We start from the raw sequence: 57,369 nt of genomic DNA, 5'->3' as shown, positions 1-57,369 counted from the left end.
CAGCGGCAGGGTCAGCATGCAAATGGTCAGTACCCATACCGACATGCTGATCGGGCTCGACCAGAGGATGCCCAGTTCGCCGTTGGAGATCGACAGCGCCCGGCGCAGGTTCTGCTCCATCAGCCCACCGAGGATGAAGCCGAGCAGGATCGGCGACAGCGGGAAGTCCAGCTTGCGCAGGATATAGCCCATGATGCCGATGCCGACCATCAGGAACAGGTCGAAGGTGGTGGCATGCACGGCGTACACCCCGATCCCCGTGATGATGGCGATCACCGGCACCAGCGCCCAGTTCGGCACGGCGAGGATGCGGGTGAAGATGCGGATCATCGGGATGTTGAGGATCACCAGCATGATGTTGGCGATGAACAGCGAGGCGATCAGGCCCCAGACGATGTCTGGCTGCTGTTCGAACAGCAGTGGGCCCGGGGTGATGTTGTACAAGGTCAGTGCGCCGATCATAACCGCAGTGGTGCCCGAGCCGGGTACGCCCAGGGTCAGCATCGGTACCAGGGCGCCACAGCAGGAGGCGCCGATGGCGGTTTCCGGGGCGGCCAGGCCGCGGGCGTCGCCCTTGCCGAACTTGCCCTTGTCACCTGCCAGGCGTTTTTCGGTCATGTAGGCCACGGCGCTGGCCAGTGTTGCACCGGCGCCAGGCAGCACACCCATGATGAAGCCCAGCAGGCCGCAGCGGATGTTGACCACGAACACCGAGGCCGCTTCCTTGAAGTTGAACAGCATGCGCCCGGTAGCCTTGACTGCCTGGTGGCCATGGTGGGTCTTTTCCAGCAGCAGGAGGATTTCGCTGATGGAGAACAGGCCCAGCACCAGCACCACGAACTGGATGCCGTCGGCCAGATGCACGCTGTCGCCGGTGAAGCGGTACACGCCACTGTTGGCATCGATGCCGACTGCCGACAGGAACAGGCCGATCAGTGCGGCAATGAAGGTTTTCAGCGGCTTGTCGCCGGCCATGCCACCGAGGGCGACGATGGCGAACACCATCAGCACGAAGTACTCCGCCGGGCCGAAGGCGATTGCCCATTTCGCCAGCAGCGGGGCAAACAGCACCATGCCGCAGGTGGCGATCAGCGCACCGATGAACGAACTCCAGGCCGACAGCGACAGCGCTACGCCAGCCAGGCCATTGCGGGCCATAGGGTAGCCGTCGAGGGTGGTCATCACGGTCGAGGCTTCGCCGGGGATGTTCAGCAGGATCGAACTGATGCGCCCACCGTACTCACAGCCCAGGTACACCGCCGCCAGCAGGATCAGCGCCGACTCCGGCGGCAGGCCGAGGGCGAAGGCGATGGGAATCAGCAAGGCCACGCCGTTGATCGGGCCCAGGCCCGGCAGCAGGCCGACCACGGTGCCGATCAGCGTGCCGGAGAGGGCGGTGACCAGGTTGTAGGGGGACAGGGCGACGCCGAAGCCCTGGCCCAGGTAGCTCAAGGTATCCATGTGTCAGTTCTCCAGTACGCTCAGCAGGCCAAGGGGCAGGGGCACGTCCATCACGCGGTCGAACAGCCAGTAGAGGAACAGGCTCATGCCCACCACCACGATGGCGCTGTGCAGCCAGCGGCCGCCGTACAGGCGGGCCATGGGCACACCGACCAGGATGGCGCTGAGGATGAAGCCCAGGGCTTCGAAGGTGCTGGCGAAAACGATCAGCAGGCCGACGCAGGCGGTGATCTTGATCAGGGTTTCGCGGTCCAGTTCCGGTTCGTCGTCCTTGCGCACGATGGGCGTGGGGCGGAACACCAGGTACAGCAGGCCCAGGCAAAGCAGGCCGAGCATCAACAGCGGGTAGGCGCGCGGGCCCACCGGTTCATAGGAAAACGCCGCCTGGTAAGGCCAGGCCATCACGGCCAGGGCGGCGCACACCGCCAGCAGGGCCAGGGCGAAGATGCGTTGCAGGATCATGAAGGAATCCTCGTTGGGATCACTCAAGCGAGATGCAAATCCTGTGGGAGCGGCCTTGCGTCGCGATCGGGCGCGAAGCGGCCGCAAAACCTGCCACTGCGATCTGTCTGAAGCATCGCATCGGCTGAGACAGGGGCCGCTGTGCGGCCCATCGCGACACAAGGCCGCTCCCACAGGGATTGTGGTAACTCCGGCCAGTGTTACTGGATCAGGCCAAACTCCCTGGCCAGTGCCTTGTAGTCAGCCACTTGCTTCTTCACATAGCCGTCCAGCTCTGCGCCGGTCATGGCGAAGGGGAACAGTTCGCGCTGGTCACGCAGCTTGGCGAAGTCTTCCGAGGCCAGCATCTTGTCGAATGACTGTTTCCACCAGGCGTAGTCCTCGTCGCTCACCTTTGGCCCCAGGTAGAAACCGCGTACCACCGGCCAGACGATGTCGTAGCCCTGCTCCTTGGCGGTGGGGATGTCTTTCATCTCGGGCTCGTCCAGGCGGTTTTCCGAGAACACCGCGAGGATGCGCATGTTGCCGCTCTGAATGTGCGGCATGGAGTCGGAGATGTCGGTCGAGCCTACCTGGATATGCCCGCCCAGCAACGCCGTGGCGATTTCGCCGCCGCCTTCCAGGGCCACGTAGCGCAGGTCACGCGGGTTGATGCCGGCGGCCTTGGCGATCAGGGCGGTCTGCATCCAGTCCTGGCTGCCGACGGTACCGCCGGAGCCGATCACCACCTTGCTCGGGTCTTTCTTCAACGCCGCGACCAGGTCGTCGAGGGTCTTGTAGGGCGAGTCGCTTTTCACTGCGATGGCGCCGTAGCTGGTGCCGACTGCGGCCAGCCATTTCACCGCGTTCTCGTCGAAGCGGCCGAATTTGCCCTGGGCCAGGTTCAGCAGCGAGCCGCTGGACCAGGCCACCAGGGTGCCGGCATCGGCCGGGCGCTGGGCGACCACGGCGTTGTAGGCCACCGCGCCGACACCGCCGGGCATGTAGGTGACGCGCATCGGCTTGGTGAGGATCTTTTCCTGCACCAGAGCGCTCTGCACCAGTTTGCAGGTCAGGTCGAAGCCGCCGCCGGGCGAGGCGGGGGCAATGCATTCGGGGCGTTTCGGTTCGGCAGCGAGGGCGTTGCCGGCCAACAGCAGGCAGCCGGTAGCGAGGACGAGGCGGCGCAGTGAAAAGGTCATCGTCTATCTCCGTGAGCGTTGTTGTTATCAAGTTATCGCTATGGGGTTACCACAGCGCCACGCTGTAGCTCACCAGCAGCCGCACCTCGTCCGCGTCGCGGGCGAAGTTGGAGCGGAAGGTGGCGTTGCGCAGGCGCACGGCGACGTTCTTCAACGGGCCGCTTTGTACCACGTACTTCAGTTCGGTGTTGCGCTCCCACTCCTTGCCCTCGCCGCCGGCCGCGCGGCTGACGTTGTCGCCGCTGATGTAGCGAGTCATGAAGGTCAGGCCGGGCACGCCGAGTGCGGCGAAGTTGTAGTCGTAGCGTGCCTGCCAGGAGCGCTCGTCGGCGCCGGCGAAGTCGTTGATCTGGACGAAGTTGACCAGGTACGGGTCGGCACCATCGACGTACGGGAAGGCGCTGTCGCCGGACAGCTGCTGCCAGGCGGCGCTGACCTTGTGCCCGCCCAGGGCGTAGCTGAGCATGCCGTTGACGGTGGTGTTGTCGATGTTACCGGCCTTGGCGGCGCCAGCGTCGTCACTCACGGCCAGGCGCAGGTCGGCGCCGAAGGTGCCCGGGCCCCATGGCTGGGTGGCGACCATGCCGATGAAGTGCTGGCGGTAGATATCGTCGAGCTGGGCAAAGTGGTAGCTGCCGGTGATGCGATCGGTGAACTGGTAGTCGAGGCCGGCCAGGTCCAGGTTGTCGGCGCTGAACGAGCCACCGAAGCGGCCGTTCTTGTTGTTCAGGGCCAGGTCTTCCCAGTTGGTGTCGTTGCGGTCCTTGGCCTTGTCCAGTCGGCCGCCGGTGAAGGTCAGGCCCTTGACCTCCTTCGAGGTGAGCAGGCCGCCTTCGAAGGTTTGCGGCAGGATGCGCCCATCGTTGGGCTGCAGGGTTGGCAGTTCGGGGATCAGCGTGCCGATCTTCAGTTCGGTCTGCGACACCTTCACCTTGCCGGTCAGGCCGAGCTTGGAGTACTCGTCGGCGGCCTTGCCGTCATCGTGGGTCGGCAGCAGGCCGGTGTCGGTGCGGTCGGGGCTGGAGTCGAGCTTGATGCCGAGCATGCCCAGCGCATCCAGGCCGAAGCCCACGGTGCCATGGGTGTAGCCAGACTCGAAGTTGAGCATGAAGCCCTGGGCCCACTCGTCGCGCTTGGATTGCTGCGCACTGGTGCCGTCGCGGAAATCGCGGTTGAAGTACATGTTGCGGGTTTCGAAGGTGGCCGTGCTGTCTTCGAAGAAGGCGGCCTGGCTCATCGGGGCGACACCGGCAAGCGCAAGGGCGCTGGCGATGGCGGAGGGGCGTGCGGCAAAGGAACGGGTAGGCGCGAACGCCTGCGGCTGCGATGACAGCATCACTGATGGCTCCGTTTATTGTTCTTATTCGTTGCACCTTGCTGGTGCTTTTTTCGGCGCGAAGGGCGACCGTGGTGCGATGCTAGGTAACCAACCTTTCGCTAACCTTTCAGCGTGAAAGGTTTGTTGACAGGGCTTCACAGGCCTGCCGACAGCGGTACACTCCGCGCCACCGTCCCACCCGAGCAGGGAGAATCCGATGCGTGTGCTGCTGGTCGAAGACCACCTGCAACTGGCCGAAAGCGTGGCCCAGGCCTTGAAAAGCCATGGCCTGACCGTGGATGTGCTGCATGACGGCGTGGCCGCCGACCTGGCCCTGGCCAGCGAGGAATACGCCGTGGCCGTGCTGGATGTCGGCTTGCCGCGCATGGACGGCTTCGAGGTGCTGGCGCGCCTGCGCGGCCGTGGCAAGACCCTGCCGGTGCTGATGCTGACCGCGCGCAGTGACGTCAAGGACCGGGTCCACGGGCTGAACCTGGGCGCCGACGACTACCTGGCCAAGCCGTTCGAGCTGACCGAACTGGAGGCACGGGTCAAGGCCCTGCTGCGGCGCAGCGTGCTCGGTGGCGAGCGCCAGCAAAGCTGCGGGCCGCTGGTGTACGACCTGGACACCCGGCGCTTTGCCCTGGGTGGCGAAAACCTGACCCTGACCTCGCGCGAACAGAGCGTACTGGAAGCGCTGATCGCCCGACCGGGCCGGGTGATGAGCAAGGAGCAACTGGCCGCCCAGGTGTTCGGCCTGGACGAAGAAGCCAGCCCCGACGCCATCGAAATCTACATCCACCGCCTGCGCAAGAAGCTCGACGGCCACCCGGTGGCCATCGTCACCTTCCGTGGCCTGGGCTACCTGCTCGAGCACCGCGATGCGTGACAACGGCAGCCTGCGCGGGCGCTTGCTCGGCAACCTGGCCTTGTTGCTGGTGGTGTTGATGCTGGCGAGCGGCCTGAGCGCTTATTGGAATGGCCGCGAGGCCGCCGACACCGCCTACGACCGGACCCTGCTGGCCTCGGCGCGGACCATTGCCGCAGGTCTGTCCCAGCGTGACGGCTCGCTGAGCGCAGATGTGCCCTACGTGGCCCTGGACACCTTCGCCTACGACAGTGCCGGGCGCATCTACTACCAGGTGCTGGACATCCAGCAGCGGCTGATTTCCGGCTACGAGAACCTGCCAGCGCCGCCGCCGGGCACACCGCGTACCGACGATTACCCGGCGCTGGCGCGGTTCTACAACGCCACCTACCTGGGCCAGGACGTGCGCGTGGTCAGCCTGCTGAAGCCAGTGAGCGAGCCGAACATGAACGGCATGGCGGAAATCCGTGTGGCCGAGACCGAGGAAGCGCGGGTGCGCATGGCCCGTGGCCTGATGGCCGATACCCTGCTGCGCCTGGGGATGCTGGCACTGGGCGCGCTGGTGATGGTGTGGTTTGCCGTGAGTGCCGCGTTGCGGCCGCTGGAGCGCCTGCGCACGGCGGTGGAAGAGCGCCAGCCGGACGACCTACGGGCCTTGCCGGTGGTGCAGGTGCAGCGTGAGCTGGGCCCACTGGTGCGGGCTTTGAACCATTTCACCGAGCGTTTGCGCGGCCAGTTCGAGCGCCAGGCGCAGTTCATCGCCGACGCCGCCCACGAGTTGCGCACGCCACTGGCCGCGCTGAAGGCACGTGTCGAGCTGGGCCTGCGTTCGGCCGAGCCGCAGGAGTGGCGGCAGACACTGGAGTCCGCGGCCCAGGGCACTGACCGCCTGACCCACCTGGCCAACCAGCTGCTGTCGCTGGCGCGGGTCGAGAACGGTGCGCGGGCGATTGCCGAAGGCGGGGCGCAGCGCCTGGACCTGAGCCAGTTGGCTCGTGAGCTGGGCATGGCCATGGCACCGCTGGCGCACAAGCGCGGGGTGGCGCTGGCCCTGGAGGCCGAGGCGCCGGTGTGGCTGAAGGGGGAGCCGACGCTGCTCAACGAGCTGTTGAGCAACCTGGTGGACAATGCCTTGGCGCATACGCCGGCTGGCGGCAACGTGATCTTGCGGGTGCTGGCGCCGGCGGTGCTTGAGGTGGAGGACGACGGGCCGGGGATTCCCGAGGCTGAGCGTGAGCGGGTATTCGAGCGCTTCTACCGGCGCAGTGCGCAGGGCAGTGGGCTTGGCTTGGCGATTGTCGGCGAGATCTGCCGGGCGCACCTGGCACAGGTGAGCCTGCATGACGGTGCGAAGGGCGGGTTGCGGGTGCGGGTGAGTTTTATCGCGGATTGATGTGTTGCCTGTACCGCCCTTTCGCGGGTGAACCCGCTCCCACAGTGACCGCGCCGCTGCTGAAGGCTGCGCTATACCTGTGGGAGCGGGTTTACCCGCGAAGAGGCCGGCACAGGCTGACACCGGTCAGCGCAACATGCTCCGCGCCTCGATCAGTTCACCTACTTCAAGCTCGGTGCCGTACGGCAGGCCCAGGTGGCGGTATGCCGGTAGTGCTGCCAGCGGCCGGTGGCGCCCGCGCTGGCTGATGCAGCGGGCGATCTGCACGATGTCGATGTAGTCGATCTTGTCAGTCTGCCGGTCCAGGTCCTGCACCTGGCTCGGCAGGTTGACCAGTTGCTCCGGAAACTCCCAGGCCTTGAGGATCTTGTCGCCCAGCACCGGCTGGATCTGCTCGATCACATAATGCAGGCACACCGGGTCGGACAGCAGTTCGTTGTGCTCTTCGGCATAGATCAGCACCGGCAGTGCGCCAATCTGGTTGACCAGCCCGCCGAGGGTGGCCTGGTCGGGCTTGAGCTGTGTAAAGCGGCGGCAGATTTCGTAGCTGATGCCCGCCACATCCAGGCTGTTGGCCCAGATATCACGTAACTTCTGCTCCACCGCCGGCGCCCGGGCGTGGAAAATCTGCTCGATCACCAGGCCAATGGCCAGGTTGCAGCTGTAGTTGATGCCCAGCCGCGTGATGGCGGTGTGCAGGTCGGTGACCTCGACCGCCGCGCGCAGCAGTGGGCTGTTGACGACCTTGATCAGGCGCGCTGAAAGGGCCGCATCGCGACCGATCACCTTGCTCAGGGCCGCTACGCTGATCTCGCTGTCTTCCGCCGCCTCGCGGATGCTCAAGGCAACCTCGGGCAGGGTCGGCAGGACCAGGTCATCCTTTTCGATGGCATCGAGCAACTGTGCTTGAACCATCTCGGCCAGCTTGTTCATGGGCGTGTCTACCGCAGTGGTGGTGCGGCCCCGCCACGTAGGCGGGGCAGGCTGGTCAACGCTGGATTTCCCGGTCGCGGTCCAGTTCGTAGGGCAGGGTCAGCACCTGCAGGCGTGGGCCTTCCAGGCTGCCCAGGTGCAGGTTGTCGTCTTCCACCGCTTCGGCGCTGAGCACGGCGAGCAGTTCGCAGCCTGTGCCGTTGCTGGCAGCAATGACCACTTCACCAACCGACGAACCATGGGTGGGCGAGAAGATCTCGGCACCCGGGGCCGGAATGGCCTGCTGGTCCAGTGCCAGGCGGTACTGGCGGCGCTTGAGCTTGCCCAGGTACTGCATGCGGGCAACGATTTCCTGACCGGTATAGCAGCCTTTCTTGAAGCTGACGCCGTCGACGGCCTGCAGGTTGATCATCTGCGGGATGAACAGCTCGCGGGTCGGCCCCATTACCTGGCCGATCCCGGCGCGAATCTGCCCCAGCAGCCAGTTGTCGAGGCTACCTTCAGGCAGTGCGGCGGCCAGCGCCTGGCGAACGCTGTCGGCTTTGTCTGCCGGTGCCCACAGCTCCACGCGGCCAGCGGACACGGCAATGGCGATCAACCCGTCGTGGCGCATGGTGCTGCCAGCTGCCGCAGGCACATCGAGCCCCAGGGCCTGCAGCGCCGCATCGCCGCCTTGCAGGCCGAAGCGTGCCCAGGCAGCGCTTTCATTGGTCAGCGTCGCCTTGGAGAACACGGCGTACTTCTTGAGGTCGGCCAGCTGGGCGTCGAGCAGCTCGCTGGCCATGGCCAGCAGGTAGCCGTTGCCTTCGGGCAGGATGCGGAAACTCGACTGCATGCGCCCCTTGACCATGCAGCGGGCGCCGAGGCTGGCGTGTTCCGGGCTGAGGTAGTTGATGTTGCAGGTCAGCTGGCCTTGCAGGAACTTGCCTGCATCGGAGCCGCGGACGGCGAGTATGCCCTCGTGGGACAGGGGGCAGAAGAAAGCGGAATCGGCCATGGGTCATCGCGGTGGCTAAAGACTGGCGGCCATCATAGAACGCCGGTAACAAAATAGGTAGGTGACTAGACCAACGCCCGGTGTCGCTTCGCTCGCCTGGCTGTATACTGGCGGGCCATTCGAGGAGGGCCCCATGGTCGAACAAACTGAACTCAACCGGCTTTTCTGGCACAGCCGCCGCGGCATGCTGGAACTGGACGTACTGTTGGTGCCTTTCACCCAGGAAGTCTACCCCACGCTCAACGAAACCGACCGCGAACTCTACGTGCGTCTGTTGAGCTGCGAGGATCAGGACATGTTCGGCTGGTTCATGGAGCGCACCGAGTCCGAAGACCCGGAGCTGCAGCGCATGGTTCGCATCATCCTGGACCGTGTCCAGCCCAAGTGAGTGCTTCGAGTGCCGCTGGCAAGGCTCGCGCCTGCTGCTGGCGGCCTACCTGGGGTGCCAGGTACTGGCGTGGTTTGCCGTATGGGCGAGCCCGCTGACCGGGTGGTCGGCCCTTGCTGTTGTCGCCGCCTGTATTGCCCACGCTGGCTGGGCCATTCCCCGACGTATTCTGCTGACGCATGAGCATGCCGTTGTTGGCCTGCGCCGTGATGTGCGCGGCTGGCAGGTGTTCAGCCGTGCCCGTGGCTGGCAGCCGGTGCGCTTGTGCCGGGACAGCGTGGCGTTGCCGGCGCTGGTGGTATTGCGCTTTGTGCGGGCGGGGCGCTGGTTGGGGGAGAGCCAATGCGTGCCACGGGATGCGCTGGGGGCTGATGAGCACAGGCGCTTGCGGGTGCGGTTGAAATTCAGCCGGCGCAGGTGGGCAGGGGTGAGCCGGGTATAAAACCATACCGAGTTGGCTTCTTCGCGGGCTTGCCCGCTCCCACAGGTACTGCGCAAGCCTGCAAGGCAGTGGGAATCCTGTGGGAGCGGGCGGGCCCGCGAAGGCCGCGACGCCGATTTCAGATCGGGCTGAGAATGGTGTCCTTGGCCTCGTCCAGCATCCCCGGGTAATCCAGGGTGTAATGCAGTCCGCGGCTTTCCTTGCGCTGCATGGCCGACAGGATCATCAACTCGGCCACCTGCGCCAGGTTGCGCAATTCGATCAGGTCGCGGCTGACCTTGTAGTTGCTGTAGAACTCGTCGATTTCGTCCAGCAGCAGGCGAATGCGGTGCTGCGCTCGCTGCAGGCGCTTGCTGGTGCGCACGATGCCGACGTAGTCCCACATGAAGCGCCGCAGTTCGTCCCAGTTGTGCGCAATGATCACGTCCTCGTCCGAGTCGGTGACCTGGCTGGCGTCCCAGCCGGGCAGGGCCTTGGGCATGACCACTTCATCCAGGTGCGCCTGGATGTCGGCCGCGGCGGCACGGCCATAGACGAAGCATTCCAGCAGCGAATTGCTGGCCATGCGGTTGGCACCGTGCAGGCCGGTGAAGCTGGTTTCACCTATGGCATACAGGCCCGGCACGTCGGTATGGCCGCGGTCGTCGACCATCACTCCGCCGCAGGTGTAGTGCGCCGCAGGTACTACCGGGATCGGCTGACGGGTGATGTCGATGCCGAAGGCCAGGCAGCGCTCGTACACGGTGGGGAAGTGGCTCTTGATGAAGTCGGCCGGCTTGTGGGTGATGTCCAGGTACACGCAGTCCACACCCAGGCGCTTCATCTCGTGGTCGATGGCGCGGGCCACGATGTCGCGCGGGGCCAGTTCTTCGCGGGGGTCGAAGCGTGGCATGAAACGCTCGCCATTGGGCAGGCGCAGCAGGGCACCTTCGCCGCGCAGGGCTTCGGTGACCAGGAAACTCTTGGCCTGCGGGTGGTACAGGCAAGTCGGGTGGAACTGGTTGAACTCCAGGTTCGCCACCCGGCAACCGGCCCGCCAGGCCATGGCGATGCCGTCGCCGCAAGCACCATCGGGGTTGCTGGTATACAGGTAGACCTTGGCCGCGCCGCCAGTGGCCAGCACGGTGAAGCGCGCACCGAAGGTGTCCACCTCGCCGGTGTTGCGGTCGAGCACATAGGCACCCAGGCAGCGCTCGCCGGGCAGGCCGAGGCGACGTTCGGTAATCAGGTCGACCGCCACGCGCTGCTCCAGCAGCTGGATATTCGGGCGTTTGCGGGCCTGCTCCAGCAGCGTGGTGAAGATGGCTGCGCCGGTGGCGTCGGCGGCATGGATGATGCGCCGGTGGCTATGGCCGCCTTCGCGGGTCAGGTGGAACTCGAAGCCACCGTCGTCGACGCTGTAATGCTCGTCGCGGGTAAAGGGCACGCCTTGCTCGATCAGCCACTCGATGGCTTCGCGGCTGTGCTCGACGGTAAAGCGCACAGCTTCTTCATGGCACAGGCCGCCGCCGGCATTGAGGGTGTCCTCGACATGCGACTGCACGGTATCGGTATTGTCCAGCACTGCCGCGACACCGCCCTGGGCCCAGAAGGTCGAGCCGTTGGCCAGGTCGCCCTTGCTGAGCACGGCGACTCGCAGGTGGCTGGGGAGGTTCAGTGCCAGGCTGAGACCGGCGGCACCGCTGCCGATCACCAGGACATCATGTTGGAATTGTTGGCTCATGTCGGGACACTAGTATTCTTTGGAAGGGGCGCGGCACAATAGTCACGCGCCGATGGCATTGTGAAACTATCGTTAAAGCTGGCCGGGTTGCCTTTATAGCAGCCCCTGGTGGCCAATTTCCATGCCACTTGCCTGGTCGCGACAACCTTTGTGGGAACTTTCCGACATGGCCGGAAATCCTATGAAGGCTGCCCACGCGCCACAACTTGCCGCGGCGACGCAGGGCGGCGGGCCTGTCCGGGCTGTCCCTGCGTACTCGAAACCTGATTATCGACGTAGCCGGCCGTGACCGTGCCGCGTCTTCCGTGCAACCCGACCAAGGGCTGCAGGAAACTTGCTTGGAGGGGAGAACTTTTGCGCAAAGCCCGAGTCTATGGTTGCAAGCCTGAACGATGGCTGTTGCAACGCTCCTTCGAGTTCACTGAGGAGTGTTCATGCTAACCCAGGAAGAGGATCAGCAGCTTGTCGAGCGCGTTCAGCGCGGTGACAGGCGAGCTTTCGATCTGTTGGTGCTGAAGTATCAGCACAAGATTCTCGGGTTGATCGTGCGGTTCGTTCACGATACCCACGAGGCCCAGGATGTAGCACAGGAAGCCTTCATCAAGGCCTACCGTGCGCTTGGCAACTTCCGCGGAGACAGTGCGTTCTATACGTGGCTGTACCGCATCGCCATCAACACGGCGAAGAACTACCTGGTGTCCCGTGGAAGACGGCCGCCAGACAGTGATGTGAGCTCCGAGGATGCGGAGTTTTACGACGGCGATCATGGTCTCAAGGATCTCGAGTCCCCAGAACGCTCGTTGTTGCGGGATGAAATCGAAGGCACTGTCCATCGCACCATCCAGCAACTGCCTGAAGACCTGCGCACGGCACTGACCCTGCGCGAGTTCGACGGGCTGAGTTACGAAGACATTGCCAGTGTCATGCAATGTCCGGTGGGTACCGTGCGCTCTCGAATCTTCCGCGCTCGGGAGGCCATAGACAAAGCCCTGCAACCTTTGCTGCAGGAAACCTGAGACAGCGGCGACAGCCAAGAGAGGAACCGCCATGAGTCGTGAAGCTTTGCAGGAATCGCTGTCCGCGGTGATGGATAACGAAGCGGACGAGCTTGAACTGCGTCGTGTGTTGAACGCCGTAGACGATGCTGAAACCCGTGCCACCTGGTCGCGTTACCAGGTTGCCCGCGCAGCCATGCACAAGGAGCTGCTGCTGCCCAACCTGGATATCGCCTCGGCGGTGTCTGCAGCGCTGGCTGACGAAGCCGTGCCGGCCAAGGCCAAGAAAGGGCCATGGCGCAGCATTGGCCGCCTGGCGGTAGCTGCCTCGGTCACCGTAGCGGTGCTGGCCGGTGTGCGCATGTACAACCAGGACGAGATCACTGGCGCCGAGCTTGCTGCCCAGCAACCTGCCCAGCAAGGCCTGACTGTGCCACAAGCACAAGGCCCGGCCGTTTTGGCAGGCTATAGTGAGAGCAGTGAGCAACCGACCGGGCCGATGGCCAACGGCGTGCTGCAGAACCAGGCCGGCTGGGACCAGCGTCTGCCAGGTTACCTGCGCCAGCATGCCCAGGAATCTGCGCTCAAGGGCACTGAAACCGCATTGCCGTATGCCCGCGCCGCCAGCCTGGAAAACCGTTAAGTAAGGAGGATCATGCGCGCGCTACCTCTCCTGTCGCTGCTGATTGGCAGCTGCATGACGGTGCCAGCATTGGCGGCCAATTCCTCGCCCGAGGCGAGCGAGTGGCTGAGCAAGCTGGCACAGGCCGAGCAAAAGCAGAGCTACCAAGGCTCTTTTGTCTACGAACGCAACGGCAGCTTCTCTTCCCACGAGATCTGGCACAGGGTCGACGACGGCAAGGTCAGCGAGCGGCTGTTGCAGCTCGATGGCGCCGCCCAGGAGATCGTGCGCGTGGATGGCAAGGTAGAGTGCGTCAGCGGGGTCTTGGTCAGTGGTGTGACGACGCCCCCGGACGCCGCGCAGCGTGTGCTTGATCCGCTGAAACTGATGGGCTGGTATGACTTGAGCGTGGCGGGCAAGTCACGGGTCGCCGGGCGCGATGCCGTGATCGTGACGCTCACCCCGCGCGACCAGCACCGTTATGCCTTCGAATTGCACCTGGACCGTGCTACCGGCCTGCCGCTGCGCTCGTTGATGGTCAACGACAAGGGGCAGTTGCTGGAGCGCTTCCAGATGATCCGTCTCGATACCAAAGCACCCAGCGACGACGACCTGCGCGCCAGCGCTGCGTGCAAGCCGGTGCAGCATGTGGCCGCTGCCGCCAATGACACGGTCGCCGGCTGGCGTTCGGACTGGCTGCCGCCTGGTTTCGAACTGGTCAACAGCTCGGTACGCCGCGACCCCAAGAATGACAGCACGGTCAGCAGCCTGATGTACGACGATGGCCTGGCGCGCTTCTCGGTGTTCCTCGAGCTGGTAAAGGATGAGGGCGGGACCGACATGCGCACCCAGCTTGGCCCGACTTCGGCGGTCTCGCGTCGGCTGAACACGCCCAAGGGCAAGGTGATGGTCACTGTGGTCGGCGAGATTCCGCTGGGTACCGCAGAGCGTGTGGCGCTGTCGATGCGCCCCCAGGATGGCCAGGCGCGCCAGTGATGGCGCGCATTTGCGGGCCTGGCGTGCGGGCCATGCCAAGGCGTGCGGACATGCCTCTGAAATGAAATTAAAGCATTGTCATTTGCAATCCATCGGCAAATTTTCTATAGGTCAGGCTTCTTGGAGCCTGGCCTTTCCTGCTTTGTGCAGGGGCCTTTCTAAACTACCGCTCGTTGTGACGGGAGCCGTATGTCAATACCACGCTTGAAATCCTACCTATCGATGTTCGCCGCCGTGCTGATGCTCGGCCAGGTGCTCAGCGCCCAGGCCGAGGAAGCCCTGCCGGACTTCACTACCCTGGTCGAGCAGGCCTCGCCAGCCGTGGTCAACATCAGTACCAAGCAGAAGCTGCCGGACCGCCGCATGGCCGCCGGGCAGATGCCCGACCTGGAAGGCCTGCCTCCGATGTTCCGCGAGTTCTTCGAGCGCAACATGCCGCAGCAGCCGCGTTCGCCGCGTGGCGACCGCCAGCGCGAGGCCCAGTCGCTGGGTTCGGGCTTCATCATTTCCAGCGATGGCTACGTGCTGACCAACAACCACGTGGTAGCCGATGCCGACGAGATCATCGTCCGCCTATCGGACCGCAGCGAGCTGCAGGCCAAGCTGGTCGGCACCGATCCGCGCACCGACGTGGCCCTGCTCAAGGTCGAGGGCAAGAACCTGCCGACCGTCAAGCTGGGTGATTCCGAGAAGCTCAAAGTGGGCGAGTGGGTACTGGCCATCGGTTCGCCGTTCGGCTTCGACCATTCGGTGACCAAAGGTATCGTCAGCGCCAAGGGCCGTACCCTGCCCAACGACACCTACGTACCGTTCATCCAGACGGACGTTGCCATCAACCCGGGCAACTCCGGTGGCCCGCTGTTCAACATGAACGGCGAAGTGGTGGGTATCAACTCGCAGATCTTCACCCGTTCCGGCGGTTTCATGGGCCTGTCGTTCGCCATCCCGATCGATGTGGCGATCGATGTCTCCAACCAGCTGAAGAAAGACGGCAAGGTCAGCCGCGGCTGGCTGGGCGTGGTGATCCAGGAGGTCAACAAGGACCTGGCTGAGTCGTTCGGCCTGGACAAGCCGGCCGGTGCCCTGGTGGCCCAGGTGCTGGAAAACGGCCCGGCAGCCAAGGGCGGCCTGCAGGTGGGTGACGTGATCCTGAGCATGAACGGCCAGCCGATCGTCATGTCGGCCGACCTGCCGCACCTGGTCGGCAGCCTCAAGGACGGCGAAAAGGCCAAGCTGGAGATCATCCGCAACGGCAAGCGCCAGAACCTCGACATCAGCGTTGGCGCACTGCCGGACGACGATGCCGACATCGGTACCGGCGCCGAAGGCAGCGCCGAGCGCAGCAGCAACCGCCTGGGCGTCTCGGTGGCCGACCTGACCGCCGAGCAGAAGAAAGCCCTGGAGCTCAAGGGTGGCGTGGTCATCAAGGAAGTCCAGGATGGCCCGGCCGCGATGATCGGCCTGCGCCCGGGTGACGTGATCAGCCACCTGAACAACCAGGCCATCGGTTCGGCCAAGGAATTCACCGAAATCGCCAAGGAACTGCCGAAGAACCGTTCGGTGTCGATGCGCGTGCTGCGTCAGGGCCGTGCCAGCTTCATTACCTTCAAGCTGGCTGAATAAGCGGCTTGGCAAGGAGAAAAGGGCAGCTTCGGCTGCCCTTTTTCATGAAAGTTCACAATTGCAGGGGCGAATGCTGTGTACAGCCCGATAGAGGAATCTCCCATATCCCGGCAGCTTAAGGTACAATTCCCGGCTATTTTTCGGCGGGCGTCCGGCTCGCAGCCTTTTCGAGTGTTGACCCGTGAGTGATTTGAGTCATATCCGCAATTTCTCCATCATCGCCCACATCGACCATGGCAAGTCGACGCTGGCCGACCGTTTCATCCAGATGTGCGGTGGCCTGTCGGCACGCGAGATGGAAGCCCAGGTGCTCGATTCCATGGACCTGGAGCGTGAGCGCGGTATCACCATCAAGGCCCACAGCGTCACGCTCAACTACAAGGCGCAGGACGGCAAGGTCTACCAGCTGAACTTCATCGATACCCCCGGCCACGTCGACTTCACCTACGAAGTCTCGCGTTCGCTGGCGGCCTGTGAAGGCGCGCTGCTGGTGGTGGATGCCGGCCAGGGCGTCGAGGCCCAGTCCGTAGCCAACTGCTACACCGCCATCGAGCAGGGCCTTGAGGTCATGCCGGTACTGAACAAGATGGACCTGCCGCAGGCCGATCCGGATCGCGTCAAGGACGAGATCGAGAAGATCATCGGCATCGACGCCACCGACGCCGTGGCCTGCAGTGCCAAGAGCGGCATGGGCGTGGACGAGGTGCTCGAGCGCCTGGTGCAGACCATCCCCGCGCCGGAAGGCGATATCGAGGCGCCGCTGCAGGCACTGATCATCGACTCCTGGTTCGACAACTACCTGGGCGTGGTCTCGCTGGTGCGCGTGCGCCACGGCCGCGTCAAGAAAGGCGACAAGATCCTGGTCAAGTCCACCGGCAAGGTGCACCTGGTCGACAGCGTGGGCGTGTTCACCCCGAAACACACCCAGACCGCCGACCTGAAGGCTGGCGAAGTGGGCTTCATCATTGCCAGCATCAAGGACATCCACGGTGCCCCGGTCGGTGACACCCTGACCCTGTCCTCGACCCCTGAGGTCGAAGTGCTACCAGGCTTCAAGAAGATCCAGCCGCAGGTCTACGCCGGCCTGTTCCCGGTCAGCTCCGACGACTTCGAGGACTTCCGCGATGCGCTGCAGAAGCTGACCCTGAACGACTCGTCGCTGCAATACATGCCGGAAAGCTCCGACGCCCTGGGCTTCGGCTTCCGTTGCGGCTTCCTCGGCATGCTGCACATGGAGATCATCCAGGAGCGCCTGGAGCGCGAATACGACCTGGACCTGATCACCACGGCGCCAAGCGTGATCTACGAGCTGGAACTGAAAACCGGCGAGACCATCACCGTCGACAACCCGTCGAAGCTGCCAGACGTCTCGGCGGTCGCCGACTTCCGCGAGCCGATCGTCACTGCCACCATCCTGGTACCGCAGGAACACCTGGGCAACGTCATCACCCTGTGCATCGAGAAGCGTGGCGTGCAGCGCGACATGCAGTTCCTTGGCAGCCAGGTGCAGGTGCGCTACGACCTGCCGATGAACGAAGTGGTGCTGGACTTCTTCGACCGCCTCAAGTCCACCAGCCGCGGCTATGCTTCGCTGGACTATCATTTCGATCGCTACCAGTCGGCCAACCTGGTCAAGCTGGATGTACTGATCAACGGCGACAAGGTCGATGCCCTGGCATTGATCGTGCACCGCGACAACGCGGCCTACAAAGGCCGTGCGTTGACCGAGAAGATGAAGGAGCTGATCCCTCGGCAGATGTTCGACGTGGCGATCCAGGCAGCTATCGGCGGCCAGATCATCGCGCGGACAACCGTCAAGGCGCTCAGAAAGAACGTACTGGCCAAGTGCTACGGTGGTGACGTCAGCCGTAAGAAGAAGCTGCTGGAGAAGCAGAAGGCCGGTAAGAAACGCATGAAACAGGTGGGTAACGTGGAGATTCCACAGGAAGCCTTCCTCGCCGTGCTCAGGTTGGATAGCTAGGTCCTATGTCGCTAAATTTCCCGCTGTTGCTAGTCATCGCCGTCTTCGTCTGCGGCCTGCTGGGCTTGATCGACCTGCTGTTCCTGGCCCCGCGCCGGCGTGCGGCAATCGCCAACTACCAGGGCAGCGTCAGCCAGCCCGAGATGGCGGTGGTCGAGCGCCTGGGCAAGGAGCCGTTGCTGGTCGAGTATGGCAAGTCGTTCTTCCCGGTGCTGTTCATCGTGCTGGTGCTGCGTTCGTTCCTGGTCGAGCCGTTCCAGATCCCTTCGGGGTCGATGAAGCCGACCCTGGAAGTGGGCGACTTCATCCTGGTGAACAAGTTCTCGTACGGCATTCGCCTGCCGGTGATCGACAAGAAGGTCATCGAGGTGGGTGACCCGCAACGCGGTGATGTGATGGTGTTCCGCTACCCGAGCGACCCGAACGTCAACTACATCAAGCGTGTGGTCGGCCTGCCGGGTGACCAGGTGCGCTACACCAGCGACAAGCGGTTGTTCGTCAACGGCCAGCCGATTGCCGAACAACTGGTGGGCACCGAGCCGGGCACCCTGGGCAGCGCCGAGCTGTACAAGGAAAAGCTCGGCGAGGCCGAACACCTGATCCGCAAGGAAATGAGCCGTTACCGCATGCCGCCGGACCAGCAATGGACCGTGCCGGCAGGCCATTACTTCATGATGGGCGACAACCGCGACAACTCCAACGACAGCCGTTACTGGGATGACCCGAACATCCCGAAGGAACTGCACGGCATGGTTCCGGACCGGAACATCGTCGGCAAGGCCTTCGCGGTGTGGATGAGCTGGCCAGAGCCCAAGCTCAGCCACCTGCCCAACCTGTCGCGGGTCGGTCTGATCCATTGATACCCATCGGCGCTGGCCAGCAGGCAGCGCCGAATGCATTTCTGACATAGGCTGTGTTCTCAGGGATCGGGAGATTCGCCGCACATCGCGGCGGGCCACAGCCAAACAGTCTTTCAGGATGTTGATTTGAACAACGCGTTGAACAACGAACGGGTGGCTGCATGAGTGCTCCCCTTGCCCGTCTGGAGCGAAAGCTCGGTTATACCTTCAAGAACCAGGATCAGATGCTCCTGGCACTGACCCATCGTAGTTACGCCGGGCGCAACAATGAGCGCCTGGAGTTTCTCGGTGACGCCATTCTCAACTTCGTCGCCGGCGAAGCGCTGTTCGAGCGCTTCCCGCAGGCCCGCGAAGGCCAGCTGTCGCGCCTGCGCGCGCGCCTGGTCAAGGGTGAGACCCTGGCCCGCCTGGCCCGTGGTTTCGACCTGGGCGATCACCTGCGCCTGGGTTCGGGTGAGCTCAAGAGCGGTGGCTTCCGCCGCGAGTCGATCCTGGCCGACGCCCTGGAGGCGCTGATTGGCGCCATCTACCTGGACGCCGACATGGAAACGGCCCGGGAGCGCGTGCTGGCCTGGCTGGCCGATGAGTTCGAAGGCCTGACCCTGGTCGATACCAACAAGGACCCGAAAACCCGCCTGCAGGAGTTCCTGCAGTCGCGCAGCTGCGAGCTGCCGCGTTACGAAGTGGTGGACATCCAGGGCGAACCGCACTGCCGGACCTTCTTCGTCGAATGCGAAGTGGTACTGCTGAACAACAAGAGCCGTGGCCAGGGCGTTAGCCGGCGTATCGCCGAGCAAGTCGCTGCCGCGTCTGCACTGATCGCCCTGGGCGTGGAGAATGGCAATGACTGATAGCAACCCGACCCGCTGCGGCTACGTAGCCATTGTCGGCCGCCCGAACGTGGGCAAGTCGACCTTGCTCAACCACATCCTCGGCCAGAAGCTGGCGATCACCTCGCGCAAGCCGCAGACCACCCGCCACAACATGCTCGGCATCAAGACCGAGGGTGACGTGCAGGCGATCTACGTCGATACCCCCGGTATGCACAAGGCCAACGACAAGGCCTTGAACCGCTACATGAACCGCAACGCCTCGGCGGCCCTTAAGGACGTCGACGTGGTGATCTTCGTGGTCGACCGCACCAAATGGACCGACGAGGACCAACTGGTGCTGGAGCGCGTGCAGTACGTGACGGGCCCACTGATCATCGCGGTCAACAAGACCGACCGCATGGAAGAGAAGGCCGAACTGATCCCGCACCTGCAATGGCTGCAGGAGCAGTTGCCGAACGCCGAAGTGATGCCTATTTCCGCGCAGCAGGGGCACAACCTGCAGGCGCTGGAAGCACAGATCGCCAAGCACCTGCCCGAGAACGAGCACTTCTTCCCCGAAGACCAGATCACCGACCGCAGCAGCCGCTTCCTGGCCGCCGAACTGGTGCGCGAGAAGATCATGCGCCAGCTGGGTGCGGAATTGCCGTACCAGATCACCGTGGAAATTGAAGAATTCAAGCAGCAGGGTCATGTGCTGCACATCCATGCGCTGATCCTGGTCGAGCGCGACGGCCAGAAAAAGATCATCATTGGCGACAAGGGCGAGCGCATCAAGCGCATCGGCTCCGAGGCGCGCAAGGACATGGAGGTGCTGTTCGACTCCAAGGTCATGCTCAACCTGTGGGTCAAGGTGAAAGGCGGCTGGTCCGATGACGAGCGCGCCCTGCGCTCGCTGGGCTACGGCGACCTCTAAGCCTCGCAAGGCCCTCCTTTGTGGGAGCGGCCTTGCGTCGCGATAGGGCTGCGAAGCAGCCCCAGAATCTATGCAATAGCCGAGATCTTGGGGCCGCTGCGCGCCCCTTTCGCGACACAAGGCCGCTCCCACAGGGATTTGCATCAAACTTGGGCTAAGTGATCTTCCATGGAACTACCTGTCGGCCAGCCAGCCTACGTGCTGCACAGCCGTGCCTACAAGGAAACCAGCGCGCTGGTGGACTTCTTCACCCCGCAGGGCCGCATGCGCGCCGTGCTACGCCGTGCGCGTGGCAAGGGTGGTAGCCTGGTGCGGCCGTTCGTGCCGCTGGAGCTGGAACTGCGCGGGCGTGGCGAGCTGAAGAATGTCGGGCGCATGGACAGTGCCGGCATCGCCGCCTGGCTGCATGGCGATGCCCTGTTCAGCGGGTTGTACCTCAACGAACTGCTCATGCGCCTGCTGCCAGCCGAAGCGCCTTTCCCGGCGCTGTTCGAGCACTACACCCTGACCTTGCAAGCCTTGGCCGCCGGTCGCCCGCTGGAGCCGCTGCTACGCTCCTTCGAATGGCGGCTGCTGGACGAGCTCGGTTACGCGTTTTCGTTGCACCACGACGTCAATGACCAGGCGATCGCGGTCGATGGCTTGTACCGCTTGCGTGTGGATGCCGGCCTGGAGCGGGTCGAGCTGGTGCAACCCGGGCTGTTCCGCGGCACCGAACTGCTGGCCCTGGCCGAAGCCGACTGGGATGCCCCAGGTGCCTTGCTCGCTGCCAAGCGCCTGATGCGCCAGGCACTGGCGGTTCACCTGGGGGCAAAACCACTGGTCAGCCGGGAACTGTTTCGCAAGCGCTGATCACGACGTATGCTGTGGGGCTCAATCTTCAGGAGAGCCTTTCGTGACTCACAGCAACCGCATGCTTCTCGGCGTAAACATCGACCACGTGGCGACCCTGCGCCAGGCCCGGGGCACGCGTTACCCTGATCCGGTCAAGGCTGCCCTGGATGCCGAGGAAGCAGGCGCCGATGGCATCACCGTGCACCTGCGTGAAGACCGCCGGCACATCCAGGAGCGTGACGTGGTGCTGCTCAAGGACGTGCTGCAGACCCGCATGAACTTTGAGATGGGCGTCACCGAAGAGATGATGGCCTTTGCCGAGAAGATCCGCCCGGCGCACATCTGCCTGGTACCCGAAACCCGTCAGGAGTTGACCACCGAAGGCGGCCTTGACGTGGCGGGCCAGGAAGCACGGATCAAGGCTGCGGTTGAGCGCCTGTCGCGTACCGGTGCCGAAGTGTCGCTGTTCATCGATGCCGACGAGCGGCAGATCGAGGCTTCGCGTCGCGTTGGCGCGCCTGCCATCGAACTGCACACCGGGCGTTACGCCGATGCCGAAACCCCGACCGAAGTGGCCGAGGAACTCAAGCGTATCGTCGATGGCGTGGCGTTTGGCGTGGGGCAGGGGCTGATCGTCAACGCCGGCCACGGGCTGCATTACCACAACGTCGAGGCGGTGGCGGCAATCAAAGGCATCAATGAGCTGAACATCGGCCATGCGTTGGTAGCGCATGCGCTGTTCGTCGGCTTCAAGGCTGCAGTGGCCGAGATGAAGGCGCTGATCGTGGCGGCTTCGCGCTAATCGTTGGTCGCCTGTACCGGCCTCTTCGCGGGTAAACCCGCTCCCACAGGTACTCCACAGGCCTTGAGGCTTGTGCGATCCCTGTGGGAGCGGGTTTACCCGCGAAGAGGCCGGCACAAGCGATGTATTACTCGGCTGGAAACACCAAGGTAAACCGGGTAGGCCCCAAGGGGCTGCTGCTGACCTCGACCCGCCCACCATGCAACTGCATGATCGATTTCACGATCGCCAGCCCCAACCCGGTCCCTCCCTCCAGCCGCGAGCGCCCCGAGCCCACCCGATAAAACCGCTCGAACAAGCGCGACTGGTGTTCTTCAGCAATACCAGGCCCCTGGTTTTCCACCGAAAGCCGAACTTCGCTGCCCACGCGCTCGATACGCAGTTCCACAGGCTTGTCATCGGGGCAGTGCCGAATGGCATTGCTCAACAGGTTCGACAGTGCCCGCTGAAACATCAGCCGATCACCCTGCGCCGTCCCCCAGCCTTGCACACGCAACTCAACCCCTTTCAGCTCGGCACTGAACGCAAACAGCTCGGCAACCCGCGCCGTCTCGTCGGCCAATGCCATGGGCTTGAGCGCGACCTGGGCCTGGGGTTGGCTGACTTGGGCGAGAAACAGCATGTCATTGATGATGCGGTTGAGCCGGGTCAGTTCTTCGATGCTGTCTTCCAGCACTTCCCGGTAATTCGCGTTGTCCCGTTCGCGGGCCAGCGTCACTTGCGCCTTGCCCATCAGGTTGCTCAACGGTGTGCGCAGTTCATGGGCCAGATCATCGGAGAACTGCGACAGCTGGCTGACGCCCTGGTCGAGGCGGTCGAGCATCACGTTGATGCTACTGGCCAGCTCTGCCAGTTCCAGCGGCAGGCCGGTAGCGGGAAGACGATGTTGCAGGTCCTGGGCCGACACCCGCCCGGCAATGCGCCGGAAGTGCCGCAGTGGCTTCAGGCCGCGCTGCATCAGCCACCAGGCACCGGCCCCGATCAGCAGCAGCAGCAACGGCAGCGCGAGCAAGGTGGAGTGCAGGTAGGCCTGCAGCAGGGCGTTGTCGTCGGCGCGGTTGAGCGACATCATCACCTTGACCGGGGTGTCGTCGCGCAGGCGCATCAGCCGGGTCACGGTGAGTATCTGGTTGCCATTGCTGTCGCGCCACGCATGAAAGGCCAGACGGGCATCGGTGCGCAGATCGCCTACCTGCGATTCCAGCGCTGGCCCCAGGCTGAGCAGGTGCGGATGGCGGCCTTCGAGGGCCAGCACGCTGAGGCTGAGGTTGTCGTGCCCCATCACCAGGTCGAGCAAGGGATGAGCGCGGCTGCCCAGGTCTTCGCTACGCAGGTCGACCCGCAGGTTGTGCTCGACCTGCAGCATCTTGCGCGCCAGGTCCTTGCGTGCGCGGCTGTCCAGTTCGTGATCGAGGGCGAACACGGCCAGGCAGGCCAGCAGCAGCACCAGTGCAGCGCCCATCAGCGTCACGCTCAAGCCCAGGCGCAGTGACAGGCTGGCGTTTTTCAAAAGCGTGCCTCGAGCACGTAGCCGACGCCGCGCAGGGTATGGATCAGTTTGTTGTCGAACGGGTCGTCGATCTTTGCCCGCAGGCGCCGGATCGAAACCTCGACCACATTGGTGTCGCAGTCGAAGTTCATGTCCCACACCAGCGAGATGATCTGGGTGCGCGACAGCACCTCGCCGGTCTGGCGCATCAGCAGGTGCAGCAGGGCGAATTCCTTGGCGGTCAGGTCTATACGCTGGCCGGCGCGGTAGGCGCGGTGGCGGCCGGGGTCCAGCTCCAGATCGGCGACGCGCAGGGTGCTGGGCTGCAGTTGCTGGTCGTTGCGGCGCAGCAGGCTGCGGATACGGGCCAGCAGTTCCGGGAACTCGAAAGGTTTGAGCAGGTAATCGTCGGCCCCCAGGTCCAGGCCCTTGACCCGGTCGGCCAGGCGGCCGTGGGCGGTAAGCATCATGATGCGCGTGGCCGATTCGGCGCGCAGCCGCTGCAGCACGGTCCAGCCATCGAGTTCGGGCAGGTTGACGTCGAGGATGACCAGGTCGTAGGGCTGCTGGCGGGCCAGGTGCAGGCCATCGGTGCCGGTGTGGGCGCAGTCGACCACGTAGCCGTTCTCGCGCAGGCCCTGCTGCAGGTAGTCGGCGGTACGCAGTTCGTCCTCGATGATCAGTAGACGCATGGGTGGGCTCGGTGTGATGAAAGGGGGCGATTCTCGACCCTGTAGTGGCATCAGGGTCAAGGCGTGGGATGTTACGGCATGAGTAAGGACGCGCGACGCAGATAACGGATTTGTAATCCTGGTGTTATCTGGCTGTCTTTTCGGGCCCTATCGCCGGCAAGCCAGCTCCCACAGGTACTGCACAGTTTTCAAGACTTGTGGTGATCCTGTGGGAGCTGGCTTGCCGGCGATAGGGCCCGAACAGGCAAAACAGGGCCACATTGCAAGACTGTAATCCCCGCCTCACGTTGCCGTTAGCTAGCCCTCGCTAGGATGGCCCTGTCTGATCGGTTATCACGAGGCAACCACGATGAACCTGACCAAATATCTGCTGTTGGCCACCGTTGCCCTGGGCAGCGCCAGTGTTTACGCCGAGGGCGGTGCGGAACGTTCAAAACAATTCTGGCAAGCGTTCCGCGAAGACCAGCAGCGCCTGCACGGCGACAAGCAACAGGCCGTTGCCGAGCGTGAGCGCAAGGCGCAGGAGAAGGCCCGCGAGTTGGCCAAGGATTGAGTGACAGCACCTGCGCCGTGACAGCTCCTCGGCGCAGGTGTATTCAGGCGCCCATCCGGGCGCCTTTTTTATTTGCGCGCCAGCAGGGTGGCGCGGCGTGGGGCCGGCAGGCCTTCGATGGTCTTGCTGTGGTCGTTCGGGTCGAGGAAGTCGCCCAGTGACTGGTAGCGCATCCACTCGGTGCTGCGCTGTTCCTCGACGCTGGTCACGCTTACGTCGACGCAACGCACATCGCTGAAACCGGCACGGCGCAACCAGCGCTCCAGGGCCGGTACCGACGGCAGGTACCAGACGTTGCGCATCTGTGCATAGCGGTCCTCAGGTACCAGCACCTGGTTTTCGTCACCCTCGATCACCAGGGTTTCCAGCACCAGTTCCCCGCCTTTGACCAGGCAGTCCTTGAGCGCCAGCAGGTGCTCGATAGGCGAGCGGCGGTGGTAGAACACCCCCATGGAAAACACCGTGTCGAAACCTTCGAGGTTGGCCGGCAGGTCTTCCAGGGCGAATGGCAGGTGCCAGGCGGGCAGCTCTGGCAGGTATTGCTGAACGGCCTGGAACTGGCAGAAGAACAGCCAGTTGGGGTCGACGCCAATCACCATGTCGGCGCCGGCACCGAGCATGCGCCACTGGTAGTAGCCGTTACCGCAGCCCACGTCGAGCACGCGCTTGCCCTTGAGGTCCAGGTGCGGGCCGACCCGGGACCATTTCCAGTCCGAACGCCATTCGGTGTCCACATGCACGCCGAACAGGTCGAACGGCCCTTTGCGCCAAGGGGACAGGCCCATCAGTGCCTGGCGCATCTGCGCGCGGGTGGCGTCGTCGCAATCGCAGTCCAGGCGCAGCCCGTTGACCAGGTCGATTTCGCTCGGAATCAGGGCGGGCAAGGCTTCCAGCGCACCGCGCCAGCGGTCGAGGTCACCGTGACCCTTCTCCAGCTTGGCTTCCAGTTGCGCTTGCAGGCCTTGCGACCAGGAAGCCAGGGGCGTGCCCGCCAGGCGGCGGACGAGGGGGGACAGATCGATCATGGCAGGGCAATCAAAGAGGCGAAGTTAAGGCATTGGAACCAGGGCACCACCTTCGAGAAACCGGCTGCGCGCAGGCGCGCCTGGTGGGCTTCGAGGGTGTCGGGCCTCATCACGTTCTCGATGGCGCTGCGCTTCTGGGCAATTTCCAGTTCGCTGTAGCCATTGGCACGTTTGAAGTCCAGGTGCAGTTCATTGAGCAGGTCCTGCTGTTCATCATCGGCGAAGCGCAGTTTTTCCGAGAGGATCAGCGCACCACCGGGCAACAGCGCCTGGCGGATGCGGCCGAGCAGCTCCAGGCGCTGGTCGGGGGCGATGAACTGCAGGGTGAAATTCATCGCCACCACCGAGGCGGGCTCGAAGGGCAGGGCCAGGATGTCGGCTTCCAGCACCTGCACCGGCAGCAGTTCCTGGAACATCGAGTCCTGGGCGGTGAGGTACTGGCGGCAACGCTCGACCATCGCCGCGGAGTTGTCCACGGCGATTACCCGGCAGCCGTCACTGCGCACATGGCGGCGCAGCGATTGGGTAACGGCACCCAACGACGCACCCAGGTCGTACAGCGCGGTATGCGGCTGGGCGAAGCGCGCGGCCAGCACGCCGAGGTTCTCGACAATGGTCGGGTAGCCCGGAACCGAGCGCTTGATCATGTCCGGGAACACACGCACCACATCCTCGTTGAAGACGAAGTCGGGCACTTGCTCCAAGGGCTGGGCGAAAAGGCGGTCGGGTTGTTTGCTCACGGCGGGCTCGATACAGGGTGAAACGGAGGCGCATTTTAGCCAAAGGCCGGGATTCTTGCCATGGCAGCGCTTCAGGGGCGGGCGCTGAGGGACCTCTGCGCCTGCCTGGTGGGTGTGCAGGTTGCCTATGAGCGAAGCTGCGGACTTTAGCGGACGATGATCTTGCAGTCGAAGGTTTGCACGGGGGCGATATCTGCGGCCCACGGCTGCTGGTACACCAGCACCAACTGACCATCGCCGGTATCGCTGGCCTGGTAGCGCCAGGTGGAGACACCGGCGCTGCCGACCACGTCTTCCTCCTCGGGAGCGCTATACACCTCCGGACCAAGGCTGCGCAGTACGTTGGAGGCAGGTGCTTCGACGCGCCAGCGGTAGCCGGTGGACGGGTTGCTGGGCAAGCTCAGGATCAGCGCCTGGCCAACCTGCAGGCGCGTCGGGCATTCGCTTTCGGCGTCCAGTTCGACGGGTTGCGTGGGCTGTTGGGCGCAGGCGGAAATCAGGGCGAAGCTCAGGGGAACGAGCAGACGAGGGACGGTCATGTTGGCTCCGGAGGCTGACGATGGCCTGAGGATAACCGATGATCGAGGAGATTTGTGTTGCCTGTGCCGGCCCTTTCGCGGGTAAACCCGCTCCCACAGTGATCTCACTGGGCTCAAGCCCTGCGCTATCCCTGTGGGAGCGGGTTTACCCGCGAAGAGGCCGGTGTTGGCTAGAACAGCACTTTGGCCACGTCGGCGAAGCGCTTGGCGAAATGCACGGTCAGGCCTTCGCGCAGGTAGTCCGGCAGCTCCTCATAGTCCCCACGGTTAGGCTCCGGCAAGATCAGCTCGAAGATCTTCTGCCGCCGCGCCGCAATCACCTTCTCGCGCACACCGCCAATCGGCAGTACCTGCCCGGTCAGGGTCAGCTCGCCGGTCATGGCCACGCCCTTCTTCGGCGCCTGGTCTCGGGCCAGCGACAGCAGGGCGCTGGCCATGGTGATGCCGGCACTCGGGCCGTCCTTGGGCGTGGCGCCTTCGGGCACGTGCAGATGAATGAACGCTTCGTTGAAGAAGCCAGGATCACCACCAAACTGCTTGAGGTTGGAGCTGACGTAGCTGTAGGCGATTTCGGCCGACTCTTTCATCACATCACCCAGCTTGCCGGTCAGCTTGAAGCCGCGGTTGAGGGTGTGGATGCGGGTGGCTTCGATCGGCAGCGTGGCGCCGCCCATGCTGGTCCAGGCCAGGCCGGTTATCACGCCTTTGCCAGCCAGTACCTGCTCGCTGCGGAACACCGGCATGCCGAGCGCGGCTTCCAGGTCCTTGGTGCCGATCTTCAGTTTCGCCTCGGGGTTTTCCAGCAGCTTGACCACGGCCTTGCGCACCAGCTTGCCCAGTTGTTTCTCCAGCTGGCGTACCCCGGCTTCGCGGGCATAGCCTTCGATCACCGCGCGCAGGGCGCTGTCGCTGATGCCGAGGCTGGTCTTGGCCACACCGGCCTTTTCCAGCTGCTTGGGCCACAGGTGGCGCTTGGCGATGGCCAGTTTCTCTTCGGTGATGTAGCCGGACAGGCGGATCACTTCCATGCGGTCGAGCAATGGCCCGGGGATCGAATCCAGGGTGTTGGCGGTGCACACGAACAGCACCTTGGACAGGTCCAGGCGCAGGTCGAGGTAGTGGTCGAGGAAGTCGACGTTCTGCTCCGGGTCGAGGGTTTCCAGCAGCGCTGAAGCCGGGTCGCCCTGGTAGCTCTGGCCCATCTTGTCGATCTCGTCGAGCATGATCACCGGGTTCATCACTTCGACGTCCTTCAGGGCCTGCACCAGCTTGCCGGGCTGGGCGCCGATGTAGGTGCGGCGGTGGCCCTTGATCTCGGCCTCGTCACGCATGCCGCCGACACTGAAGCGGTAGAACGGCCGGCCGAGCGATTCGGCGATGGATTTACCGATGCTGGTCTTGCCTACCCCGGGCGGGCCCACCAGCAGCACGATCGAGCCACTGATCTCGCCTTTCCAGGCGCCCACGGCGAGGAACTCGAGAATGCGCTCCTTGATGTCATCGAGGCCGGCGTGGTGCTGGTCGAGGACCTTGCGTGCGTGCTTGAGGTCGAGCTTGTCCTTGCCGTACACGCCCCAGGGCAGGGCGGTGGCCCAGTCCAGGTAGTTGCGGGTGACGGCGTATTCGGGCGAGCCGGTTTCGAGGATGGCCAGCTTGCCCATCTCTTCGTCGATGCGCTTGCGTGCCTGGTCCGGCAGGGTCTTGCCTTCGAGGCGCTGCTCGAACTGCTCGAGGTCGGCGCTGCGGTCGTCCTTGGTCAGGCCCAGCTCCTGCTGGATGACCTTGAGCTGTTCCTTGAGGAAGAACTCGCGCTGGTGCTCGCCGATCTGCCGGTTGACCTCGGCCGAGATCTCGTTCTGCAGGCGCGCCACCTCGACTTCCTTGCGCAGCATCGGCAGGACCTTTTCCATGCGCTTGAGCATGGGTACGCAGTCGAGCACTTCCTGCAACTGGTTGCCGGTGGCCGAGGTGAGGGCGGCGGCGAAGTCGGTGAGCGGCGACGGGTCGTTGGGGCTGAAGCGGTTGAGGTAGTTCTTCAGCTCTTCGCTGTACAGCGGGTTGAGCGGCAGCAGCTCCTTGATCGCATTGATCAGCGCCATGCCGTAGGCCTTGACCTCGTCGGTCGGCTCGGCTGGCTGACGCGGGTATTCCACCTCGACGAGGTACGGCGGGCGGTGGTGCTTGAGCCAGGTACGGATGCGTACCCGGGTCAGGCCCTGGGCGACGAACTGCAGCTTGCCGTTTTCGCGGCTGGCGTGGTGCACCTTCACCAGCGTGCCGTACTGCGGCAGCGCCGAGGTGTCGAAGTGGCGGTGGTCTTCTGGCGGGGTATCCATGAAGAACAGGGCCAGGCTGTGGTCTGGTGACTTGGCCACCAGGTCGAGGGTTTCTGCCCAAGGGTCTTCATTGACGATGACCGGCAGCACCTGGGCCGGGAAGAACGGGCGGTTGTGGATCGGGATCACATAGACCTTGTCCGGCAGCTGCTGGCCGGGCAGGGCAAGGGCGTGGCCGGTTTCGGCCTGGGGAGTGGTGTGTTCGACTTCGCTGTGTTCGTCGGGATGTTCCGGGAAATCCTGCTGGTCGCTCATGGGGCACCTGCGTGAATGACTATGGTGCTTAGATGGGGCGCGGGGGGATGGGTTTCAATGGTAGTTGAAGGGTGCAGAGAGGAGTGATGCCTGTACCTGCCTCTTCGCGGGTAAACCCGCTCCCACAGGTACGGCGCCGAACTTGGGGGCAGTGCCGTACCTGTGGGAGCGGGTTTACCCGCGAATGCGGCAGCAGGTTCACTGCCGCATCTCTGGGTTACTCAGCCAGTTTGTAAGCGATGATGTAGTCGCCCATCCTGGTGCCCAGCGAGCCATGCCCGCCGGCAGTCACCAGCACGTACTGCTTGCCATCCTTGCCGCTGTAGCTCATCGGCGTGGCCTGGCCACCCGCTGGCAGGCGGGCTTTCCACAATTCCTTGCCGTTGTTCACGTCATAGGCGCGCAGGTACTGGTCCAGGGTGCCGCTGAGGAAGCCGACGCCACCGGCGGTGACGATCGAACCACCCATGCTCGGCACGCCAACCGGCAGGCCGATCGGCACCGGGGTGCTGTCGCGGGTGGTGCCGTTCTTGTGCTTCCACACCACCTTGTTGGTGAACAGGTCGATGGCGGCGACATAACCCCAGGCCGGGGCCTGGCACGGTACGCCCAGTGGCGACATGAACGGGTGCATGGTCACCGCGTACGGCGCACCGGTGTTCGGCTGCACGCCGCTGGTCTCGCTTTCACGCTTGCTGCCCTCGGCCACCTGCTCACGCGGGATCATCTTCGACACGAAGGCCATGTAGTTGGGCGAGGTGAACAGCAGTTGGCGCACCGGGTCGACCGACACGCTACCCCAGTTGAACACACCGACGTTGCCCGGGTAGATCAGCGAGCCTTGCTCGGACGGCGGGGTGTATTGGCCTTCGTAACGCAGTTCGCGGAACTGGATGCGGCACAGCATCTGGTCGAACGGCGTGGCGCCCCACATGGCCTGTTCGGTCAGTTCAGGGCCGAGCAGGTTGAGGTCGGAGCGGGCCTGGGTCGGCGAAGTGTGGTCGCCTTTCACCGCACCTTGCGGGGTGGGGATCTCGCGGATCGGCACGATCGGCGTGCCGTCGCGGCGGTCGAGCACGTACAGGCTGCCTTGCTTGGTCGGCACGATGATTGCTGGCTTCACGCCATCGTCGGTTTTCAGGTGGACCAGGGTCGGCTGGCTGCCGACGTCCATGTCCCACAGGTCGTGATGGGTGAACTGGTAGTTCCAGCGAGCCTTGCCGGTGGCAAGGTCCAGGGCGACCACACCGGCGCTGTACTTCTCGGCACCCGGGGTGCGGTTTGCGCCCCACTGGTCCGGGGTCTGGTTGCCCAGTGGCAGGTAGATCATGCCGAGGTCTTCGTCGACGCTGGCGATCGACCACATGTTGGCCGAGTTGCGGCTGTACATCTTGCCGGGAGCCAGTGGCTGGGTGTCGTCCGGGTTGTTGCTGTCCCAGTTCCACACCAGGTGGCCATCGTGCACATCGTAGGCGCGGATAACGCCGGATGGCTCGTTGGTCGACTCGTTGTCGGTGACATGGCCACCGATGATCACCAGGTCACGGGTGACCGCCGCTGGCGAGGTGGAGTAGTAGCCGCCGGCGGTGAACGGGCCGATGCCGGTGGTGAGGTCGATCACGCCCTGGTTGGCGAAGCCTTCGCAGACCTTGCCGTTGTCGGCGTTGATGGCGATCAGGCGGGCGTCTGCGGTAGGCAGGTAGAGGCGGCGCGGGCAGGCCTGGGCCACGGCCTGGCCGGCGTCGGTAATTTTCGGTACCGGGCTGCCGTCGCGGCTGACGTAGCGGTTTTCGTCATAGTACGAAACGCCACGGCAGGTCATGTGGGCGAAGCCCTTGAAGGTGCCGACCGGGCTCTTGACCTGCGGGTCGTAGCGCCAGATTTCCGCGCCGGTGTCCGGGTCCAGGGCCAGCACGCGGCTGTGCGCGGTGCAGGCATAGAGCATGCCGTTGACCTTCAGCGGGGTGTTCTGGTTGGTCAGCTCCACCGGGTCGTTTTCGGTCGGCAGGTCACCGGTGCGGATGCGCCAGGCCTCTTCCAGGCGGTAGGCGTTCTGCGGGGTGATCTGGCGCAGCGGCGAATAGCGGTCGCCGTGCTCGGTGCGGCCGTAGGCCTGCCATTCGCCGTCGGGCATGGCCGGGGCGGCGCTGGCCATTTCGCTGCTGTCGCGCCCCAGTTCGCCGAACACTTCACCGGGGTGGGTGAACTGGCTGCCCAGGGCGCAAGCGCCCGAAGCGACCACTGCAATGCCGAGCAGCGCAGTGTTGGCCTTGTTGGCCGGGCCGATCAGCGGGCGACGCGCCCAGGGCAGCAGCAGGACCACACCGATGGCAAACCAGATGGCCAGGCGCGGTACCAGTTGCCACCAGTCCAGGCCCACTTCGAGCAGGGCCCACACGGTGCTGCCCAGCAGTACCAGGCCGTACAGGCCCAGGGCGATGCGGCGCTGGGCCAGCAGCAGGATGCCCGACAGGGCAAAGCCGATACCGGCGATCAGGTAGTACAGCGATCCGCCCAGCTGGCTCAGCTTGATGCCGCCGGCCAGCAGGGCCAGGCCCATCAGCAACAGCAGCGCGCCGATCAGGCGCGGTAGCCAGCGGCTTCCATTGTTGGCACCTTCAGTGCTCATCGTAGGTTCTCCGTCAGGTCAAAAAGGGGGTTAGAAACTGCTCTGGATCTTCAGGCCGCCGATCAGGGCGCCATCGACCTGCGACACCCCGCCCGGGTGGCGGATGTACTGCAGGTTGGGGCGGACCGTGAGCCAGTCGGCCAGGTGGATGCCGTAGTACAGCTCGGCGCTGTACTCGGTGTCCTGCACCGGCAGGAAACCAGGGTTGTCGTAGTCGTAGAGGCCGGCGGCCTGGTTGGCCAGGCGTGCGTTCTTGCGATAGGCAGGGTTGACGTGCACACGGGCCAGGGCGAAACCGATGTCGTCCTTGGCGCGGGCGTCGAAGGGCCCTTTGTATACCAGTCCTGCCTGCACATAGTTGTCGATGGCATTGGTCTTCTTGTCGTGCACCGTGGCGTTGGCGAACAGGCTCAGGCCACGCGACTGGTCGGACGCCAGCGAAGTCACCTGCTGCTGGGCGCCGAGCCACAAGCCGTGCTTGCTCGAACTGCTGCGGTAGGCGGCGCCGCTGAGGGCTGCCGGCTGGCCGTTGCTGTCCTTGAGAACATCCTGTGCCTTGGCATTACTGTAGTAGTAGCCGGCGCGATATTCCCCTTTCAGGCCATTGATCTGTGGGCTCCACACCAATTCCACCGGCATTACCGCGCCCTGGGTGCCGCTGCCGCTGAGCTTGAAGCCGTTGCCCGACTCCAGGTTCGAGGGGTTCTGCTCGAACACGCCGACCTGGGCGTAGAGCGCGTCGCTGAGGTTGTAGCGCACGCGCAGGGCCCACTGGCTGACCGGCCAGTTGTACCAGATGCCGCCGACCCAGTTGCCCACCTGCGAGCCGCAGAAGGCCAGGTTCTGGAAGTCGCAGGGGAAGCTGTTGAAGTCCTCGCCTTCGCCGAAACGGCCGAATTTCACGTCCAGTGCGCCATCGAAGTACTTCTGCTTGATCCACATCTGCGTCAGCCGCCAGGTTTCGCCACGGCCCCATACCTCCTGGGCCGAGGTGAAGCCGCCGACACGCGGGTCGTTGATGCGGTCGTTGCTGATGTTGTCGCCGTGGCGCTCGGTAATGGTCAGCTGGAATTCGGTGTCGTGCCAGCCAAGGATCTTCTCCAGGTCCAGGTGGCTGCCGAAGGTGAACTGGTCGCTGTAGCGCGCGGTGCGGTCGTGGTCGTAGCCACCATGCAGGTTGCTGCCCATCTCGCCGGTGTAGCCGAGGGTGAAGTCGTAGCCTTTTTCCAGCAGTTCGCTGCGGGTGCCACCCCAGTCGCCGAGCATCCAGGGGGAGTCGCTGGCGAACATCTCGCTGGCGCCGGTGGGGGCCGCCAGGGCGCTGAGGGCAAGGCCGATGTAACAGGTTTTGGGCAGTTGGAGCATGAGATAGCGCTATCTTTTGATTATTGAATAAATGGCAAGCGCATCGAAGGGCGGGCCCCTCAATGGATATGGCGACAAGATGGTTTCGATGAAGCGATTCAGCTTGCGGCGGGGAGGATATAGGGGAAGTTGTAAGAAAAAAAGACAAATTGTCGCAGTGGATTGTTGTTCAACAGGTAACAATTGGCTGCAGAGGGGGCTGCTTTGCAGCCCAATCGCCGGCAAGCCAGCTCCCACAGGATCGCGATGCACTTGAGGCAGAAGCAATACCGGTGGGAGCTGGCTTGCCGGCGAAAGGGGCGCGAAGCGCCCCGCGATTTTAGAACGTGGTACGCAGGCCCACTTCCACACTACGCCCCGGCGCCGGGGCGATATCGCGCAGGATCGAGCTGGCATAGCGCACGGTCTGGTCAGTCAGGTTCTCGCCGCGCACAAACGCCAGCCACTGGCTCTGGCCAACTTCGAAGCGGTAGCCAACGCTGGCCCCCAGCGTGGTGTAGCCATCGGTGCTGGTTTCGTTGGCCGGTTTGCGATGCTGCGACGCAGCATGCTGCACGTCGACCCGCGCCTGCCAGCGGTCCAGCTCCCAGACCAGGACGCTGTTCAGGCGCAGTGGGGCGATGCGTGGCAGCGGCTCGCCACTGTCGAGGTTTTTCGCCCGGGTGTAGTCACCGGAGAGCTCCAGGGCAAAGCTGCCATAGCGGTTCTCGGCCAGTTGCCAGCGGTCCTGGGCCTCGATGCCATAGAAGCGCGCTCGCACGCCCTGATACTGGTATTCCGGGAAACCGTCATGGTCGTGATCGTGGTCATGGTCATCCTCGCCATGGTCGTGGTCATGCCCCTCGCGGGTGTTGCCGGTGCCGATCAGGCCGATGTAGTTGCGGAAGTGGCTGTAGAACACCCCGACACTGCCCTTGTGGGTGCCATTGTCGAAACGCAAGGCCAGGTCGGTAGAAATGGCTTTTTCCTTGTTCAGGCTGGCATCGCCGACTTCAAAGGCTCCGGTGGCCACGTGGGCACCATTGGCATACAGCTCGTAGAAGGTCGGGGCGCGCTCGGTGTAGCCGAGGTTGGCGGCCAGCGACCAGATCGGGTCGAGTTGGTACACCGCCCCGGAAGACAGGCTGAAGGCGTTGAAAGTGCTGGCGCTGTCGGCGTCGGCGAAGTTCTCGTTGCCTTTGGCATCCGGGTCGACCCGGGTGTGCTCCATGCGTGCGCCCAGGCTCAGGTTCAGGCGCTCGGTGGCTTGCCACTGCTCCAGCATGAACAGCGCCAGGCTGTCGGTGTCGGTGTGCGGGACGAAGGCTTCCTCGCCCAAGGCGGAGAATTCGTTGCGGCTGACCTGGGCGCCGATCACGCCTTCTACCGGCCCGAGCGGTTGGTGGCGGGCTTCGATACGTGCTTCATAGCCCTTGTTCCTGAAGGTGGTGTGGACTTCGCCTTCTTCTATTTCACGGTGCTCGTAGTCGGTGTAGCCGGCATCGACCTTGACCGAAGTGAATGGGCCGTCCAGGTCACGCAGTTCGGAGGCGAAGGCGTAGTGGTCCTGCTTCATGTCCAGGCGCACACCTGGCTCGGCCACCGAGCCATAGTTGCTGTCGTAGCGGCTGTACGACAGGCCGGCGTAACCGTGATCCCAATGGTAGGCGCCACCCACGGCGCCACCGTCCTGGCGGCCGTCGCTGTTTTCCAGGCGGTGCTTGCTGCCGGGTTCGTCGGCGTCGCGCACTTTGGAACTGCGCGCGTAACCGGGGATGCGCAGGTCGTTGAACTGGCGGCTGTTGGCATCCAGGTGCAGGGCGAAGGCACCGTTGCCGGCCTCAAGCTTGCCAGCGCTGCTGCGGGTGGTATCGGCGCCACCGTAGCGCAGTTCACCGGCACCTTGGATGCCCTCGATGGGGGTATCCGGGATGCGATTGTCGAAGGTATTGACCACACCTCCGATGGCGTTGCCGCCGTAGAGCAGGGCAGCCGGGCCACGGACGATCTCGACACGGTCGACGGTCACCGGGTCCAGCGGCACGGCGTGGTCGTAGGACAGCGATGAAGCATCCAGGGCGCCGACGCCATTGCGCAGGATGCGAATACGGTCGCCATCCAGGCCACGAATTACCGGGCGACTGGCGCCAGGGCCGAACCAGGTGGAGGCGACCCCAGGCTGCTTGTTCAGGGTTTCACCGAGGCTGCCGTGCTGCTGTTGCAGCAGGTTGTCGCCTTCGAGCACGGTGCTGGGTGCGGCCAGCTGGCTGTTGCCCAAAGGGTTGGCGGTGATGACCTGGGGTTCGAGTTCCACGGCGTGGCTGGGTGATGCGGCCAGCCACAGCGCGACGGCGAGGGGAGAGAGACGAAGCGGTGTGTACAGCATGGGGATGGGGCGTTCCTTGGCAGATGCTTTTGTATTGTTACAATATAACATCTCTATTTCAGCACAGAGGTTTTGCGCCTGGCCAGCGGTTTTTCTGTCGACTCACCTGATCCCACCCACCACTACACTCGTGTAAGGTGCGCATCTTTCCCACGGAGCACTGGCATGAGCACGGCCCAACACAACGCGCTGCACGGCAAGACCCTCGAACAGATCCTCACCGAGCTGGTGGCGCACTACCAATGGCAGGGCCTGGCCGAGCGCATCGATGTGCGCTGCTTCAAAAGCAACCCGACCATCAAGTCGAGCCTGACCTTCCTGCGCAAGACGCCGTGGGCACGGGAAAAGGTCGAGCAGCTGTACGTGAAGCTGCAGCGCCAGGCCTGACATGCCGCGCCGTCCCTGGCTGACCGGCATGGCCGTGCTGGGTTGGTTCGGCCTGGCCGTGCAGGTGTACCTGGTGCTGTTGGCACGTTGGCAGGAACAGGCCAGTCTGGTGGGTGGCCTGATCAATGTGTTCGGGTATTTCACCGTGTTGACCAACACCCTGGTGGCAACAGTGCTCAGTTATGCGGCGTTCGGCCGGGAAGGCCGTGCCAAGCGCTTTTTCCTGTCGCCTGTGGTGGGTTCCGCGGTGGCCGCCAGCATCGTGCTGGTGGCATTGGCCTACAGCGTGCTGTTGCGTCACTTGTGGCAACCGCAGGGCTGGCAATGGCTGGCGGACGAGTTGCTGCACGATGTGATGCCCGTGCTATATGCCTTGTACTGGTGGTGCGAGGTGCCCAAGGGCAGGTTGCGGCTATGGCATCTGCTGGTCTGGGCGGTATATCCGGCGACGTATTTTGCCTACGCGCTGTGGCGGGGGAGCGAGATTGGCGTGTATGCCTACCCGTTCATCGATGTGGCGAGCCTGGGGTATGGGCAGGTATTGCTCAATGCCCTGGGGGTGTTGGCGGGGTTCTGGGGGATTGGGCTGGTGTTGCTGGGGCTGGACAGGTGGCGGGGGCTGCACAGATTGGCTTGACCTGCACTGGCCCTATCGCCGGCAAGCCAGCTCCCACAGGAATTGCGCAGCCCTTGAACGCTGCGGGGTACCTGTGGGAGCTGGCTTGCCGGCGATAGGGCCGGGGCAGCAATAATCAATCATTCGTCGTCCGCAGTCCCGTCGGCACGCCAGTAGGCCACAGCCTTGAGCGCATCCTCAGGCAAACCTTTCTCCAGCAACAGTGCCTTGGCCTGCCGGGTCAGGGCTTTTTCCAGTGCCACCCAGCCATACAACCGGCCTTGCGGCAAGGTCAGGTTCTTCACCCGCGCCAGCAGGTCTTCATGTTGGCGACGTACCCAGATCACTTCCACCTGTGCCTTGCTCGGCAGTGGCTGGCGTTCCTGCTCGTCCTCGATCTGGATAACCGCCAGTACCTGGCGGCCCGCTGGCAATTCCTCCAGGCGGCGGCCAATGGCCGGAATGGCGGTTTCGTCGCCGATCAGCAGGTAGCTGTCGAAGATGTCCGGCACCACCATCGAAGCCCGCGGCCCGGCAATGTCCAGGGTTTGCCCGGGTGCCGCCTGGGCTGCCCAGGTAGAGGCAGGGCCATCGCCGTGCAGCACGAAGTCGATGTCCAGCTCATTGGCCACCAGGTCGATGCGCCGTGGCGTGTATTCGCGCATGGTAGGCCGCGCGCCACCTTCTCGGCCCAGATTACGAGCCTCGATGGCTTGCTGTTGCTCCGGCGTTTCGGCGAACAGCAGCTTGATATGGTCGTCGCTGCCCACGCTGGTGAAGCCTTGCAGCTCGGCACCCCCGAGAGTGATGCGGCGCATGCGCGGGGTCAGTTCGGTGACCCGCAGCACCTGCAGGCGGCGTTGGCGGATTTCGTGGTTGACGCGGTGAATGGTGTCACTCATGGGGTGTCTCCCTGACAGGTTCGGCCGGCCCGGAGGCGATGGCCTTGGCGGTGTGGTTGAGCAGGTCGCGGACCCGCTCGATTTCTTCCGGTGTCCAGCGGCCACTGTGCATGTGCAGTGCGTGGCGCAGGTTGCCGACCGCTTCATGAATCTCTGGTGGGCGGTCGTGGCCGCGCAGGGCGCGCTTGCTGACTTCGATGCGCATGCGCACGCCGTCCAGTGCGACGGCCTGTTCGGCCAGGGCGGTGCGGCCGGCTTCGGTAATGGCATAGAGGCGTTTGCTGCCCTGCACCTGGCCGCTGATCAGCTCGGCCTCCTCGAGGAAGTTGAGGGTGGGGTAGATCACCCCGGGGCTTGGGCTGTAGCTGCCGTCGAACAGGTTTTCGATCTGGCGGATCAGGTCGTAGCCGTGGCCTGGCTGCTCAGCGAGCAGGGCCAGCATCAGCAGCTTGAGGTCGCCGGGGGCGAAGACGCGCGGGCCGCGTTCGCCACGACCTGGGCGCCGCTCGAAGGGGTCATGGGGGGTATGTTCGCGCATGGGGGCAGGGCTCCGTCGTTTGCGATATATCGTAAGATATTACTCAAGATATATCTAAAGACAAGCCCTTAATTGCAGATGATTATCATCTAGTTGTTCGATGTATCCCCTTGCGGCGCGGCTGTGTGCATGGCCACCTGCGGCGCTTTGCACTCATTCGGATTGCCCGGTTGCAGGTATGGCATGAGAATCGGAGCCATACCCTTGAGTACCTGCACCGGCAGCGCCGAGGTGAACTTGAAGGCCTCTGCCGAGCGCCCCGGCACGAACGCGGTCAAGGTGCCGAAGTGGTTGTCGCCCAGGAAGAACACGAAGGTGGCGGTACGGTTCAGCGAGCGTGAGCCGATCAGCCGGCCGCCAGCACCAAAGCTTTCGATGCGGTTGTCACCGGTACCGGTCTTGCCGCCCATCACCAATGGCGTGCCGTCCTGCAGCTTGAAACTGCCGGAAATACGCCGCGCGGTGCCTGCATCTACCACCTGCGACATGGCGCCTTTGAGGGCGCGCGCCACTTCTACCGGCAGAATCCGCACACCCCGGTCCGGGTCGGTGACCAGCTTGGTCTCGTAAGGCGTGTTGGCAGCGAAGTGCAGGGTGTCGATCCGCAAGGTCGGCAGGCGCACGCCGTCGTTCTGGATGATGCCGACCAGTTCGGAGAGGGCGGCGGGGCGGTCGCCCGAGCTGCCGATGGCGGTGGCCAGCGAGGGTACCAGGTGGTCGAATGGATAGCCCACGCGCTTCCAGCGTTGGTGAATGTCGAGGAACGCTTCGATCTCGACCATGGTGCGAATGCGGCTGTCACGGGCGCCCTGATGGCGGCTCTTGAACAGCCAGCCGTAAACCTCCTGGCGCTCGAAGCGGCTGGCATTGACCATTTCGGTCAAGGTAGAGCCGGGGTTCTTCAGCAGGTAACCCAGCAGCCACAAGTCCAGCGGGTGGACCTTGGCGATATAGCCCTGGTCGGGCAGGTCGTACTTGCCCGGGCCGTAGGCGTCGTACATCTCCGACAGGCGGCCATCGGTCAGTTTGCCCAGGACGATCTTGTCACCCTTGAGGTGGGCGCGGACGAAGGCGTTGAAGGTTTCCTGGCCAGCCTCGGGGAACAGGTAGCGGTGCACGGCCGCCAACCGTTGCGGGGTCACGCGCATGCTGTCGAGGAAGGTGTCCAGGCGCTGCTGCGAGGTCTTGCGCTGGTATTTCTTCCAGAAGCGCATCAGGTAGTTGGTGCCTTCCTTGTCGGCGAAACGGGCCAGGTATTCCTGGCGGCGCGGGTCGGAGTCGTCCTTGAGCAGCGGCACGCGGTTGTACGGTTGCTGGTAGGTCACGTAGCGCACCAGGTCGCGCATCAGGCGGATGAACGGCAGGTTGATCGATTCGCGCAATGCATCCTTGAGGGTCGGGTTGCGGCTGTTGTCTTCCTTGCGGAAGTTGTTGAACACATGCATGCCGCCGCCGGTGAAGAAGGCTTCGCCGGTGTTGGCCGAATACTTGCGTTCCAGCGCCGCATCGAGCATCGCGTCCAGGCTCTGGTTCTTGCTGTTCTGCGCCAGCCATTCCAGCGACCACTGGCTGATGCGATCGAGTTCGGCGACTTCGACTTTCTTCAACTCGGCGGCTGGCTTGCCGGCGTACTTGTCGTGCAGTTCGGCGATGATCTCCAGGTAGGTGGTGAGCACCCGCAACTTGGCGGTGGAACCCAGTTCCAGCTTGCTGCCTTCGTTGATGTCGAACGGCTGGTCGGTGCTGTCGGTTTGCACCCGCACCCGCGAGCCGTCAGCGGTGCGCTCGAACAAGGTGAAGCTGTAGCTCACCTGGTCGGTGGTCTTGGCGGTAAGCAGGCGTTCGCCGATCAGGCCGATCTGCGCTGCGAATTCAGGGTCGGCAAGGTTTTTCAGGTACTGGCTGACCTGCAGCTGCAGGTCGGACTGCAGGGTACTGGTGGCCGACACGTCGAGCCGGTCGAGGTCGTACAGCGGGCGGTTGAGCATGGCCGCCAGGCGGTTGCGTGCCAGGCTGATGCCCTTGTTGGTGACGATCGGCACGATGGTCGGTTGCGCCACCCAGTCGCGGTATACCGCCTTGCTGGCCAGTGCCGCGTCGGCCAGTGGCGGCTCGATGACCTTGTTGGCGGCCAGCACGCGGATGTGCGCGTCGGTCAGTTCGGCCAGTTCGAGCCGCCCCTTGGACAGGTAGTGCGACGGCCGGCGCTGGGCAATCATCAGTGACAGCACCTGGCGCAGGGCCAGGCCGCGTGCGGCCATGCTCTCGGGGTCGCTGGCGGTGGAGTTCAGAGCCTGGTTGACCTGGTCGAAGTCGGCGCCGTACCACACCCGCAGGCCTTCGGCCATGCCATGCACTTCGCCATGCCCAGGCACTGCCGACAGCGGCACGCTGTTGAGGTAGTCCCGCACGATGCGCTGGCGCGCCTCGGTGGTGTCAGGGCCGCCCTGGTAGGCGCGCACGCTGGCGGAAATCATCTGGCGGATCTTCTCGGCGCCGGAAACGGTCAGGCCGTCCGGTGAATGGCGGTACTTTTCCAGCTGCGTGGCCAGGGTGCTGCCGCCAGCGGACTGGCCGGGCAGGGCCAGGTACTTGGCCACCTGGCTGTAGGCGGCCTTGGCGAAGCGCGGCCAGTCCACGGCCGGGTTGTTGCGTGGGTCCTTGGTGTCGAGCAGGTCGCGGTTCTCGATGAACAGCAGGCTGTTGACGATCACCGGCGGGATCGCCGCAAAGTCCGGGTACAGGTGTTGCGGGTAGTTGTACTGGTACAGCATGTCGCCGCGGCAGTCGGTGATCGACAGGCCAGCCTGGATTTTCTCGATATAGGGGGCGAACAGCCCATGATCGACGTAGTTCATCAACGCCGGCGAGAACTTCACCTGCTCGCTGATCAGGTAGTCGCGCTTGAGCAGGCGCGGCAGGAATTCGCCCAGCGCGCTGTAGCCCAGGCGTTTGTCGAACGGCCCTTCGCCGGGGTAGACGATGGCATCGCTGGGGCCTGGTTGCAGCGAATAGGTGAGGGTGCTGGCCAGCTTGCTGAATTCCCGCGACTGCAGGTTGGAAGTGCGGAATTCGTCATACGCAGCGAAGCCGATGGCCACCAGCGCCACCAGCAGGATGAGGATGATCAGCCGCCACCATAGCCGACGCTGACGGGGGGACTTGGGTTGTGGCGTCTCGGCCGGAGGTATCTCGGGTGCTTCCGTTCTGCTTGGTTCCGATTGCCACAGTGCGCCCATAGTCTTCTATCCGGCCAGGTATTTTCGTCTTGCTTGTCTGAAGCTTAGACGTTGAGCGGGTCAGGTGAAAAATTTGTAAGAGACGGAGAAAAGTGGCGTAGGGCTATGCGGCTTTGGTGTGGGTTTTTTCGTAAGGCGATATTGCTATGGTGGCCAGGAAATTTTGCGGCCGCTTTGCGCCCGATCGCAGGCAAGCCAGCTCCCACAGAGCCCGAGTTCTCGCCAAATTTCTGCATATTTACAGTGAAAACCCCTACAACGGTCTTCCTATACTGCTCGCCCCCTTCGCCTTGCCGGGCGCTCTATTCCGGCACACGGGCCGGCCCACAAGGCCAGCTCGGCAAGCCAACGCCACGCCTATCGGCCTGGCCGGTGCTGCACGAAGGTCAAATCCAATAACAAAATGAGGTTGTATTGCTATGCCAGTCGGCAACCACCCTGCCCACGGCCAGGCCACCGAAGGCGGCCCGCTCAAGCGTGAACTGGGCGAACGGCACATCCGCCTGATGGCGCTGGGCGCCTGTATCGGTGTCGGTCTTTTCCTCGGTTCGGCCAAGGCCATCGAAATGGCCGGCCCCGCCATCATGCTGTCCTACATCATCGGCGGCCTGGCCATTCTGGTGATCATGCGCGCCCTTGGCGAAATGGCCGTGCACAACCCTGTCGCCGGCTCGTTCAGCCGTTATGCCCAGGACTACCTCGGCCCGCTGGCGGGTTTCCTTACCGGCTGGAACTACTGGTTCCTGTGGCTGGTGACCTGCGTTGCCGAAATCACCGCGGTGGCCATCTACATGGGCATCTGGTTCCCCGACGTACCACGCTGGATCTGGGCCCTGGCGGCGCTGGGCAGCATGGGGGCGGTCAACCTGGTGGCCGTCAAGGCGTTTGGTGAGTTCGAATTCTGGTTCGCCCTGATCAAGATTGTCACCATCATCGCCATGGTCCTTGGCGGCATCGGCATCATTGCCTTCGGCTTCGGCAATGACGGCGTGGCAGTGGGTATCTCCAACCTGTGGAGCAACGGCGGCTTCATGCCCAATGGCGTGACCGGCGTGCTGATGTCGCTGCAGATGGTGATGTTCGCCTACCTGGGCGTGGAAATGATCGGCCTGACCGCCGGTGAAGCACGCAACCCGCAAAAGACCATCCCACAGGCCATCGGCTCGGTGTTCTGGCGCATCCTGTTGTTCTATGTCGGTGCGCTGTTCGTGATCCTGTCGATCTACCCGTGGAACGAAATCGGCAGCCAGGGCAGCCCGTTCGTCATGACCTTCGAGCGCCTGGGCATCAAGACCGCCGCCGGCATCATCAACTTCGTGGTCATCACTGCAGCGCTGTCGTCGTGCAACGGCGGCATCTTCAGCACCGGGCGCATGCTCTACAGCCTGGCGCAGAACGGCCAGGCCCCGGCGGCCTTCGCCCGCACGTCGAAGAACGGCGTGCCGCGCAACGCGCTGCTGCTGTCGATCGGCGCGCTGCTGCTGGGCGTGCTGGCCAACTACCTGGTGCCGGAGAAGGTCTTCGTCTGGGTGACTTCGATCGCCACCTTCGGCGCGATCTGGACCTGGGTGATGATCCTGCTGGCGCAACTGAAGTTCCGTGCCGGCCTCACCACTGCCGAGCGCAAGGCACTGAAGTACCGTATGTGGTTGTGGCCGCTGAGCTCGTACCTGGCACTGGCCTTCCTGGTGCTGGTGGTCGGTCTGATGGCGTACTTCGAGGACACCCGCGTGGCGCTGTACATCGGCCCGGCGTTCCTGGTGCTGCTGACGGTGCTGTACTACGCGTTCCGCCTGGCGCCGAAAGACGCGCAGGGTGTGGCCAGTACTGCTTCCTGATCTGAAATGGCTGGGGCCGCTTTGCGGCCCTTTCGCGACACAAGGCCGCTCCCACAAGAGATAGCGTACTCCTGTGGGAGCGGCCTTGTGTCGCGATGGGCTGCGTAGCAGCCCCAGGTTCAATCAGGCCGCCACCTCGCTGTGCGGCTCGAAGCTGTCCGCCCGCGCCAACTGCCACATGCGCGAATAGAACTGCCCATTCACCTCGCCAGTCAGCAGCTCACCCGGCTTCAAGAACACATGCATCTGCGAGAACAGCTTGATCTCGGTGGCCGAGATGCGCCGTACCAGGTGCTTGGCCTCCAGCTGCGCCGGGTGCTCCAAGCCCGCTGCCGCAAGCATTTCGGCCAGGGCACGCAAGGTATTGTGATGGAAGTTCAACACCCGTTGGGCTTTGTCCGGCACCACCAGCGCCCGTTGGCGCAGAGGGTCTTGCGTGGCCACACCGGTCGGGCACTTGTTGGTGTGGCAGCTCTGCGACTGGATGCAGCCGATGGCGAACATGAAGCCGCGCGCCGAGTTGGCCCAGTCGGCGCCAATGGCCAGCACGCTGGCAATGTCGAACGCGCTGACGATCTTGCCGCTGGCGCCCAGCTTGATCTTGTCGCGCAGGTTCAGGCCAACCAGGGTGTTGTGCACGAACAGCAACCCTTCGCGCAGCGGTACGCCAATGTGGTCGGTGAACTCCACCGGCGCCGCGCCGGTGCCGCCTTCCTTGCCGTCGACGACGATGAAGTCGGGCAGGATGCCGGTTTCCAGCATGGCCTTGGCGATGCCCATGAACTCCCACGGGTGGCCCAGGCAGAACTTGAAACCTACCGGTTTGCCGCCAGACAGCTCACGCAGCTGGGCGATGAACTGCATCATTTCGATGGGGGTGGAGAAGGCGCTGTGGCGCGACGGCGATATGCAGTCTTCGCCCATCAGCACGCCACGGGTTTCGGCAATTTCCCGAGTCACCTTGTGCTTGGGCAGGATGCCGCCATGGCCGGGCTTGGCGCCCTGGCTCATCTTGATCTCGATCATCCGCACCTGCGGGCTGCGCGCCTGGGTGGCGAAGCGCTCGGGGTCGAATCGCCCGTCTGCCGTGCGGCACCCGAAATAGCCGCTGCCCAGTTCCCAGACCAGGTCGCCACCGTGCTCGCGGTGATAGGGGCTGATGCTGCCTTCGCCGGTGTCATGGTGGAAATTGCCCAGCTTGGCGCCCTGGTTGAGGGCGCGGATCGCGTTGGCGCTGAGCGAGCCAAAGCTCATCGCCGATATGTTGAAGATCGATGCCGAGTATGGCTGGCTGCACTGCGGCCCGCCGACGATGACCCGGAAGCTGGCCGGGTCGGCCAATGGCGCCGGGCGCATGGAGTGGCCGATGAATTCGAAGCCGGACTCGTACACGTCGATCAGGGTGCCGAAGGGTTTGTCCGAGGCTTCGTTCTTCGCCCGTGCATACACCAGCGAGCGCTGGGCGCGGGAGAACGGCAGGGCGTCGCTGTCTGCCTCCAGCAGGTACTGGCGGATTTCCGGGCGAATGGCCTCGACCAGATAGCGGATGTTGCCCAGGATCGGGTAGTTGCGGCGTACTGCGTGGCGTTGCTGCAACAGGTCGAACAGGCCGATCAGGCTGAGGATGGCGGTGCTCAGGGTGAACGGCCACAACCATTCGTGGTGGGTGAAGGGCAGGCTCGCCAGGGTGAACAGCACACAGGCGGCGAAGAAGGCATAGCGGCTGAGAAGTGACAGGCTCATACAGGGTCCTTGCGATGGCGCGGTCAGGCTCAGGGCCTGGGGCAAACCCCGACCATAGCCAAGTTGCACGGCTGTGCAAATTAAAATCGGGGTAGCGAAAATCATTCTCGCCAAGCCTTGTGCTGGCTGTACTGGCCCTATCGCCGGCAAGCCGGCTCCCACAGGGATAGCGCATCGCTCAAGGCCGATGCGGTCGAGGTGGGAGCTGGCTTGCCGGCGATAGGGCCAGTACCGCAAAAAAGCATTCAGATAGTGTCGCGCAGCAGCTTCTGCCGCCAGCTTTCCTGCTCTTGTGCCGGCGCTTCGACCAGGTACGAATAGTGCCCGGCCACCCGCACCGCCACCGGCACCCCGTCGCGATACAACAGGCGGTTGCCACTCACCGCCGGCACTTTTACCCCCGGCAGCAGCGACCCGACCAGGTTCAGCGGGTCACTGGCACTTACCACCACCAGTGCCCCGTCCAATTCACGCTTGCGCACCTGCCGCAGCAGCCCCACCGCCTCCGGCAGGGCGAACTGTTCGCCGGCCAGCCCGGCAATGAAACGCCCGCCACGAATCTCGCCACGCGCTTCCAGCCTGTGATAGCAGCGCAGCAGTTCGCGCCAGGGCGGCAGCACATCGCTTTCGCGCTCCAGCAGGCGCCAGCACACCACGCCATAGCGCCGAAGCAGGGCCCGGGCGATGTGCTCCAGGCGCTGGCTGTCGTCTACAGCGCCCCTGCGCAGCAAGGCCCAGCGCCCGGCATGGGACATGCTGCTGGACATCGGCGGGTGGCCGCGTCGGCTGTTGCGCGATGTGCGTTTCGCCGCCGGGGTGATCAGGCTGCGCAGGCCGGTGAAGCTGTCGGCCCCCACCAGGCCTGCGCCTACCAGCTCTTGCAAGGCCGTTTCCAGTTCGCTGGGCAGCAGGTGGGCATCGTTTGTCAGCTCGTCGAAGAACAGCGCGCCATGTGCGTTCAGCACCTCGTGGACGCGTTGCGCCCGTGCGCCGAGGCTATCCAGGGTTGGCACGGGGGCAAGGCTGCGCCACAACCCAAGATGCTCGCGCGGCAGCAGCACCAGCGGTGTGCTCGACAAGGTGTTGCTCGACACGGTCGTCGCCAGCCGGCTCCAGGCGAACTGCCCGCTACGGCAGGCATCGTCGAGCCAGTGCGGGCTGTAGTCCTTGATACGTGCCGGCAGCAGTTCGGCCTCCCAGGCTCCGGCTGCACTCGGGAACCCTTGCAACTGGCCAAGTACCTCGGTCACGGCTTGCGGGCCGCGCAGGCGCGTGTCGTCAGCCAGGTGCTGCCAGTCGAACAGAAAGCGCATGAAGTCCTGCAGGCTGACCGGCTCGATCTCCCGGCGCAGGCGTTTGACCGTGTAGCGGTGGATGCGCGCCAGCAAATGGCGCTCGCACCACTGCAGTTCGCTTGCGCCGGGGCTGAAATGCCCACGCAGCACGTAGCCTTCGGCCTCCAGGCGGGCCAGGGCCTGTTCGATGGCCGGCAGCGGTTTGCCAAGTGCTGCCGCAATCTGCGCACGGGTCAGCGGGCCATGGCCGCTCAGGCGGGCTCGCAGCAGTTCGACCAGCGCAATGTCTGGCTCGATGGCCTGATCGAAGCCTGGCAGTGCCTGCAACGCAGGTTCCACCCGGGAGCCGGGATACAGCACTTGCAGCAGGCTCAACCGCTCACGCGCCAACCACAGCTTTTCATCCACCAGGCGCAAGGCCCGGCCGGCCTTGGCCAACTGCCTGAGCAGCAGCTCCCAGCTGGCATTGCCCTGTACTTCGTCCTGGCTGATGGCCCCCAGGCCCATCAACGCTTCATGCATTTCGTCGGCATTGCCCGGTTGCGGCCAGGCCTCGGCTGCGACGGCGGCAATGGCATCGGCGTCCAGCGCGCCCAGGTCGTCGCCGCTCTGCACTTCGCTCCAGCGCCGGTTGAGCACCGCCTGAGTGCGCCGTTCTTCCAACGGGGCGTCATCCAGGAAGGCATAGGGCCGTGCATTGAGGATGGCCGCCGCCAGCGGCGAAGGGGCGGGCAGGTCGCGGCACACCAGGCGCACCGTGCCGCTTTCCATACGCCGCAACAGCGCCAGCCAGCCTTCGCTGTCCATCGCCTCGTGCAGGCAGTCGTCGAGGGTTTGCTCGACCAGCGGATGATCGGGAATCTGCCGCTCGCCGACGATGTTCTCCAGGCAGGCGATCTGGTCGGGGAACACGGCGGCAATCAGGTCTTCACTCTTCATCCGCTGGATCTGTGGCGCCACCTTGCGACCGCCGACAAAGCGCGGCAGGGCCATGGTCACGCTGGCGTTCCAGCGCCAGCGCACGCCAAACAGCGGCGCATCGAGCAGCGCCTGGACAAGGATCGGCTCGGCGCTGCGGCTGTTCAGGTAACGCCACACGTCGTCCAGTTCGAAACTGTGGCTGGAGGACAGCGACAGCACGATGGCGTCCTCGCTGGCCGCCGCCTGCAACTCGAAGTTGAAGGTGCGGCAGAAGCGCTTGCGCAGGGCCAGGCCCCAGGCGCGGTTGATGCGGCTGCCGTAGGGCGAATGGATGATCAGCTGGGTACCGCCGGACTCATCGAAGAAGCGCTCCATCACCAGCGTGTCCTGCGAGGGCAGGGCGCCGAGCACTTCGCGGGTGCGGGCCAGGTAGTCGAGCAACTGGCCAGCGGCGGCTTCGTCCAGTTCGAAGGTAGCCTGCAACCATGCCAGCACCTCGGCCTGGTTGTTGTCAGCCAACTGTTGGTCGATCTCCGCCTGCAGCCGGGCCACCGCGGCAGACAGCTCATCGCTGCGCCCCGGCGCCTCGCCCAGCCAGAACGGGATGGTCGGTGGCAGGCCCTGGGCATCCTCCACCCGCACCCGGCCCGGTTCGACGCGCAGGATGCGATAGGAGGCATTGCCCAGCTGGAAGATATCGCCGGCGATGCTTTCCACGGCGAAGTCTTCGTTGACGCTGCCGATGTTCAGCGCCTGCGGTTCGAGCAGCACGGCGTAGTCGGCGTTGTCGGGGATGGTGCCGCCGCTGGTCAGGGCGGTCAGCTGGCTGCCGCGGCGGCCACGCAGGGTGCCGCTCACCGCATCGCGGTGCAGGTAGGCACTGCGCACGCCCTGGCGGCCGTTGTAGCCCTCGGCGAGCATGCGCAGCAGGGCCTGGTAATGTTGCTGGTCGAGCTCGGCGTAGGGTGTGGCCTGGCGCAGGCAGTCGAACAGGGCCTGTTCGTGCCAGGGCTGGTTGCTGGCTTCGGCGACGATCTGCTGGGCCAGCACATCCAGCGGCGCCCGGGGAATGTGCAGTTCATCCAGCTCGCCCCGGCGTATGCAGTCGAGCAGGGCCACGCATTCGATCAGGTCATCGCGCGAGGTCGGGAACAAGCGACCCTTGGGCACGCCATCGACCTGGTGTCCGGCGCGGCCGACCCGCTGCAGCAAGGCCGCGATCGAGCCTGGCGAAGCGATCTGGCAGACCAGGTCGATGTCGCCGATATCGATGCCCAGCTCCAGCGATGCAGTGGCCACCAGCACCTGCAGTTGGCCGTTTTTCAGGCGTTGTTCGGCATCCAGGCGTAGCTCCTTGGCTAGGCTGCCGTGGTGCGCGGCAACCGCCTCCTTGCCCAGGCGGTCGCTGAGGTGGCGGGTGATGCGCTCGGCCAGGCGTCGGGTGTTGACGAACACCAGGGTGGTGCGATGTTCGCGCGCCAGGGTGGCCAGGCGGTCATAGACCAGGCCCCAGACATCGGTGGCCATCACTGCACCCAGCGGCACTGGCGGCACCTCGATGGCCAGGTCGCGCTGCCGAGCATGGCCGACATCGACGATTGCGCAGGGGCGGCCGTTGCCGACCAGAAATTGCGCCACCCGCTCGACCGGGCGTTGCGTGGCCGACAGGCCGATGCGCCGCAACGGCCGGTTGCACAGGGCCTGCAGGCGCTCCAGGGTCAGTGCCAGGTGGGCGCCGCGCTTGTTGCCTGCCAGGGCATGGATTTCGTCGACGATCACCGTGTGCACGCTGGCCAGGCCTTTACGGCCAGAAGCCGAGCCCATCAGCACGTAGAGCGATTCGGGGGTGGTCACCAGGATGTGCGGCGCCAGCTTGCGCATGGCGGCACGCTCCTTCTGCGGGGTGTCGCCGCTGCGCACGGCGGTGGTGATGCGCGGGGCGTTCAGGCCCTGGTCCGCGAGGGCCTGGCTGATGCCTTCGAGCGGGGCTTGCAGGTTCAGGCGGATATCGTTGGACAGCGCCTTGAGTGGCGAAACGTAGACCACCTGGGTCTGCGCTGGTAGCTCGCCCTGATGCTCCAGGCCTTGGCGGAACAGTTCGTCGAGCACGGCCAGGAATGCACTGAGGGTCTTGCCCGAACCGGTCGGCGCGGCCAGCAGCATCGACTGGCCCGCATGGATCAACGGCCAGGCCTGGGCCTGGGCATCGGTCACCGTGGCGAAGTGGCGACGGAACCAGGTGCGCACGGCGGGGTGGAACAGCTCGAGCACCGGGTGGTGTTTGGCGGGCAGGTTCATGTGTTGGTTATGGAGGGTGTGGGGCGGGTTGGCAAGGGGCCGTTCGTCTGCCAGATCTGCTATGACCTGTGCCGGCCTCTTCGCGGGTAAACTCGCTCCCACAGGTACTGCGCCGCTCTCTGGCCTTGTGGTGCACTTGTGGGAGCGGGTTTACCCGCGAAGAGGCCGGCACAGGAAACACTGGCCTTGTCAGGCCAGGAACCCCATGGGATCCTCCCCGGCCATTGTTTCAGGTGAGCCCACCCATGCCCAACACCATCCGCATCGCCGCCGCCCTGCTGATCGACCCCCAAGGCCGCACCCTGCTGGTACGCAAACGCGGCACCCAGGCCTTCATGCAGCCCGGCGGCAAGATCGATGCTGGCGAAACCCCGGTGCAGGCGCTGGTGCGCGAGCTGCATGAGGAGCTGGGCCTGCACATCGACCCGGCCCAGGCCGTGCACCTGGGCCAGTTCAGCGCCCCGGCCGCCAACGAGCCGGGCTTCGAGGTACAGGCCGAACTGTTCCGTGTCGACAGCGCCGCAGCCGTGCTGCCGGCCGCGGAGATCGAGGAGGTGGTGTGGCTGGCCGCAGACCAGGCCCCCGCCATGCAGCTGGCACCCCTGACCCGCGACCTGATCCTGCCGCTATACCGCCAGGCCGTCAGCGCACCGCGCTGACACCATCGAGGGTGGCGAACGAGGTGTCCTTCGCCGTCAGCAGGAAGTCGCGCATGTATGGCGCATCGAGCATGTCGGTGCGCACGGCGGCATAAAGCGTGGCGAACAGGCCTTTTTCACCCAGGCGCTTGCCCTTCACATACCCGCGCGAACTGTACTCGTGCAGCGCCCAGTGCGGCATGCCGCACACGCCTCGGCCGCTGGCTACCAGTTGCATCATCATCACCGTCAGCTCCGAGGTGCGCACGGCGGCAGGCTCGATGTCGGCCGGCTCCAGGAAGCGGGTGAAGATGTCCAGGCGGTCGCGCTCCACCGGGTAGGTGATCAGGGTCTGGTCAAGCAGGTCCTGCGGCACGATGTAGGGCTTGCTGGCCAACGGATGCTGGTTGGCCACCGCCAGCATCGCCTCGTAGGTGAACAGCGGCACGTAGGTGATGCCCGCCAGGTCCAGCGGGTCGGAGGTCACCACCAGGTCGAGGTCACCGCGGGCCAGGGCCGGCAGCGGGGCGAAGGCAAAGCCGGAGGCCAGGTCCAGCTCCACCTCCGGCCAGGCGTCACGGAACTGGTCGATGGTCGGCATCAGCCACTGGAAGCAGCTGTGGCATTCGATGGCCATGTGCAGGCGCCCGGCGGTGCCACCGGCCAGGCGCGCGATGTCACGTTCGGCGCCGCGCAGCAGCGGCAGGGTGGCATCGGCCAGTTGCAGCAAGCGCAACCCGGCGCTGGTGAAGCGGATCGGCTTGGTCTTGCGCACGAACAGCGGCAGGCCCAGGCGCTCTTCCAGTTCCTTGAACTGGTGCGACAGCGCCGACTGGGTCAGGTGCAGGCGCTCGGCGGCCTCCACCAGGCTGTCGGCCTCGCGCAGGGCATGAAGGGTTTTCAGGTGACGGATCTCCAGCACAGCTGACTCCGGTGTGTGGACTTGAGGAAACAGGGAATGAGTTGAGTTTCCCTCATGTTGCCGCGCCTGTCGACTGGGCGTACCGCCGCACCGCCTGGCGGGAGTCATCAAACTGTCACTGAACTGTGGCAGCGCGCCCGAACAGAATTCATCAGACTCGCGCTCTACTGGGGATCTGCATTCTGGTGTTTCTTTCATGCGGGCTTTTTGGCTTTTTCTTTTCTTTGTATTCGGCGTACCGGCGAGTTTCGCTGAACAGCGTTGTGACGCCCACGTGCCGGTGCAGCGTGCCGAACTGGGCGCGCTCAGCCTGGTGTATCAGAGCGTCGGTGCGCCACGCGACCCGGCCTTGCTGCTGGTGATGGGCCTTGGCGGGCAGCTGATCCACTGGCCGGACGACGTGGTCGAAGCGTTGTGCCGCCAGGGCTTTCGGGTGATTCGCTATGATAACCGCGATGTCGGCCTGTCACGCTGGAGCCAGCTGCCACCGTCGGCCAACCTGACGGTCGAACTGCTGCGCTACAAGCTGGGCCTGCCGGTGGCTGCGCCCTATACGCTGACCGACATGGCGGACGATGGCCTGCGCCTGATGGATGCGTTGGGCGTGCGCCAGTTTCATGTGCTGGGGGTGAGCATGGGCGGCATGATTGCCCAGCACCTGGCCGCCATGGCGCCCGAGCGCGTGCGCAGCCTGACGCTGGTCATGTCCAGTTCAGGGGCGGCGGGGTTGCCAGCGCCGGATCCGGCGCTGGTGCAGTTGCTGGCCCGGCGCAGCGCGCCGAACCGCGAAGTGGCCATCGAACAGCAGGCCGACCTGCTGGCGGCGCTGGGTAGCCCCGAGGTGCGTGACGACCGTGCGGCCTTGCTGCAGCAGGCGGCGGTGGCCTATGACCGGGCGTTCAACCCGGACGGGGCCAAGCGCCAGATCATGGCGATACTGGCCGAGCCGAGCAGGGTCGAGTTGCTGAACCAGTTGCGGGTGCCGACCCTGGTGGTGCATGGCACGGCCGACCCGTTGCTGCCGGTGATGCATGGCGTGCACCTGGCGGCGCATATCCAGGGCAGCCAGCTGCGCTTGATACCGGGGTTGGCGCACCGCTTCCAGGAGCCGTTCAAGGCGCCGTTGCTGGGGGCGGTGTTGCCCTACCTGCAGGCACATCGGCAGGATGTCACGCATATCGCAGGGCTCTGAATCGAGGTCTGGCGCGGTCCATTGTGGGAGCGGCCTTGCGTCGCGAAAGGGGCGCGTAGCGGCCCCAGGATTCAAGCCCCCCTGCAAAAATGCCGGGGCCGCTTTGCGGCCCTTTCGCGACGCAAGGCCGCTCCCACAGGGTTGCGTGCGCCTTCAGGCTAGTGCATCCGCACCCACAAGGTCACCAGCACCGTCGCGGCCATCAGCCAGGCTACCGTGGCCAATGCCAGCGATGCCTCCAGGCGCATGCGGTCGACCAGTACATACAAGGTCGCCAGGTACACGAAGTACGGAATGATCGACCACATGCCGAACAGGATGGTGGTCTTCAGGTCGGCAATGCTACGCCCCTTTCCGACGATGTAGTGGGCAATCAGGGCGAAGGTGGGGAACAGCGGCACCAGCCCGGCGATGTAGTAATTGCGCGTCTTCGACAGCACCGCCAGCAGCACCACCACGCCAGCGCCCAGGGCAGCTTTGAATACCAGGTCCACGTTGTCTTTCCAGGTTGGGGTTGAGGTCAGCCGAGGCCGTATTTCTTCACTTTGTCGAACAGCGTGGTCTTGGCCATGCCCAGCTCCTGGCTGGCCTGGCTCAGGTTGCCGCCGGTACGTTGCAGGGCATCGCCGAGCAGGTTGCGCTCGAACGCTTCCACCGCCTCGGCAAAGCCCAAGCCTTGGCTGGCACCACCGCTGGGGCCTTTCTTGAACGCTGGCAGGCCGAGGGCGTAGCGTTCGGCAACGTTGCGCAGTTCACGCACGTTGCCCGGCCAGTCGTGGGCCATCAGGCGCGACAAGGTCTGGCTGTCCAGCACAGGCGTTTCGCGGTCGAAGCGCAGGGCCGACTGCTGCAGAAAGTGTTCGAACAGCTGCAGGATGTCTTCGCGGCGCTCGCGCAGCGGCGGCAGCTCCAGGGTCACCACGTTCAGCCGGTAATACAGGTCGCTGCGGAACTGGCCGCTCTGGCCCATGGCATCCAGGTCGGACTTGGTGGCCGCGATCACCCGGCAGTCCACCGGAATGCTCTGGTTCGAGCCCAGCCGCTCCAGGGTGCGCTCCTGCAGTACGCGCAACAGCTTGATCTGCAGGTTGATCGGCATGCTCTCCACCTCGTCGAGGAACAGCGTGCCGCCGTTGGCGTGTTCGATCTTGCCGATGCGGCGTTTGCCGGCACCGGTGAAGGCGTTGGCCTCGTGGCCGAAAATCTCGCTTTCGAACAGGTTTTCCGGCAGGCCGCCACAGTTCAGAGCCACGAACGGCTGGCCCTGGCGGCGGCTGAAGTCGTGCAGGCAGCGGGCGACCAGTTCCTTGCCGGTACCGGTCTCGCCTTCGATCAGCACGTTGGCCGAGGTATCGGCGACGTTGGCGATCAGTTCGCGCAGGTGCTCCATGGCCGGCGAGCGGCCAATGATGCGCCCCTCCAGGCTGCTTTGCTCGGCCAGCTGGCGGCGCAGGGCCACCACTTCGCGCGACAGCCCGCGCTGCTCAAGGGCGCGGCGCACCACGTCGACCAGGCGCTCCGGGGAGAAGGGCTTTTCCATGAAGTCGTAGGCGCCATTGCGCATGGCGCCGACCGCCATGTCGATATCGCCGTGGCCGGTGATCAGCACCACCGGCAGGCTGCGGTCGCGGGCCTTGAGGCGGTTGAGCAGCTCCAGGCCATCGATGCCCGGCAGGCGGATATCGCTGACGACGATGCCGGCGAAGTCGTCGCCGATGCGTTCCAGCGCCTGCTCGGCGCTGCCCACGCCTTCGCAGGCGATGTCTTCCAGGGCCAGCGCCTGTTGGCAGCCGAGCAGCACATGCGGGTCGTCTTCGACGATCAGGACGGTAAGAGGCGCTTGGTTCATGGGTGCTCTGCCGATTCGCTAGGGGGGGAGACCAGGGGCAGGGCGAGGACGAAGGCCGTGCCGCCGCTGGCGGGGTGCTCGACGTTGAGGCTGCCCTTGGCGGCGGCGGCAAGGCTCGCCGACAGGGTCAGGCCCAGGCCCAGGCCGTGTTCGCCCGGTTTGGTGGTGAAGAAAGGTTCGAACAGGTGCTTGCGCGCCTCGGCGTCGATGCCGTGGCCATTGTCGCGCACCTGCAAACGGTACTTGTCGCCCTGCAGCTCGCCCTCCAGCCACAGTTGCGGCAGCGGTTGGGCGGCCATGGCATCCAGGGCGTTGCCGATCAGGTTGACCAGGATCTGCTCCAGGCGGGTCTGGTCGATGGCCAGCTGCTGGTCCTCGAACTGATTGTGCAGCTGCAGGTGGCAGGCGCTGATGCGGTTGGCCAGCACCTGCAGGGTAGCGTCCACCGCCTTGGCCAGCGAGGCCTGGCCGCTGTCGTCACTGCGTCGGGCGAACGAGCGCAGGCTGGCGGTGATGCGGCCCATGCGGTCGATCAGGTCGTTCATGGTGCGCAGGTTGGTGCTGGCGGTTTCCAGTGCCCCGCGCTCGAGGAAGCGCACGGTGTTGCCGGACAACGTGCGCAGCGCGGCCAGCGGCTGGTTCAGTTCGTGGGCAATGCTGGTGGACATCTGTCCGATGGCGGCCAGCTTGCCGGCCTGTACCAGCTCATCCTGGGCGTGGCGCAGGGTCTGCTCGGCATGCCGGCGCTCGCGAATCTGGCCCTTGAGGCGTTCGTTGCTGGCACGCAGGTCGGCCGTGCGTTCGGTAATCCGTCGCTCCAGCTGGCTGTTGGCTTCCTGCAGTGCCTCGCGGGCTGCCAGGCGGGTGGCAATGACCTTGCGCCGTTCGTTCCAGGCGATGCCGAGGATCGCCAGCAAGGCGAAGGCCACGCCCACCAGGATGCCCTGTACCATGGATTCGCGGCGCAGGTCCTGCAGCGGGGTCAGCAGGGTGAAATGCCAGGGCGTGTCGACCAGGCGCCGGGTCTGGGCCAGGTAAGCCATTTCGCGGGCCTTGCCCTGTGCGGTTTCGCTGTTGGCCGGGAAGGTCAGCTTTTCCACACCGTCGGCCAGGGTTTCACGGGCCAGGGGCTGCAGCTCGTTCAGCGGCCACCAGTAGTATTGCAGGCTACGGGCCAGGCGCTCCTTGATCTGCGGGGTCAGCGGGCGTACCGACTTCAGGCGCCGGGCCGGGTCGCTGGAGAGGATGATGATGCCGTTCTCGTCGCTGACGAAAGCTTCCAGGCGGGCACGCTGCCAGCGCTCCTCGAGGGTGTCCAGGCGCACTTTGATCACCGCCACGCCAATGATCTTGCCGTGTTCCTCCAGGCCGTGGGCCAGGTAATAGCCAGCCTCGCCGGTGGTGCTTCCGATACCGTAGAAACGCCCGGGCTCGCCGCGCACGGCGGTCTGGAAGTAGGCACGGAATGAAAGGTCTTCGCCGAGGAACGAGTCGGCATCGCGCCAGTTGCTGGTGGCCTGGACCCGGCCATTGGTGTCGAGGACGAAAATGGCCCGGCTGCGGCTGCGCCGGTTCAGGCCTTCGAGGTATTCGTTGACGATCTGCCGCGAGCCGCCATCAGGATCGGTGAGCAGGTGCGAGACGCTGTCTTCCAGCTCCAGCAGGCTCGGCAGGTAGGTGTACTTGCTGATTTCGCTCTCGACCGTGCGCGCGTGCAGCTCCAGCTGGCGTTCGCCGTTTTCGCTGAGGGTGCGGATACCGTTGCTCTCGCTGATCAGGTAGCCAGCCATACCCAGGCCGACCATCAGCAGGATGATCAGTGGCGGCAACAGCAATTGGCGGAGCAGGCGGGATTTCACGGCAGGCTTGGCAGGGAGAAGAAGCGAAGGATCGCATTTCATCACAGTGGCCTTGTCACGACCAGCGCCTGCTGCCCGAAAGGGCAGCGGCGCCGACCGCTTCAGTGAAGCAAAATCAGTGTTGCAGGATCTTGCTGAGGAAGTGCTGGGTACGCTCGTGGCGGGCGCTCGGGTTGCCGAAGAAGTCTTCCTTCTGGCAATCCTCGATGATGTTGCCCTTGTCCATGAAGATCACGCGGTTGGCCACCTTGCGGGCGAAGCCCATTTCGTGGGTCACGCACATCATGGTCATGCCTTCGTGGGCCAGTTCGACCATCACGTCCAGTACTTCGTTGACCATTTCCGGGTCCAGCGCCGAGGTCGGTTCGTCGAACAGCATGACGATCGGGTCCATCGACAGGGCACGGGCGATGGCCACGCGCTGCTGCTGGCCGCCGGACAGTTGGCCGGGGTGCTTCTTGGCGTGGGCACCGAGGCCGACACGGTCGAGCAGGGCCAGGCCCTTCTTGGTCGCTTCCGCTTCGCTGCGGCCAAGCACCTTGCGCTGGGCAATGGTCAGGTTCTCGGTGATGGACAGGTGCGGGAACAGCTCGAAGTGCTGGAACACCATGCCAACGCGCGAACGCAGCTTGGGCAGGTTGGTCTTGGGGTCGGCGATCGAGGTGCCGTCGACCACGATGTCACCTTTCTGGAACGGCTCCAGGGCGTTGACGCACTTGATCAGGGTGGACTTGCCCGAGCCCGACGGGCCGCATACCACCACCACTTCACCCTTCTTGACCTCGGTGCTGCAGTCGGTCAGTACCTGGAAGTCCCCGTACCACTTGTTGACGTTCTTGATGGAAATCATACGGTGATCCTTTTTTGCAGGCGCTTGACCAGCCACGAAGCGGAGAAGCTGATGAGGAAGTACACGACACCGGCGAAGATCAGGAACTCATGGGAGCGCCCGATGATGTCGCCGTTGGAGCGTGCCGAGTTGAGGAAGTCCACCAGGCCCACGGTGTATACCAGCGAGGTGTCCTGGAACAGGATGATGCTCTGCTGCAGCAGCAGCGGGGTCATCTTGCGGAAGGCCTGGGGCAGGATGATCAGGCGCATGGTCTGGCCGTAGGTCATGCCCAGTGCCTGGGCGGCGCCCATCTGGCCCTTGGAGATCGACTGCACGCCGGCGCGGACGATTTCGCAGAAGTACGCGGCCTCGAACATCATGAATGCCACCACGCAGGAGGTGAAGGCACCCACCGGGGTGTCCTCGCCGGTGATCCAGCGCAGCACGAACGGTACCGCCAGGTAGAACCAGGTGATGACCAGCAGCAGCGGGATCGAGCGGAAGTAGTTGACGTAGGCGCCGGCCACGTTCGACAGCAGCTTGCTCGACGACAGGCGCATCAGGGCCAGGATGGTCCCCAGCACAATGCCGCCGACCACGCCCATGACCATCAGCTGCAGGGTCATGACCATGCCTTCCCACAGGGCAGGCAGGGCCGGGATGATTTCGCTGAAATCCATGTCCATT

Annotated in this window: 48 protein-coding genes (2 of these 48 running past the window's edge); 20 read left to right on the top strand and 28 right to left on the bottom strand. The window is 64.4% G+C overall.

Annotated elements, in window-relative coordinates:
- The 4 genes from RYH74_RS14725 to RYH74_RS14710 all read right to left on the bottom strand — a co-directional run.
- On the bottom strand, positions 1-1,461 hold the 5' portion of the coding sequence (locus RYH74_RS14725; protein ID WP_025340437.1) for a tripartite tricarboxylate transporter permease. It extends 54 nt beyond the left edge of the window; only the first 1,461 of its 1,515 coding nucleotides appear in the window; the start codon lies at positions 1,459-1,461; the stop codon falls past the left edge of the window.
- A gap of 3 nt (positions 1,462-1,464) precedes the next feature.
- Complete coding sequence (locus RYH74_RS14720) at positions 1,465-1,923, bottom strand: tripartite tricarboxylate transporter TctB family protein (protein ID WP_085590285.1); 459 nt, start codon at positions 1,921-1,923, stop codon at positions 1,465-1,467.
- A 200-nt stretch (positions 1,924-2,123) separates the two neighbouring features.
- Positions 2,124-3,104 (bottom strand): Bug family tripartite tricarboxylate transporter substrate binding protein, encoded by a 981-nt coding sequence (locus tag RYH74_RS14715; RefSeq protein ID WP_025340435.1) that lies wholly within the window; start codon positions 3,102-3,104, stop codon positions 2,124-2,126.
- Between the two features lie 46 nt (positions 3,105-3,150).
- On the bottom strand, positions 3,151-4,440 hold the full coding sequence (locus RYH74_RS14710; protein WP_075046178.1) for an OprD family porin: 1,290 nt from the start codon (positions 4,438-4,440) through the stop codon (positions 3,151-3,153).
- Between the two features lie 199 nt (positions 4,441-4,639).
- On the opposite strand from RYH74_RS14710, the gene RYH74_RS14705 reads away from it, so the two are divergent.
- Together RYH74_RS14705 and RYH74_RS14700 are read left to right on the top strand one after the other, a co-directional pair.
- Positions 4,640-5,311 carry a response regulator gene (locus RYH74_RS14705; RefSeq protein ID WP_075046177.1) on the top strand — a complete coding sequence of 224 codons (672 nt, stop codon included), beginning with the start codon at positions 4,640-4,642 and terminating at the stop codon, positions 5,309-5,311.
- The gene (locus tag RYH74_RS14700) at positions 5,304-6,683 is read left to right on the top strand and encodes a sensor histidine kinase (protein WP_025340432.1); all 1,380 of its coding nucleotides are present in this window, start codon (positions 5,304-5,306) and stop codon (positions 6,681-6,683) included. The genes RYH74_RS14705 and RYH74_RS14700 overlap by 8 nt, the downstream gene beginning before the upstream one ends.
- Before the next feature lie 126 nt (positions 6,684-6,809).
- Here RYH74_RS14700 and RYH74_RS14695 read toward each other — a convergent pair whose 3' ends face one another.
- Entirely contained in the window at positions 6,810-7,616 is an 807-nt protein-coding gene (locus tag RYH74_RS14695; RefSeq protein WP_015271603.1) for an HDOD domain-containing protein, read from the bottom strand.
- A 55-nt stretch (positions 7,617-7,671) separates the two neighbouring features.
- Positions 7,672-8,613 (bottom strand): folate-binding protein YgfZ, encoded by a 942-nt coding sequence (locus RYH74_RS14690; RefSeq protein ID WP_317409639.1) that lies wholly within the window; start codon positions 8,611-8,613, stop codon positions 7,672-7,674.
- A 133-nt stretch (positions 8,614-8,746) separates the two neighbouring features.
- Between RYH74_RS14690 and RYH74_RS14685 the strand changes: the two genes are divergently transcribed.
- Both RYH74_RS14685 and RYH74_RS14680 read left to right on the top strand, forming a co-directional pair.
- Positions 8,747-9,001, top strand: coding sequence for a succinate dehydrogenase assembly factor 2 (locus RYH74_RS14685; RefSeq protein ID WP_003252043.1), 255 nt, complete (start codon positions 8,747-8,749; stop codon positions 8,999-9,001).
- The gene (locus tag RYH74_RS14680; protein WP_075046175.1) at positions 8,985-9,443 is read left to right on the top strand and encodes a protein YgfX; all 459 of its coding nucleotides are present in this window, start codon (positions 8,985-8,987) and stop codon (positions 9,441-9,443) included. Before RYH74_RS14685 ends, RYH74_RS14680 begins: the two co-directional genes overlap by 17 nt.
- A gap of 118 nt (positions 9,444-9,561) precedes the next feature.
- Here RYH74_RS14680 and nadB read toward each other — a convergent pair whose 3' ends face one another.
- Positions 9,562-11,166, bottom strand: a complete 1,605-nt coding sequence (gene nadB / locus RYH74_RS14675) for an L-aspartate oxidase (RefSeq protein WP_075046174.1) — start codon at positions 11,164-11,166, stop codon at positions 9,562-9,564.
- Positions 11,167-11,600: 434 nt separating this feature from the next.
- Here nadB and rpoE point away from each other — a divergent pair, with 434 nt between their 5' ends.
- The 10 genes from rpoE to pdxJ all read left to right on the top strand — a co-directional run bounded on the left by rpoE (position 11,601) and on the right by pdxJ (position 21,625).
- Entirely contained in the window at positions 11,601-12,182 is a 582-nt protein-coding gene (gene rpoE, locus RYH74_RS14670; protein WP_003252049.1) for an RNA polymerase sigma factor RpoE, read from the top strand.
- A gap of 31 nt (positions 12,183-12,213) precedes the next feature.
- The gene (locus RYH74_RS14665) at positions 12,214-12,804 is read left to right on the top strand and encodes a sigma-E factor negative regulatory protein (protein ID WP_075046173.1); all 591 of its coding nucleotides are present in this window, start codon (positions 12,214-12,216) and stop codon (positions 12,802-12,804) included.
- Between the two features lie 12 nt (positions 12,805-12,816).
- Positions 12,817-13,779 (top strand): MucB/RseB C-terminal domain-containing protein, encoded by a 963-nt coding sequence (locus tag RYH74_RS14660; protein WP_075046172.1) that lies wholly within the window; start codon positions 12,817-12,819, stop codon positions 13,777-13,779.
- Positions 13,780-14,001: 222 nt separating this feature from the next.
- Positions 14,002-15,402, top strand: coding sequence for a DegQ family serine endoprotease (locus RYH74_RS14655; RefSeq protein WP_371257967.1), 1,401 nt, complete (start codon positions 14,002-14,004; stop codon positions 15,400-15,402).
- A 181-nt stretch (positions 15,403-15,583) separates the two neighbouring features.
- Positions 15,584-17,383 (top strand): translation elongation factor 4, encoded by a 1,800-nt coding sequence (lepA, locus tag RYH74_RS14650; RefSeq protein WP_025340425.1) that lies wholly within the window; start codon positions 15,584-15,586, stop codon positions 17,381-17,383.
- A 5-nt stretch (positions 17,384-17,388) separates the two neighbouring features.
- Positions 17,389-18,243, top strand: a complete 855-nt coding sequence (gene lepB / locus RYH74_RS14645; protein ID WP_003258486.1) for a signal peptidase I — start codon at positions 17,389-17,391, stop codon at positions 18,241-18,243.
- Positions 18,244-18,404: 161 nt separating this feature from the next.
- Positions 18,405-19,094: a ribonuclease III gene (gene rnc, locus RYH74_RS14640; protein WP_003258487.1), complete on the top strand. Its 690-nt coding sequence runs from the start codon at positions 18,405-18,407 to the stop codon at positions 19,092-19,094.
- Positions 19,087-19,989 carry a GTPase Era gene (gene era, locus RYH74_RS14635; protein ID WP_015271595.1) on the top strand — a complete coding sequence of 301 codons (903 nt, stop codon included), beginning with the start codon at positions 19,087-19,089 and terminating at the stop codon, positions 19,987-19,989. Before rnc ends, era begins: the two co-directional genes overlap by 8 nt.
- Positions 19,990-20,157: 168 nt before the next feature.
- Positions 20,158-20,841, top strand: coding sequence for a DNA repair protein RecO (gene recO, locus RYH74_RS14630; RefSeq protein WP_286100486.1), 684 nt, complete (start codon positions 20,158-20,160; stop codon positions 20,839-20,841).
- A gap of 61 nt (positions 20,842-20,902) precedes the next feature.
- A complete protein-coding gene (pdxJ, locus tag RYH74_RS14625) occupies positions 20,903-21,625 on the top strand; it encodes a pyridoxine 5'-phosphate synthase (protein WP_153670549.1) in 723 nt (240 codons plus the stop codon).
- Between the two features lie 127 nt (positions 21,626-21,752).
- On the opposite strand, the gene RYH74_RS14620 is transcribed toward pdxJ, so the two are convergent.
- Together RYH74_RS14620 and RYH74_RS14615 are read right to left on the bottom strand one after the other, a co-directional pair.
- On the bottom strand, positions 21,753-23,135 hold the full coding sequence (locus RYH74_RS14620) for a heavy metal sensor histidine kinase (RefSeq protein WP_075046171.1): 1,383 nt from the start codon (positions 23,133-23,135) through the stop codon (positions 21,753-21,755).
- Positions 23,132-23,806 carry a heavy metal response regulator transcription factor gene (locus RYH74_RS14615; protein WP_003258489.1) on the bottom strand — a complete coding sequence of 225 codons (675 nt, stop codon included), beginning with the start codon at positions 23,804-23,806 and terminating at the stop codon, positions 23,132-23,134. The genes RYH74_RS14620 and RYH74_RS14615 overlap by 4 nt, the downstream gene beginning before the upstream one ends.
- Positions 23,807-24,155: 349 nt before the next feature.
- Here RYH74_RS14615 and RYH74_RS14610 point away from each other — a divergent pair, with 349 nt between their 5' ends.
- Entirely contained in the window at positions 24,156-24,359 is a 204-nt protein-coding gene (locus RYH74_RS14610) for a hypothetical protein (protein ID WP_075046170.1), read from the top strand.
- A gap of 68 nt (positions 24,360-24,427) precedes the next feature.
- Here the strand turns inward: RYH74_RS14610 and cmoB are convergent, their stop codons facing one another.
- From cmoB to RYH74_RS14575, 7 genes are all read right to left on the bottom strand, one after another.
- Complete coding sequence (gene cmoB, locus RYH74_RS14605) at positions 24,428-25,384, bottom strand: tRNA 5-methoxyuridine(34)/uridine 5-oxyacetic acid(34) synthase CmoB (RefSeq protein WP_286100483.1); 957 nt, start codon at positions 25,382-25,384, stop codon at positions 24,428-24,430.
- Positions 25,381-26,124: a carboxy-S-adenosyl-L-methionine synthase CmoA gene (cmoA, locus tag RYH74_RS14600; protein WP_025340420.1), complete on the bottom strand. Its 744-nt coding sequence runs from the start codon at positions 26,122-26,124 to the stop codon at positions 25,381-25,383. Before cmoA ends, cmoB begins: the two co-directional genes overlap by 4 nt.
- A gap of 146 nt (positions 26,125-26,270) precedes the next feature.
- On the bottom strand, positions 26,271-26,663 hold the full coding sequence (locus RYH74_RS14595; RefSeq protein WP_286100482.1) for a protease inhibitor I42 family protein: 393 nt from the start codon (positions 26,661-26,663) through the stop codon (positions 26,271-26,273).
- Between the two features lie 170 nt (positions 26,664-26,833).
- Positions 26,834-29,254: an endopeptidase La gene (lon, locus tag RYH74_RS14590; protein WP_025340416.1), complete on the bottom strand. Its 2,421-nt coding sequence runs from the start codon at positions 29,252-29,254 to the stop codon at positions 26,834-26,836.
- A gap of 217 nt (positions 29,255-29,471) precedes the next feature.
- Positions 29,472-31,883, bottom strand: coding sequence for a glucose/quinate/shikimate family membrane-bound PQQ-dependent dehydrogenase (locus RYH74_RS14585; protein WP_075046167.1), 2,412 nt, complete (start codon positions 31,881-31,883; stop codon positions 29,472-29,474).
- Positions 31,884-31,913: 30 nt separating this feature from the next.
- Complete coding sequence (locus RYH74_RS14580; protein WP_075046166.1) at positions 31,914-33,248, bottom strand: carbohydrate porin; 1,335 nt, start codon at positions 33,246-33,248, stop codon at positions 31,914-31,916.
- 319 nt (positions 33,249-33,567) lie between these two features.
- Entirely contained in the window at positions 33,568-35,613 is a 2,046-nt protein-coding gene (locus tag RYH74_RS14575; RefSeq protein ID WP_317409638.1) for a TonB-dependent receptor, read from the bottom strand.
- A gap of 165 nt (positions 35,614-35,778) precedes the next feature.
- On the opposite strand from RYH74_RS14575, the gene RYH74_RS14570 reads away from it, so the two are divergent.
- Together RYH74_RS14570 and RYH74_RS14565 are read left to right on the top strand one after the other, a co-directional pair.
- Complete coding sequence (locus RYH74_RS14570) at positions 35,779-36,000, top strand: VF530 family DNA-binding protein (protein ID WP_003252112.1); 222 nt, start codon at positions 35,779-35,781, stop codon at positions 35,998-36,000.
- 1 nt (position 36,001) lies between these two features.
- Positions 36,002-36,637, top strand: a complete 636-nt coding sequence (locus RYH74_RS14565; RefSeq protein ID WP_317409637.1) for a Pr6Pr family membrane protein — start codon at positions 36,002-36,004, stop codon at positions 36,635-36,637.
- 119 nt (positions 36,638-36,756) lie between these two features.
- Here the strand turns inward: RYH74_RS14565 and RYH74_RS14560 are convergent, their stop codons facing one another.
- The 3 genes from RYH74_RS14560 to RYH74_RS14550 form a co-directional block, all read right to left on the bottom strand.
- Positions 36,757-37,518: a siderophore-interacting protein gene (locus RYH74_RS14560; RefSeq protein WP_317409636.1), complete on the bottom strand. Its 762-nt coding sequence runs from the start codon at positions 37,516-37,518 to the stop codon at positions 36,757-36,759.
- Positions 37,511-38,056, bottom strand: a complete 546-nt coding sequence (locus RYH74_RS14555; RefSeq protein WP_046614772.1) for a PadR family transcriptional regulator — start codon at positions 38,054-38,056, stop codon at positions 37,511-37,513. The genes RYH74_RS14560 and RYH74_RS14555 overlap by 8 nt, the downstream gene beginning before the upstream one ends.
- An 89-nt stretch (positions 38,057-38,145) precedes the next feature.
- Positions 38,146-41,295, bottom strand: a complete 3,150-nt coding sequence (locus RYH74_RS14550; protein WP_317409635.1) for a transglycosylase domain-containing protein — start codon at positions 41,293-41,295, stop codon at positions 38,146-38,148.
- 419 nt (positions 41,296-41,714) lie between these two features.
- Here RYH74_RS14550 and RYH74_RS14545 point away from each other — a divergent pair, with 419 nt between their 5' ends.
- A complete protein-coding gene (locus RYH74_RS14545; protein WP_075046161.1) occupies positions 41,715-43,133 on the top strand; it encodes an amino acid permease in 1,419 nt (472 codons plus the stop codon).
- Positions 43,134-43,256: 123 nt separating this feature from the next.
- On the opposite strand, the gene RYH74_RS14540 is transcribed toward RYH74_RS14545, so the two are convergent.
- Positions 43,257-44,876, bottom strand: coding sequence for an FMN-binding glutamate synthase family protein (locus RYH74_RS14540; protein WP_075046160.1), 1,620 nt, complete (start codon positions 44,874-44,876; stop codon positions 43,257-43,259).
- A 245-nt stretch (positions 44,877-45,121) separates the two neighbouring features.
- On the bottom strand, positions 45,122-49,390 hold the full coding sequence (locus RYH74_RS14535) for a DEAD/DEAH box helicase (protein WP_317409634.1): 4,269 nt from the start codon (positions 49,388-49,390) through the stop codon (positions 45,122-45,124).
- A 245-nt stretch (positions 49,391-49,635) separates the two neighbouring features.
- On the opposite strand from RYH74_RS14535, the gene RYH74_RS14530 reads away from it, so the two are divergent.
- Complete coding sequence (locus RYH74_RS14530; RefSeq protein WP_003258026.1) at positions 49,636-50,049, top strand: NUDIX hydrolase; 414 nt, start codon at positions 49,636-49,638, stop codon at positions 50,047-50,049.
- Here the strand turns inward: RYH74_RS14530 and metR are convergent.
- Complete coding sequence (gene metR, locus RYH74_RS14525; RefSeq protein ID WP_003258025.1) at positions 50,033-50,950, bottom strand: transcriptional regulator MetR; 918 nt, start codon at positions 50,948-50,950, stop codon at positions 50,033-50,035. The genes RYH74_RS14530 and metR overlap by 17 nt on opposite strands.
- Before the next feature lie 196 nt (positions 50,951-51,146).
- Between metR and RYH74_RS14520 the strand changes: the two genes are divergently transcribed.
- Positions 51,147-52,142, top strand: a complete 996-nt coding sequence (locus RYH74_RS14520) for an alpha/beta fold hydrolase (protein ID WP_317409633.1) — start codon at positions 51,147-51,149, stop codon at positions 52,140-52,142.
- A gap of 158 nt (positions 52,143-52,300) precedes the next feature.
- Here RYH74_RS14520 and RYH74_RS14515 read toward each other — a convergent pair whose 3' ends face one another.
- The 6 genes from RYH74_RS14515 to RYH74_RS14490 form a co-directional block, all read right to left on the bottom strand.
- The gene (locus RYH74_RS14515) at positions 52,301-52,636 is read right to left on the bottom strand and encodes a GlpM family protein (RefSeq protein WP_013973973.1); all 336 of its coding nucleotides are present in this window, start codon (positions 52,634-52,636) and stop codon (positions 52,301-52,303) included.
- 26 nt (positions 52,637-52,662) lie between these two features.
- On the bottom strand, positions 52,663-53,991 hold the full coding sequence (locus RYH74_RS14510) for a sigma-54-dependent transcriptional regulator (RefSeq protein WP_025340402.1): 1,329 nt from the start codon (positions 53,989-53,991) through the stop codon (positions 52,663-52,665).
- On the bottom strand, positions 53,988-55,892 hold the full coding sequence (locus RYH74_RS14505) for an ATP-binding protein (protein WP_025340401.1): 1,905 nt from the start codon (positions 55,890-55,892) through the stop codon (positions 53,988-53,990). Before RYH74_RS14505 ends, RYH74_RS14510 begins: the two co-directional genes overlap by 4 nt.
- A 73-nt stretch (positions 55,893-55,965) precedes the next feature.
- The gene (locus RYH74_RS14500) at positions 55,966-56,700 is read right to left on the bottom strand and encodes an amino acid ABC transporter ATP-binding protein (protein WP_003258023.1); all 735 of its coding nucleotides are present in this window, start codon (positions 56,698-56,700) and stop codon (positions 55,966-55,968) included.
- The gene (locus RYH74_RS14495) at positions 56,697-57,368 is read right to left on the bottom strand and encodes an amino acid ABC transporter permease (RefSeq protein WP_075046155.1); all 672 of its coding nucleotides are present in this window, start codon (positions 57,366-57,368) and stop codon (positions 56,697-56,699) included. Before RYH74_RS14495 ends, RYH74_RS14500 begins: the two co-directional genes overlap by 4 nt.
- Position 57,369, bottom strand: partial view of an amino acid ABC transporter permease gene (locus tag RYH74_RS14490; protein ID WP_025340399.1) — a 1-nt sliver only. Its footprint extends 746 nt past the window's final position; just 1 of its 747 coding nucleotides falls inside the window; its start codon lies off the right edge, out of view; the stop codon is cut by the window's right edge — 1 of its three bases falls inside, at position 57,369. It abuts the gene before it with no gap.

It is taken from the genome of Pseudomonas sp. LSJ-87, assembly GCF_032971465.1.
Classification (GTDB): Bacteria; Pseudomonadota; Gammaproteobacteria; order Pseudomonadales; family Pseudomonadaceae; genus Aquipseudomonas; species Aquipseudomonas putida_Z.
The sequence above is the reverse complement of the archived record's forward strand: the minus strand, read 5'-3'. Positions and strand labels throughout refer to the sequence as shown.

Coding starts and splice junctions, on each gene's coding strand:
- RYH74_RS14720 (WP_085590285.1), bottom strand. CDS start 1,923: ATGATCCTGCAACGCATCTTCGCCCTGGCCCTGCTGGCGGTGTGCGCC.
- RYH74_RS14495 (WP_075046155.1), bottom strand. CDS start 57,368: ATGGACATGGATTTCAGCGAAATCATCCCGGCCCTGCCTGCCCTGTGG.
- RYH74_RS14560 (WP_317409636.1), bottom strand. CDS start 37,518: ATGAGTGACACCATTCACCGCGTCAACCACGAAATCCGCCAACGCCGC.
- RYH74_RS14550 (WP_317409635.1), bottom strand. CDS start 41,295: ATGGGCGCACTGTGGCAATCGGAACCAAGCAGAACGGAAGCACCCGAG.
- RYH74_RS14570 (WP_003252112.1), top strand. CDS start 35,779: ATGAGCACGGCCCAACACAACGCGCTGCACGGCAAGACCCTCGAACAG.
- rpoE (WP_003252049.1), top strand. CDS start 11,601: ATGCTAACCCAGGAAGAGGATCAGCAGCTTGTCGAGCGCGTTCAGCGC.
- pdxJ (WP_153670549.1), top strand. CDS start 20,903: ATGCTTCTCGGCGTAAACATCGACCACGTGGCGACCCTGCGCCAGGCC.
- RYH74_RS14535 (WP_317409634.1), bottom strand. CDS start 49,390: ATGAACCTGCCCGCCAAACACCACCCGGTGCTCGAGCTGTTCCACCCC.
- cmoB (WP_286100483.1), bottom strand. CDS start 25,384: ATGATCGATCTGTCCCCCCTCGTCCGCCGCCTGGCGGGCACGCCCCTG.
- RYH74_RS14610 (WP_075046170.1), top strand. CDS start 24,156: ATGAACCTGACCAAATATCTGCTGTTGGCCACCGTTGCCCTGGGCAGC.
- RYH74_RS14545 (WP_075046161.1), top strand. CDS start 41,715: ATGCCAGTCGGCAACCACCCTGCCCACGGCCAGGCCACCGAAGGCGGC.
- RYH74_RS14655 (WP_371257967.1), top strand. CDS start 14,002: ATGTTCGCCGCCGTGCTGATGCTCGGCCAGGTGCTCAGCGCCCAGGCC.
- lon (WP_025340416.1), bottom strand. CDS start 29,254: ATGAGCGACCAGCAGGATTTCCCGGAACATCCCGACGAACACAGCGAA.
- RYH74_RS14660 (WP_075046172.1), top strand. CDS start 12,817: ATGCGCGCGCTACCTCTCCTGTCGCTGCTGATTGGCAGCTGCATGACG.
- RYH74_RS14690 (WP_317409639.1), bottom strand. CDS start 8,613: ATGGCCGATTCCGCTTTCTTCTGCCCCCTGTCCCACGAGGGCATACTC.
- rnc (WP_003258487.1), top strand. CDS start 18,405: ATGAGTGCTCCCCTTGCCCGTCTGGAGCGAAAGCTCGGTTATACCTTC.
- nadB (WP_075046174.1), bottom strand. CDS start 11,166: ATGAGCCAACAATTCCAACATGATGTCCTGGTGATCGGCAGCGGTGCC.
- recO (WP_286100486.1), top strand. CDS start 20,158: ATGGAACTACCTGTCGGCCAGCCAGCCTACGTGCTGCACAGCCGTGCC.
- lepB (WP_003258486.1), top strand. CDS start 17,389: ATGTCGCTAAATTTCCCGCTGTTGCTAGTCATCGCCGTCTTCGTCTGC.
- RYH74_RS14520 (WP_317409633.1), top strand. CDS start 51,147: ATGCGGGCTTTTTGGCTTTTTCTTTTCTTTGTATTCGGCGTACCGGCG.
- RYH74_RS14540 (WP_075046160.1), bottom strand. CDS start 44,876: ATGAGCCTGTCACTTCTCAGCCGCTATGCCTTCTTCGCCGCCTGTGTG.
- RYH74_RS14695 (WP_015271603.1), bottom strand. CDS start 7,616: ATGAACAAGCTGGCCGAGATGGTTCAAGCACAGTTGCTCGATGCCATC.
- RYH74_RS14505 (WP_025340401.1), bottom strand. CDS start 55,892: ATGAAATGCGATCCTTCGCTTCTTCTCCCTGCCAAGCCTGCCGTGAAA.
- era (WP_015271595.1), top strand. CDS start 19,087: ATGACTGATAGCAACCCGACCCGCTGCGGCTACGTAGCCATTGTCGGC.
- RYH74_RS14510 (WP_025340402.1), bottom strand. CDS start 53,991: ATGAACCAAGCGCCTCTTACCGTCCTGATCGTCGAAGACGACCCGCAT.
- RYH74_RS14700 (WP_025340432.1), top strand. CDS start 5,304: ATGCGTGACAACGGCAGCCTGCGCGGGCGCTTGCTCGGCAACCTGGCC.
- RYH74_RS14595 (WP_286100482.1), bottom strand. CDS start 26,663: ATGACCGTCCCTCGTCTGCTCGTTCCCCTGAGCTTCGCCCTGATTTCC.
- RYH74_RS14615 (WP_003258489.1), bottom strand. CDS start 23,806: ATGCGTCTACTGATCATCGAGGACGAACTGCGTACCGCCGACTACCTG.
- RYH74_RS14715 (WP_025340435.1), bottom strand. CDS start 3,104: ATGACCTTTTCACTGCGCCGCCTCGTCCTCGCTACCGGCTGCCTGCTG.
- RYH74_RS14665 (WP_075046173.1), top strand. CDS start 12,214: ATGAGTCGTGAAGCTTTGCAGGAATCGCTGTCCGCGGTGATGGATAAC.
- RYH74_RS14580 (WP_075046166.1), bottom strand. CDS start 33,248: ATGCTCCAACTGCCCAAAACCTGTTACATCGGCCTTGCCCTCAGCGCC.
- RYH74_RS14685 (WP_003252043.1), top strand. CDS start 8,747: ATGGTCGAACAAACTGAACTCAACCGGCTTTTCTGGCACAGCCGCCGC.
- RYH74_RS14585 (WP_075046167.1), bottom strand. CDS start 31,883: ATGAGCACTGAAGGTGCCAACAATGGAAGCCGCTGGCTACCGCGCCTG.
- RYH74_RS14705 (WP_075046177.1), top strand. CDS start 4,640: ATGCGTGTGCTGCTGGTCGAAGACCACCTGCAACTGGCCGAAAGCGTG.
- RYH74_RS14565 (WP_317409637.1), top strand. CDS start 36,002: ATGCCGCGCCGTCCCTGGCTGACCGGCATGGCCGTGCTGGGTTGGTTC.
- RYH74_RS14555 (WP_046614772.1), bottom strand. CDS start 38,056: ATGCGCGAACATACCCCCCATGACCCCTTCGAGCGGCGCCCAGGTCGT.
- RYH74_RS14530 (WP_003258026.1), top strand. CDS start 49,636: ATGCCCAACACCATCCGCATCGCCGCCGCCCTGCTGATCGACCCCCAA.
- RYH74_RS14710 (WP_075046178.1), bottom strand. CDS start 4,440: ATGCTGTCATCGCAGCCGCAGGCGTTCGCGCCTACCCGTTCCTTTGCC.
- RYH74_RS14500 (WP_003258023.1), bottom strand. CDS start 56,700: ATGATTTCCATCAAGAACGTCAACAAGTGGTACGGGGACTTCCAGGTA.
- RYH74_RS14575 (WP_317409638.1), bottom strand. CDS start 35,613: ATGCTGTACACACCGCTTCGTCTCTCTCCCCTCGCCGTCGCGCTGTGG.